Source organism: Rathayibacter sp. AY1C2, assembly GCF_002931195.1.
Taxonomy (GTDB): Bacteria; Actinomycetota; Actinomycetes; order Actinomycetales; family Microbacteriaceae; genus Rathayibacter.
In genome coordinates this window covers 1-56,662 of sequence record NZ_PSWG01000011.1, presented here as the reverse complement: position 1 = coordinate 56,662, position 56,662 = coordinate 1, and the positions used below count along the sequence as shown (strand labels likewise).

Below are 56,662 nucleotides of genomic sequence, written 5' to 3'. Positions count from 1 at the left end.
CGGGGGTACTCGGCCTGGCGGAGGGACATGATCCTCGGGTTCCACGATCGGCGGGAGCCGGATCACGCGACCCGGCGTCGGCACTTGCGCACTGCTCCAGCGGAGGCGACCCCGCTGAGACCAGTCCATCATCGCGGGGTGAACTCCGGGCCAACACCGGTCGGCGCGTCATCGAACGGTTCTCCCAGGTTGCCGGTCGCTGCGCGGTCCTCCCCGACCCCGAAGGACTGCCGCGATCAGAGCCGGGCGAGCAGCCGCGCGTAGAACTCGATCGCGCGCTCGAACTGGTCGGCCTCGACCGACTCGTCGACCCCGTGGATCCCGAGCTGCTGCCGCGGGCTGATCTCGAACGGGATGAAGCGGTAGACGTGGTCGCTGATCGCGTGGAAGTGCCGCGCGTCGCTGCCGCCGGTCTGCACGTAGGGGGCGACGACCGCGTCCGGGAACGACTCCTGCACGACCGCGCGGAGCAGGTCGTACGGCCCGCCGTCGCCGGGCTCGCCGGTGGGGGAGACGGGGGAGGGCTCGTGGGCGACCTTCACCTCGACCTCGACCTCCGGGTCGTCGATGACGGCGCGGATGCGCTCGACCACGCCCGCCACGGTGCCGCCCGGGTTGATCCGCACGTTCGCGGTGGCGCTGGCGCTGGAGGCGAGGACGTTCGCTCCGGTGCTGCCCCGCAGCTCGGTGATCGCGACCGTCGTCCGCAGCATCGCCGCCGAGCGGTTGGAGTGGGCGGCGAGCGCGCCGACGACGGCGTCCGGGTGCTCGTGCGGTCGTGCGTACGAGACGGCGTGGGCCGCGTCCGCGTGGTCGGCCGCCGCGCGCACCAGCTGGGCGATCGGCTCCGGGAGGGTCGAGGGGAACGGGTTCTCGGTCAGGCGGTGGATCGCCCTCGCGAGCCGCTGGGTGGCGAGCAGCCCGGGCGGGGGCGGCGGAGCGGAGGCGTGGCCGCCGACGTCGCGGCAGGTCAGCTCGAGGTTCATGATCCCGCGCTCGGTGACGCCGATCACGGCGATCGGGGTGGTGACGCCGGGCAGGATGCCGCGCCGCACGTTCCCGCCCTCGTCGAGCACGAGGCGCGGGCGGACCCCGCGCGCGCCGAGCAGGGCGACGACCGAGGGGGCGCCGTCGCCCGCCGTCTCCTCGTTGTGCGTGGAGAGGAGGTACACGTCGTGCCGGGGCCGCTCGCCCCGCAGGACGGCCGCCTCGACCGCCTCGAGGAGGGCGACGAGGGAGCCCTTGTCGTCGAGGGCGCCGCGCGCCACGACGGAGGTGCGGCCGTCCGCGGCGACGACCGTCTCGGCCGCGAACGGGTCGTGCGACCACTCCGCCGCCGTCACGCTGACCACGTCGTAGTGGGCCATCAGCACGGCCGGCTCGCCCGGCTCCTCACCGCGCCAGCGCCAGAGGAGGGAGTGGCCGGCGACGGTCTCGGACTCCAGCGCCGCGTGCAGCGCCGGGTAGAGCTCGGCGACGAGCTCCCGGAAGGCGTGGAAGCGGCTCCAGTCGGTCGCCGACTCGTCCGAGTGGGACACGGTGTCGACGCGCAGCAGGGCCTGGAAGCGCTCGAGCGCGGTCGTCGTCACCGGGCTAGCCTACGACGGCGGTGCCGGGCCCCCGGCCCCGGCGAGCGGAGGTGCGCGGTGGGACTGCCCGAGGTGTGCGTCGTCTACGTCCTCCGCGAGGGCCCGCGGGGCGCGGAGGTGCTGCTCGGCCGGAAGCGCCGCGGCCTCGGCGAGGGGCGCGTGGTCGCTCCCGGCGGCAAGCTCGAGCCCGGCGAGTCGCCCGTCGCCGCCGCCGTCCGCGAACTGCAGGAGGAGGCCGGGCTCGTCGCCCGAGCGGCCGATCTGGAGCCGCGCGGCGTGCTCGACTACTCCTTCCCGCACCGGCCGGCCTGGAGCCAGCGCTCGCACGTCTTCCTCTGCCGCCGCGTCACCGGCGAGGTCACCGAGTCGAGCGAGCTCGCCGCCGCCTTCGTCCCGGTCGAGGAGGTGCCGTTCGAGCGGATGTGGGATGACGCCCGCCTCTGGCTGCCGGGCGTGCTGCGCGGGGGCGCGCCCGTGCGCCTCCGGGTCGAGTTCGGCGCCGACCTCGCGAGCGTGGCCTCGTGGGGGCCGGCCGACGCTCAGACGAACGTTCCCGCCACCAGCAGCGCCAGCAGCGAGATCACCGAGGCGATCGAGAGCGTCAGCGAGTAGGCGGTGAACGTGCCCCGCACGGTGAGGCCGAGCACGGACTTGAAGAGCCAGAACGCGTTGGCGTTGACCATCCCGAGGAAGAGCGCGCCGGAGCCGGCGGCCAGGGCGATCAGCGCCGGGTTCACGTCGAGCACGGGGATCAGCGGGGCGACGATGCCGACCGCGGTGATCGCGGCCGTCGAGACCGAGCCGATCGCCGCGTGCAGCACGGCCGCGACGACCCAGGTGAGCAGGATCGGCGAGAGGGCCCGCCCGTCGAAGGCGCCGGCGAGCGCGTCGCCGACCCCGGTTCCTCCGACCACGGCGGCGAGGCTGCCGCTGACCCCGGTCAGGACGACGATCGGGCCGCTGCGGGTCAGTGCTCCGCCCAGTGCCGTGGCCACGGCGCCCTTCGGGAGCGTCCGCAGTGCCGTCGCGTAGGCCAGCACCAAGCCGGCCAGCAGCGCGATGTGCGCGTCGCCGAGGAACCGCAGGAGGGGGACGTCGAGCTCGGCCAGCTGGGTGAGCGAGTTCGCGGCGATCAGCACGATGGTGAGGGCGATCGGAGCGACGGCCAGCGCGAGCGGCACCCGCCGCGTCGCGAGCGCCGTGCCTCCCGTGGCCGCGCCCGCCTCGGGCTCGAGAGCGGGCCCCGGGACCGCCCCGCCCTCGAGGTCGCGCTCGTCCCGCCAGCCGCCGCGCTTCACCAGGGCGCTGTACACCAGCACGGTCAGCACGATGGTGACGATGCCCAGCGGGGCGCCGATGGCGACCATCGACGGCAGGGGAGCGCCCGCGATGCCTGCCGTGGCCAGCGCGGCGGCTCCGGGGACGACGAAGACCACGCCCACGATCATCCCGACGATGGAGGAGCCGGCCAGCAGCCCGTAGCCACCGGCACCGAGCCCCCGCGAGGCCAGACGAGTCAGCGGTGCGCTCATCACGACCAGCACGTCGGAGTAGATCGAGGGGAAGGCGACGCCCAGGGTCAGCGCGTAGGCGACCGGGAGCGCGCGCCGACCGAAGCGCTTCACGAGCCAGCGGGCGAGCAGCGGGGCCACGCCCAGCGCCTCCAGGAGCGATCCGAGCAGCAAGCCGAGCGCGATCAGCAGGCCGATGTCGCCGAGGACCGCGCCGAATCCGGACGTCATCGCGGTCACCGTCCCCTCGCCGCCCTGCCCCGAGACGAGGCCGAGCCCGAGGGCCGAGACGAGGAGGGCGATCACCGGCTCGACCTTCAGCACGACGATCAGGACCACGACGGCCACGATCGTGAGCAGGATGAGGAGCACGGGCCAGTAGTCGGTCATGGGCGGTCCTTCTGTCGAGGAGCGGGAGGGCCCGGAGACCGGGTCGCCGCGAGCCGTCCAGCCCCGGCCGTGGTGCGCCGCCAGACGGACGATCGCGCGGATCCGCGGAGCCGGGAGAACGCCGCGGAGACGCGGCGCGTCAGCGGAACATACCGATCCCCGACCCTGCTCCCCGACGTCGACGACTTCCTTCGTCATGCAGCGTCGCGAACACGCGGGCCGGATGCGCACCCTGCTACTTTCACCGGGCAGACGTCCTCGGGGGGAGGACGCAGCCGCATCTCTCCTCCGTGGTCACCCGCATCCGGACGGCCTCCGCCGTCCGACCCGCCAGGCGCCCTCCGTGGGGCGCCGCCGTCAGCGGGCCACACGACAGCGACGCGATCCGGCCCCGCCCGGACGCGCCCGAGCGCAGCAGGAGCACTACCCATGACGGCACAGATCATCGACGCGACCGATCTCGACGAGCTCCGGCGCGTCGGGCAGGAGCTCCGCGAGGGCGCGACCGTCATCGCGCAGACCGACACGAACTACGGCGTGTTCGCCAGCCCCTTCTCGCGCAGCGCCTGCTTCCGCCTCTACGACATGAAGAAGCGGGACGGCGCGAAGCCGCTCACCCTCTTCGTCTCCGCGCCCCGCGACTGGGCGACCTGGGCCTTCGCCCCGGAGACGGCCGACATGGACGCGCTCGTCGCAGCGTTCTGGCCGGGGCCGCTGAACGTCATCCTGCGCCGCAAGCCCGTCGTCCCGGACTGGGTCACCTCGGGCCAGGACACGGTGTCGGTCGTGCACAACCTCAGCGCCCCGATCAACCTGCTCTCGATATTCGCGGGCCTGCCGCTCGCGGCCACCTCCGCCAACATCAGCGGCACGGTGTCGACCGGACTCGTCGACTTCGACCTCGCCGCGGAGCACCTCGGCGGCGACAGCGACTACCTGATCCGCAGCACCACCGCCCCCGACTCCACGATGAGCAGCACGATCGTCTCCCTCGTGGGCGGCGCGTCGATCGTCCGTCAGGGCGACGTGGGCGCCGACGCACTGCGCGTCGTCGTGCCCTCCCTTGTCTGACCTCGGGCGCGGGGACGCCCCGCGCGGCCGCAGCGCCGCCGGGCTGATCACGGTCTACCGGATCGTCTCGCGCGCCTACTTCCACCTGCCCGTGGTCGCGGTGTTCCTGCTGGCGCGGGGCTACCCGATCCTGGCCGTGGCGCTGCTGCTGGCGCTCTACGGAGTGGTGGCGGCGCTCGCCGACGGCCCGCTCTCGCCGCTCACACGCCGCCTGTCCTCGGCGGGCGCGCTCGTCGTCGGCGAGGGCGTGAAGGCACTGGGCCTCGTCGTGATCGTGCTGGACGCGGATCCGGTCGCCGTCGTGATCAGCCAGCTGCTCGCCGGCTGCGGCTTCTCGCTGACGGCCGGGCGGGACGCCGCGCTGGCCTCCTCGCTGCGCGCCGGAGCCGATGCTCGCCGCCAGGAGACGCGGGTGCAGAGCGGAATGTTCCTCGCCTCCTTCGGCGCGGGAGTGCTCGGGGCCGCCTCGCTCGCGCTCTGGGACCGGCTGCCGTTCCTCCTCAGCGCGCTCGTGTCGTGCGCCGCGCTGGCCGTGGTGCTCCTTGCCCGCCTGCCGCTCGGCGCGAGCGCCGCCTCGGGAGTGGCGGCGCGCGCCGTGCGGCCGGCCGTCCTGCCCGCCGCGGTGCGCTTCTGGTCTCTCTACTACTCCGTGAACCGCGCCGTCCTGCTCGCCGCTTACACCTTCGTGATCCCGCTGCTGCTGTTCCAGGAGCTGCGTCTGACGCTGCCCGCGTTCGGCCTGGTGCTCGGCCTCTACACGCTCGCCGGCCTGGCCGCCGCCCGGCTCTCGCCGCTCATCGCCGGCACGCCCCTGGTCTTCCGGCTGACGGCGCTCACCCAGGTGCTGGGCCTCGCCCTGACCACCCTCGGGGTGCTCGGCGCCGCGATCGCCGGCCTGGCCCTGCTCGGGATCGCGGGCGGCTTCGTGCGGCCCGCGACGATGATCGCCCTGGCGCCGGCGATGAACGGGCTCGAGGACGGCGCCCGGGTCGCGGTGATGCGCGGACTGGAGCGCAACCAGGGGATCCTCCAGGCCGTCCTGCTCGTCGGCGCCGGGATACTCGTCCCCCTCACGGGAGGGACCGCGCCGACCCTCATCGTCCTCGTCGTCCTCGCGGTCCTCGCGCAGACGATCGGGGCCGTCTCGATGCGACGACAGGAGAGGAGGGCCGTCACCACGGAAGCGGAGTGACAGAGGAAGTCCGGGACGAGCCCGCCGGCGGCGTCCCTCATCCACGTGCAAGGAGTGAAGCAATGCAGCCCATCTACACGTTCTCCGATTCCGACAGATCGACCCTCCAGCAGTCGCTGCTGGCGGTCGCCATCGACCCCTACAAGGACTACGACCGCTTCCGCGACGCGATCGCCGCGCTGATCGACAGCGGCGACGTCCCGCAGGGCTTCGTCGACGCGCTCGCCCGCATCCGGCGCGAGCGCGACGAGAAGATCACCTACGCGCACCTGATCTCGAACAACCCGGTCGACGACGAGATCCCCTGGCTCGACCAGGACGACGCGCTCGAGGACAAGTACCGCAAGAAGCTGACGTTCGTCGGCGAGGGCCTGCTCGAGCTGCAGTCGCAGTACCTCGGCTCGCCGCTGCTCGCGTACGCCACCCGCAACAACGGCGACTTCTTCCAGGACGTCTACGCCGACAACCGCTTCTCGAACACCCAGACGCAGAAGACCGACGGCGAGCTGTACTGGCACAACGAGCGGACCGCGCACCCGGTGCGCGCCGACTTCATCTCGCTCCTGGGACTGCGCACGCCCGAGACCGACCTCGTCTACACGAAGTACGTCGACGGCCGCGAGATCCTGCGCTTCATCTCACCCGAGAACCAGGCGCTCCTGCGCGAGGCGGTCTACATCACCCCGTTCGACGAGCTCTCGCGCGCCCAGAACAAGAACCAGATCGTGTCGGACCAGCACGCTCTGCTCGAGAACGAGCACAGCTTCCGCTACTACGACACCCGGACGGTGCCGGCCGACCCGGACGACCTGCCGCACCTGTGGGCGCTCTGGCAGTTCCGCGATGCGCTCTCGAAGGTCAGCGAGCAGTACCACCGGATCCGCGACGCGGACCTGCTGATCATCGCGAACCAGGACGGCCTGCACAGCCGTCAGCTCGTCGACGTCCAGGACCGCGACAAGACCCGCTTCCGCTGGCTGCTGAAGACGTACTCGTTCCGCGACGCGGCGACCGCGGACCGCCACTCCGACTACTGGCTCGACGGCGTCCGCGGCCGAGTCACCGACTGAGAGAGAAGGAGAACGACATGACCGATCTGACCAGGAGCACGCCCCCGCACCCGCTCGACTTCCTGCCCGCGACGGCGCCCCTGGAGGTGTCCAGCGACGACGTGACCGACGGCGAGCGGCTCGCCGAGGCCCAGGGGAGCGGCGACACCAGCCCGTCCCTGCGCTGGAGCGCCGGCCCCGAGGGCACGCAGTCGTACGCCGTGACCGTGTTCGACCCCGATGCGCCGACCCTCGGCGGCATCCACCACTGGGTCCTGGTCGACATCCCGAAGGAGGTCACCGAGCTGGCCGCCGGCTCGACGGAAGTGGGGCGCCCGGCGCTCAACGACCTCGGGTCGCTCGCCTACGCCGGTGCGGCCCCGCCGCCCGGTGACCGCCCGCACCGCTACCTCTTCACGGTGCACGCGCTCGGAGTGCCGACGCTGCCGGTCGACGAGTCGACTCCGGCCTCGCTGGTCGGCTTCCATCTGACCGTCAACACGCTCGCGCGAGGCTCGCTCACGGCCCTCGCCTGAGCCGTCCCGTCGGCGCGCGCGGCGCGGACGGGCGCGCACCGGGCACCGGAGTCGATCCGGAGCCCGGTGCGCGTCCGTTCGCGGCATCACCGCCGCGGACGACGGGAGGCGATCCGCTAGGCTTCCGCTCGGCCGGGGCCCCGCCCATGGCGTCTCTGGACACCACGAAAGGGAAAGAATGACCAGCACGACGGTGATCGAATGGCGTGAGCAGGCTCCTGCGGAAGCGGTGGACGCGCTCTACGCCCCCGGTGGACTGGTCGTCTGCGCGACCAAGGTCGGCTACATCCTGATGACGACCGACGGAGCGGGCCTCGAGCGCAAGTTCTCGGCCAAGCAGCGCAACCGCAACAAGCCGGGCGTCGTGCTCTGCTCCAGCATCGAGCAGCTCACCGAGCTCGCCGAGCTCAACGAGGAGGTCCTCGCCTTCTACCAGAAGCACTGGGACCAGGACGTCCTGCTCGGCTGCATCCTCCCGTGGAAGGCCGAGGCCGTCGACCTGATCGACGAGGACGCCCGCGAGCTGGTCCGCGACGGACGGGGCACCAGCTGCTTCGTCATCCGCTTCGGCCGCCCGGCCGAGCAGCTGGTCGCCACCATGTGGGAGCGCGACCGCACCCTCACCTTCGCCAGCTCGGCCAACCCCTCGGGCGTGGGCAACCGCGGCCGCGTCGCGAACATCGGCGAGCGGATCGAGAACGAGGCCGACGTCATCGTCTCGGCCGACTCCTACGTCTCCTCGATCCAGCCGGACAAGGACGAGGACTCCCGCCACGAGCAGGGCGTCATGGTCTCGATGGTGGACGCCTCGGGCGCCCTCATCCCCGTGCAGGGCGGCGAGCGCTCGATCACCCCGGGCCCCGTGCTGATCCGCCGCGGCCTCGACTACGAGCGCATCATGCTGAACCTCGCCGAGCAGTTCAACTCCTGGGACTACCGCCAGGGCGAGTACTACTGATCCGGTGAGGGATCGGATCGACGGCCGGGCCGGGGCGCGCCCCCGGCCCGGCCGTCGTCGTTGCACCGCCAGGACTCCAGCAGGCCGTGAGGGGTCGTCGACCCCTCGCTTCACCGGCGGCCGACGCTCGCCGGCCCCCTCGAGGACCTCGTGATCGACGTCTCCGATGGCGCGGAGCCACGCGCGCTGCGCGTTCTCGGGTGGGCCGCAGCCGTCTCCCTCCTCCCGGTCGGCGTGACGGCGGCGCTGGCGGGACTCGGAGCGCTCGTGGAACCCGGCTTCGCCTCCCTCCTCCTCTTCCTCGCGGCGGTCGGGCTCCTTCCTGGAGCGCTCGTCTTCGTCCTCCCGTGTGCGGCGCTGGCACTTCGGCGATCGACGTCGACACCGTCGCTCGCTCCGGCCCTCGTCCTGGTTCCAGCGTGGCTGGCAGCCCTAATCGTCGTGTCGCCGTCGATAGCGCTCGTGGTCGGCGTGGCCGACGGGCAGCCGAGCGCGAGCAGTGTCCTGCAGGCGGTCGCTCCGGGCCCGGCGCTCCTCGTCGCCGTCCCGCCGAGCATCCTCGCTCTGGGCCTCTCCCTGCTGCTTCTCGCGCTCGGGCGACGGCGGCTCCGCCGGTCCGGTGAGCCACGGCACGAGGAGCGGGCGCCCGGATGGTACGAGTGATCGCGGGCGAGTCCCGCCGTCAGAGCTCCAGCACGTCGCCCGGCTCGAGGGCGTGGTACTCGCCGCCGCCCTCGCGCACCGCCCAGCCGAGCCGGTCGTGGCCGAGCGAGCGCCCCGCCTCCGAGAGCACCTGCTCGTGGGTCGCGAAGGCGTGCCGCGGGGCGAGCTCGAGCACGTAGTCCATCGCCTCGGCGATCTTCATCCACGGTGCTCCCGAGGGAGCAGCGAGGATCTCGACATCGACGCCCTCCGGCACTGTGAACGAGTCGCCGGCGTAGTAGACCCGGCCGTTCACCAGGACGCCCACGTTGTCGATCACGGGGATGCTGCGGTGGATCACCGCGTGACGGGAGCCGAAGAAGCGCAGCTCGAACGGGCCCACCGTCACGACATCGCCGTCGGCGACCGTCTCGACGTCGAAGCCCTCGGCGGCGGCGGCGACCCCGGCCGGGCCGAGGATCCGCAGCGACGGGGCCGCGTCGCGCAGGCGCTGCAGCTGCTCCGGGGTCCAGTGGTCGGCGTGCTCGTGGGTGAGCACCACGGCGACGGTGTCGGTCGTCCCCTCGACGGGCCGGGTGAAGGACCCCGGATCGATCACCAGCCGGGCGCCGTCCTCCTCGATCAGGACGGCGGCGTGCTCGAGTTTCGTCAGTCTCATGCCCCGAGCCAACCGCCTCGGCGGGCGGCGGGCAAGGCCGGGGCCGAGCGGAGACCGGATGGGCCGGGCGCTCGATTTGCGTCGATGCGGATCCGTGTGCAACACTCTTCGAGTTGCAAAAACGCGGCCCCATCGTTTAGCGGCCTAGGACGTCGCCCTCTCACGGCGGTAACGCGGGTTCAAATCCCGCTGGGGTCACCACGGCAACACGAGAAGAACCCCCGGTCTGACCGGGGGTTCTTCTCGTTTAACACCCGGGTGCTCGCCACGCGGCACCCGCTCGACGCATCGCGCCGATCGCCTCGTTCCCGCTCCGCCTCCCCGGGGCCGCATTCCGCCGGATCGGCGCTAGGATCGCATCCGCGAAGGGGAGTATCCCGCCTTTCCGCTCCCGTCAGTACGCACCGCCCCTGCGCGGCGCCGGGGCGGGACGGGTGACGCGGACCGGCACGGCCGTCCGCTCCCCGGGGAGAGACTTTCGGCCCCTCATCCACTCGGAAGGCCCCCATGCTCGATCTGCCCGTCTGGTTCGTGATCGGCTCGTTCGTCGTCCTGAGCCTGATCCTCGCCGCCGACCTGCTGCTGGTCTACAAGCGCCCGCACGTGCCGAGCCTGAAGGAGTCGGGGCTGTGGGTCGGCTTCTACGTGTCGCTGGCGCTCGTGTTCGCGCTGCTGATGCTGATCCTCGGCGGCGGCGAGCTGGCCGGCCAGTTCGTCGCAGGCTGGCTGACCGAGTACAGCCTCTCGGTCGACAACCTGTTCGTCTTCGTCATCATCATGGGCCGCTTCGCGGTGCCGGCGAAGCTCCAGCAGGAGGTGCTGATGGTGGGCATCATCATCGCGCTGGTCTTCCGCGGCGTCTTCATCCTGCTCGGCGCGCAGCTCATCGAGAGCTTCAGCTGGATCTTCTACCTCTTCGGCGCGTTCCTGGTCTACACGGCCTGGAACCAGGCGTTCGGCGCGGAGGACGAGGACGAGGGCACCGACAACCTGCTCATCCGGCTCCTGCGCCGCCGCGTCAAGATCTCGGACTCGTTCGACGGCTCCAGGATCCGCACCACGATCGACGGCACGCGCCACTTCACGCCGATGCTGATCGTGTTCCTCGCGATCGGCTCGACCGACCTGCTCTTCGCGCTCGACTCGATCCCGGCGATCTTCGGCATCACCGAGAGCCCCTTCATCGTGTTCACCGCGAACGTCTTCGCGCTGATGGGGCTCCGCCAGCTCTACTTCCTGCTCGGCGGGCTGATCGACAAGCTCGAGTACCTCAAGTACGGGATCGCGTTCATCCTCGCCTTCATCGGCGTGAAGCTCGTCCTGCACGCCCTGCACGAGAACGACCTGCCCTTCCTCAACGGGGGCGAGCCGGTGCCGGTGTGGGACATCGACACGATCACCTCGCTCGTGGTCATCGTGCTGAGCATGACCGTGGCGACGCTGGCGAGCCTGGCGAAGATGCGCCGCGAGCACCGCCACATCCAGCTGCACGACGGGCACCCCGAGGTCGTCGCGGACGACGCCCGGTCCTCCGCCGAGGAGAAGTGATCCCGCGATGACGACGACCACGGTCGACCTGCCCCAGGGGGCGCTGCGGCTCGCCGTCAGCAGCAGCACCGACGTCGGCGCCGTCCGCCGCGTCAACGAGGACGCCCTCCTCGCCGACGAGCTGCTCCTGGCAGTCGCGGACGGGATGGGCGGGCACGCACGAGGGGACCTCGCGAGCGCAGCCGCCGTCGAGGCGCTGCGCGAGAACCGGCCGACGAGCCTGGGTCCGGTGGACGCGGTGTTCGACCTGGTGGAGGGCGCCAACACGGCCGTGCGCGCGCTCGACGTGGGCGGTGCGCTCTGCGGCACGACGCTGACCGGGCTGATGCTCGTGCTCCCCGAGCCCGCGGGCCCGGCCCGCTGGGCGCTGTTCAACGTCGGGGACTCCCGCGTCTACCGCTGGGACGGTGCCGAACTCCAGCAGCTGACGGTGGACCACTCCGCCGTGCAGGAGCTCGTCTCGGCCGGCCTGCTCACCCCCGAGTCGGCGGAGTCGCATCCCGACCGCAACATCGTCACCCGCGCCCTCGGCGCCGACGAGGAGGTCGAGACGGACGTCTGGACGCTGCCGGTCGTGCCGCGCGCCAGCTACCTGCTCTGCTCCGACGGGCTGACGAAGGAGCTCTCCGACCAGCGGATCGCCGCCCTGTTCGCCCGCCGCGACTCCGGCGACCCTGCCGACCTCGCTCAGGCGCTCGTGCGTGCGGCGGTCGAGGCCGGCGGACGGGACAACGTCACCGTCGTCGTCGTCGACGCCGTGCTCGACGCCCGCGCCTGAGCCGGGCGACTCCGTGCCGCGCCCGCCCGGGAGGCGGGGGAGCGCGGTGCTATTCTCGGTCCATGCTGAGTGGCCCGCACCTCCTTCCGTGCCGCGACGAGACCTCGAACTGACGGCCTCCCTCGTCGCGGTGCCTCGCCCGGCCGAGCAGCGACTCCAGGAGGAGAAGGAACCGTCATGATCGAGACCACACCCGGCACAGCCGCGCCCGCGTCGAGTGGAGCAGGGACCGGCAGGAGAGCCGAGAAGCCGCGCACCCTCGCCGAGAAGGTCTGGGACGACCACGTGGTCGTCGCGGGCGAGAACGGCGCTCCCGACCTGCTCTACATCGACCTGCACCTGCTGCACGAGGTGACCAGCCCGCAGCCGTTCGACGGCCTGCGTGCCGCGGGGCGCCCGCTGCGCCGGCCGGACCTCACCATCGCCACCGAGGACCACAACACGCCGACCCTCGAGATCGGACGCCCCATCGAGGATCCGATCAGCCGCACCCAGATCGACGCGCTGCGCCGCAACGCCGGCGAGTTCGGCGTCCGCCTGCACTCCCTGGGCGACGTCGAGCAGGGCATCGTGCATGTCGTCGGCCCCCAGTTGGGCCTGACGATGCCCGGCGTCACGGTGGTCTGCGGCGACTCGCACACCTCCACGCACGGCGCGTTCGGCGCGATCGCCTTCGGCATCGGCACGAGCGAGGTCGAGCACGTGATGGCGACGCAGACGCTGCCGCTGCAACCCTTCAAGACGATGGCGATCACGGTCGAGGGCACGCTGAAGGAGGGGGTGACGGCCAAGGACATCATCCTCGCGGTCATCGCCCGCATCGGCACCGGCGGCGGCCAGGGCTACATCCTCGAGTACCGCGGCTCCGCGATCCGCGCGCTCTCGATGGAGGGCCGGATGACGATCTGCAACATGTCGATCGAGGCGGGTGCGCGGGCCGGCATGGTCGCGCCGGACGAGACGACCTTCGCCTACCTGCACGGCCGCCCGCACGCTCCGGCGGGCGAGGACTGGGACGCCGCGGTCGCCTACTGGCGGACGCTGCCGAGCGACGAGGGCGCCGTGTTCGACGCCGAGGTCGTGATCGACGCCGACGCGCTCGAGCCGTTCGTCACCTGGGGCACGAACCCCGGCCAGGGCGTCTCGCTCTCGCAGGCGGTACCGGACCCTGACGTCCTCGACGATCCGAACGAGCGCGCCAGCGCTCTGCGAGCGCTGGAGTACATGGCGCTGGAGCCCGGCACGCCGATGAAGGAGATCCCGGTCGACGTGGTCTTCATGGGCTCCTGCACCAACTCGCGGATCGAGGACCTGCGGGCCTTCGCTGCCGTCGTCGAGGGGCGCACCAAGGCCCCCGGCGTCCGCGTGATGGTCGTCCCCGGCTCCGCCCGGGTGCGGCTCGAGGCCGAGGCCGAGGGGATCGACCGGATCGTCACCGCGTTCGGCGCGGAGTGGCGCTTCGCCGGCTGCTCGATGTGCCTCGGGATGAACACCGACCAGCTCGTCCTGGGGGAGCGCGTGGCCTCCACGTCCAACCGCAACTTCGAGGGTCGTCAGGGCAAGGGGGCGAAGACCCACCTCGTCTCGCCCCTCGTCGCCGCGGCCACGGCCGTGCGCGGCACCCTCTCCAGTCCCTCCGATCTGGAGCCGGTCCGCGAGAGAGCAGGAGTCTGACCGTGCAGAAGTTCGAGACCGTCACCGCGATCGCCGCGCCCCTGAAGCGCGCCAACGTCGACACCGACCAGATCCTCCCCGGCATCTACCTCCGCCGCATCACGAAGACCGGCTTCGAGGACGCGCTCTTCCACGGCTGGCGGCAGGACGCGGACTTCGTCCTCAACCAGGAGCGCTACCGCGGCGCCGGCATCCTCGTCGCCGGCCCCGACTTCGCCATCGGCTCCAGCCGCGAGCACGCCGTCTGGGCGCTGCGCGACTTCGGCTTCCGGGTCGTCATCTCCCCCCGCTTCGGCGACATCTTCCGGGGCAACGCCGGCAAGCAGGGACTGCTCGCGGCCGTCGTCTCGGAGCCCGACGTCGAGCGGCTGTGGGAGATCATCGAGGGCACCCCGGGAATAGAACCGACGGTGGATCTGGTTGCGCGTACGGTCACCGCCGGTGGCGAGACCTTCGACTTCGAGATCGACGACTACACTCGATGGCGCCTGATCGAGGGCCTGGACGACATCGGCCTGACCCTGCGCGACGAAGCGCTCATTTCCGAATTCGAGACCCGCCGCGAGAGCTGGCGGCCCAAGACATTGCCGGTGAAATAGCGTGAACACACTTCTTCAGGACGCCAAGGCCCTGCAGGACGCCAAGGCGTCGGGAGCACGGGTGGGAATGACGACCGAGCGGATCACCATCAACGGCGGGCGACCGCTGGTGGGCCGGATCGAGCTCAAGGGGGCCAAGAACCTGGTCACCAAGGCGATGGTCGCGGCGCTGCTCGGCGAGACCGCCTCCACCCTCCGCGACGTGCCCGACATCAGCGACGTCCGCGTCGTGAAGGGCCTGCTCGAAGTCCACGGCGTCAAGGTGAAGCAGGGCGCCGAGGTGGGCGAGCTGATCCTCGACCCCTCCAACGTCGAGTCCGCGCACTTCGCCGACATCGACGCGCACGCCGGCTCCAGCCGCATCCCGATCCTCTTCTGCGGCCCGCTGCTGCACCGCCTGGGCGAGGCGTTCATCCCCGACCTCGGCGGCTGCCGCATCGGCGACCGCCCGATCGACTACCACCTCGAGGTGCTGCGCAACTTCGGCGCCGTCGTCGAGAAGCTGCCCTCGGGCATCCGGATGTCGGCACCCGAGGGCCTGCACGGCGCCAAGGTGTCGCTGCCCTACCCGAGCGTCGGAGCGACCGAGCAGGTCCTCCTGACCGCGGTGCGCGCCTCCGGCATCACCGAGCTCTCGGGCGCGGCGATCGAGCCCGAGATCATGGACCTGATCAACATCCTGCAGAAGATGGGCGCCATCATCTCGGTCGACACCGACCGCGTGATCCGCATCGAGGGCGTGGACCGGCTCACCGGCTACTCCCACCGCGCGCTCTTCGACCGCAACGAGGCGGCCTCCTGGGCGGCCGCGGCCCTCGCGACCGACGGCGACATCTTCGTCGGCGGCGCCCGCCAGCAGGAGATGACCACCTTCCTCAACGTCTTCCGCAAGGTCGGCGGCGCGTTCGAGATCGCCGAGGACGGCATCCGCTTCTACCACCCGGGCGGCGAGCTCAAGCCGGTCATCATCGAGACCGACGTGCACCCCGGCTTCATGACCGACTGGCAGCAGCCGCTGGTCGTGGCGCTCACGAAGGCCAAGGGCGTCTCGATCGTGCACGAGACCGTTTACGAGCAGCGCTTCGGCTTCGTCGACGCGCTCGTCGAGATGGGCGCGACCATCCAGATCCACCGCGAGTGCCTCGGCGGGCAGGCCTGCCGCTTCGGGCAGCGCAACTTCATGCACTCGGCCGTGATCTCGGGACCCTCGAAGCTGCACGGCGCCGACATCGTCGTGCCGGATCTGCGCGGCGGCTTCTCGCACCTGATCGCGGCGCTCTCGGCCGAGGGCACCTCGACGGTCTCGAACGTCGGCATCATCAGCCGCGGCTACGAGAACTTCCTCACCAAGCTCGAGCTGCTGGGCGCCGTCTTCTCGCTCGACGCGTAGCCGCCCACCGGGACCCCGGGCCGCTGAGGACGACCGTCCTCAGCGGCCCGGGGTCCTGTCGCGCCCGGGCGCGCCCCACGCGGGCGGTTCCGCGTCCTCCTCCAGGCGTCCCCGGATCCGCTTCTCGAGGAGCGCGAGCGTCGTCTCCGGCGCGGGCCGGAGGCTCAGCGGTCCGGGCGACTCGACCAGGACCAGCGTGAGGCGTCCGCGCCGCGTGCCGGCCAGGACGACCTCGAGGGCCTCGCGCGGACGCAGGCCCACCAGCACCCACCGCCGCTCCAGCCGCGCGATCCGCGCCCAGGGCACGACGACGCCCCAGTCGCCGAAGGAGACGGTCAGTCCCCGGCGGCGCGGCACGACCACCGCGTAGGGCCGCAGCGTCGGCAGCGGGAACCGCGGCTCGACACGACGGAGGCCCGCTCCGAGCCGGCCGCGTCCGAGGACCGCGACGCCGCCGGTCGCCTCCGCCTCGACGTGGGCGAGCGGTGCCACCGCCACGCGCCAGAGGGCGTCGACCCCGCCGATCACGAGGGCGACGGCCGCCGAGCCGCCGACGAGGACCGCGAGCGTCAGCAGGAGGCCGTCGCCGAGCGCGGCCGCGTCGCGTCCGGCCTGCGTGGCGAGCAGCACGACTCCCCACACGAGCAGGAGCACCAGGCCGGACTGCGCGATCGGCGAGTCGGCGAGGCGGCCGAGCGCTCGGCCGACGGCGTCCCACGGCGACGGGCGGCGACGCGGACGGGGCGTGCCGGTACCGTACCCGGCGGCCGGGCCGCTCCTCCCACCGCGGGGCCCCGCTGCTCCCGGGCGTGGGGACGCGGCCCCTCCGATGCGGGATGCGAGGATGGGCGGGTGTCTGAGCGAAGCCGTCCGTCCATCTTCTGGTTCCTCGCGGCGGCGGTGATCCCCGTGATGACCGCCTCGGTCGACCTGCGGATCCGGAACGGCGACAAGATCCCGAGCACCGGAGCCTTCGTGTTCGCGCCGAACCACTACAGCGAGATCGACCCGATCATCACGGGCTGGACCCTGTGGCGCGCCGGCCGCGCACCGCGCTTCCTCGCCAAGGCCTCGCTGTTCTCGGTGCCCGTGCTCGGCTCGATCCTGCGCGGCTCCGGGCAGATCCCCGTCGAGCGCTCGGGCTCGGTCCGCGGCAGCGAGCCGCTGAAGACCGCCAAGGCTCTCGTGGACGAGGGCCGCTCGGTCATCATCTACCCCGAGGGCACCCTCACCCGCGACCCCGAGCTCTGGCCGATGCGCGGCAAGACGGGAGCGGTGCGGATGGCGCTGCAGTACGGCCTGCCTGTCGTCCCGGTCGCGCACTGGGGTGCGCAGCAGCTGATGGGCCGCTACTCCAAGCGGATCACCCTCTTCCGCCGCAAGCGCGTCGACGTGATCGTCGGCGACCCCGTCGACCTGTCCGCCTTCCGCGGACGCAGCCTCGACTCCGCCACACTCAACGAGGCCTCCGCGGTCGTGATGGCGGCGATCACCGCCCTGCTCGAGGAGCTGCGCGGCGAGGCGGCGCCCGAGAAGCGCTGGAACCCCTCCGAGCACAACCAGAAGGGCACGGGTCGCTTTGAGTCCGAGCAGTAGGAAGGCGCCCATCCCCGTGCCCCGCCGCGTCGCCGTCCTCGGCGCCGGCAGCTGGGGCACCACCTTCGCGAAGATCCTCGCCGACGGCGGCTCCGACGTCGTGATGTGGGCGCGCCGCGCCGAGCTGGCCCGCGAGATCACCGAGGCCAAGCGCAACAGCGACTACCTCCCCGGCATCAACCTCCCGCGCAACATCCGGGCCACGCCGCGCATCGAGGAGGCGCTGGAGGGCGCGGACCACGTCTACCTCTCCATCCCGTCGCAGTCGCTGCGGAGCAACCTCGAGGCGATCACGCCGTTCCTCACCGAGCGCACGGTGCTGGTGAGCCTGATGAAGGGCGTCGAGAAGGGCACCGGCCAGCGGATGAGCGAGGTGATCGCGCAGATGCTGCCGGTCTCTCCCGACCGGATCGCCGTCGCCTCCGGGCCCAACCTCGCCCTCGAGATCGCCAAGGAGCAGCCGACCGCGGCGGTCATCGCCTCCGAGAGCCTCGTCACCGCGCAGGAGGTGGCTCTCGCGGCGACCAACCGCTACTTCCGCTCCTACGTCAACACCGACGTGATCGGCACCGAGTTCGGCGGCGTGCTGAAGAACCTCATCGCCGTGGCGATCGGCATCGTCGACGGCGTCGGCTACGGCGAGAACACGAAGGCATCGATCATCACGCGCGGTCTCGCCGAGATGACCGACTTCGCGGTCGCGTACGGCGGACGGGCCGAGACGATGGCCGGACTCGCTGGGCTCGGCGACCTCATCGCGACGTCGAGCTCGTCTCTCTCGCGCAACAACACGGCCGGGCGCCTGCTCGGCCAGGGCTACAGCTTCACCGACGTGGTGAAGTCGATGCAGCAGACGGCGGAGGGGCTCGCCTCCGTCGCGCCGGTCCTCGAGCTGGCGCGCGCCAGGGGAGTCGACATGCCCATCGTCGAGCAGGTGTCGCAGGTGCTCGCCGGTACGCTCGATCCGAAGGACATCGCGCCGCACCTGACCACGGATTCGGACGAGCCACAGGGTGAGAGGAACCTCGATGACCAGCAAGCTCCGCGTGGCCGTTCTGTTCGGGGGGCGCTCCAGCGAGCACTCGATCAGCTGCGCAACGGCGGCCGGGGTGCTGCGGGCGATCGACCGTGACCGCTTCGAGGTGATCCCCGTCGGGATCACCTCCGACGGCGCCTTCGTGCTCGAGGAGGACCGTCCTGAGAAGTTCGCTCTCGATGCCGCGTCGCTGCCCCGCGTCGAGGACGACGGCTCCCGTGTGCGCTGGCCGGAGTCGGCCCTCTCGCGTGAGCTCACCGTGACGACCGAGGACGGCGCGACGCGCTCGCTCGGCGAGGTCGACGTGGTGCTGCCGATCCTGCACGGCCCGTGGGGCGAGGACGGCACCGTCCAGGGGATGCTCGAGCTCGTCGGGCTGCCCTACGTCGGCTCGGGCGTGCTCGCGTCGGCGCTCGGCATGGACAAGCACTTCACCAAGACGGTGCTGCGGGCCGCGGGCCTCGCGGTGGCGCCCTGGTACCTCGTGACCGAGGCGGAGTGGCGCGCCGACCCGGGCGACGCCTCCTCGGCCCTCGACGAGCTGAGCCTGCCCGCGTTCGTGAAGCCGGCGCGGGCCGGCTCGAGCGTGGGCGTCAGCCGGATCGACGAGCGCGAGCAGCTCGAGGCCGCGCTGGAGGAGGCGTTCGCGCACGACTCGCGGGTGCTGATCGAGTCGGGCATCGTCGGCCGCGAGGTAGAGATCGGCGTGCTCGGCGGCCGCCGCGGTGCTCCGGCCCGCGCCTCCGTCGCCGGCGAGGTGGTCGTCACCGGCCGCGGCTTCTACGACTTCGAGGCGAAGTACCTCGGGGCGTCCGGCATCGAGCTGGTCTGCCCGGCCGATCTCACCGACGGCGAGCTCTCCGAGATGCGGTCCCTCGCGATCCGCGCCTTCGACGCGATCGGAGCCGAGGGCCTCGCCCGGGTCGACTTCTTCCTCACCGCCGACGGCTTCGTCGTCAACGAGATCAACACCATGCCCGGCTTCACGCCGGTCTCGATGTTCCCGCGCATGTGGGGCGCGAGCGGCGTGGACTACCCGGACCTGATCAGCGAGCTGCTCGACTCGGCGCTCGACCGCGTCCCGGTCGCCGCCCGATGACGTCGGCGCTCGCGCTCCGCGTCGAGGCGGGCGCGGCCGCGGCGCCCTTCGAGCAGATCCGTGAGCAGATCACCGCTCTGATCGCCGCGGGCGAGCTGCCGGTCGGGATGCGGCTGCCGCCGGTGCGCGCGCTGGCCGAGACGCTGGGCGTCGCCGCGGGGACGGTCGCCCGCTCCTACCGGGAGCTGGAGTCGGCGGGCCTGGTCGAGACGCGCGGCCGGGCGGGCACGGTCGTCGCGGGAGGCGTGGATGCGCTGGAGCGTGAGCTGCAGGCTGCGGCCGCCGTGTTCGCGTCGCGCGCGCGTGAGCTGGGGGCGACCGCCGATGGTGCGCTCACCGCAGCGAGTCGAGCCCTCGGCGTCTGACGCTGAAGCTCAGCCGGTGGGCGTGTCCGTCGGATCGAGGGTGTCGGCGTCCGAGACGTCGGTGCACTCGCGCGTCTGCGGGACGTAGGAGACGGCGTTCGCCAGGTCGAGCGCGGCGGAGGATCCGGACGCGCGGCTCTGGTCGACGGTGATCTCCACCGCGGGATCGCGCCCGTAGGTGGTCAGCGTGTAGATGTCCTCGTCCTTCTGCGTCTCGTCGATGATCCAGTCGACTCCGCTGACGTTCACGCAGAGGTCCGTCGTCGGGCCGGGCACCTCGACTCCGCAGTGGAGGATGACGGCGGCCGGGGTGCCCCAGGCGGCGGTGCCCTGAGCGTTCGTCTCGCGCTCGGGCTGCTCCGCGACCACGTCGGGCAGGCGCACCGAGACCTCGGCGCAGCCGGTGCTCGTCGCATCGGCGGCGGGCTCGAGTGCGACGCTGGCCGAGCAGCCCGAGAGCAGCAGGACGGCGGCGGCGGCGAGGAGGGGGGAGCGGAGTCGGCGGGGGGACATCGCCGTCAACGCTAGCGTGTGAACCATGGCAGAGGATCGGAGTCCCACCCTGGCCGAGCTCAGCGAGGGCGAGGTGCTCGCGAGGGTGCTGGCCCGGCTCGGCGGCCCGGGCGCGGAGACCCTGGTCGGGCCCGGCGACGACTGCGCGGTGCTGCGGGCTCCCGACGGCCGCTTCGTGGTGACCACGGACATGATGGTGCACGGCCCCGACTTCCGGCTGGCCTGGTCGAGCCCGGCGGACCTGGGCTGGAAGGCGGCGGCCTCGAACCTCGCCGACGTCGCGGCGATGGGGGCCCGTCCCACCGGGCTCGTCGTCGCGCTCGCGGCGCCCCAGTCGCTGGGCGTCGACGTGCTGGAGGGGATCGCGGGCGGCCTCGCCGCCGGCTGCGTCGCGATGGCGCCGGGATGCGGAGTCGTCGGGGGAGACCTGTCCGCCTCCGCGACGCTGACGCTCTCGATCACGGCGTTCGGCTCGCTCGACGGACGACCGCCGGTGCTCCGCAGCGGTGCGAGGCCGGGGGACGTGCTCGCCGTGGCCGGCCCGCTGGGACGAGCGGGGCTCGGGCTGCGCCTGCTGTTCGAGCAGGCGCGGCGGGACGGGGAGCCGTCGGCCGACCTCGCCGACCGGCTCCGCGAGCGGCATCCGTCCCTCCTCGAGGCGCAGCTGCGCCCGACCGCGCCGATCTCCGCGGGCGAGGCCGCGGGCGGGACCGCCACCGCGATGATGGACGTCTCGGACGGCGTGGTGCTCGACGCCCGTCGGATGGCGCGTGCGAGCGGAGTGGCGATCGACCTCGATGCCGCGGCGGTCGACGTGCACGCGCGCGGGCTCACGGGGGTGGAGGGCGTGGACCTCGACCTGGCGAGGGCGCTGGTGCTGGGAGGTGGCGAGGACCACGCGATGCTCGCGTGCTTCCCGCCCGCCGCGGCGCTGCCGGAGGGCTTCGTCCCGCTCGGGGCCGTCCGCGAGGGGGCCCCGGAGGTGCGACTGGGCGGGGTCGCGCTCGAGGGGCGCGGGGGCTGGGACCCGTACCTCGGCTGGGACGGCGCGGCGGGCTGAGGCCGGTCAGCCGGCCGGGGAGGAAGCGGGCGAGACGGGCGACGCCGGTGAAGCCCACCAGATCGTGGTCTCGCCGTAGTCCTTCCTCCGCTCCCGCTCCAGACCCGCGGGCCAGCGCGGCTCCGGGCTGCGGGAGCTCCGCTCCACGACGACCACCGCGTCCTCGCGCAGCAGCGGCAGGACGCCGGCGAGGTCGGCGGCGAGGTCGTCCTCGCCGAGGTCGTAGGGCGGGTCGAGGAACACCGTGTCCGTGTTGAGGGCCGGGGAGCCGTCGAGGAAGGAGCGGACCGAGCCGGTCACCACCTCGATCCGCGGGGCGGGCCGCTTGTTCTTGGCAGCCGCGGTCGCGATCGCCCGTGCGTTCTCGCCCGCGGTCCGGGCGGCCTTCGGGTCGCGCTCGACCAGGACGACCGCGCTCGCTCCGCGGCTGGCCGACTCGAGCCCGAGGGCGCCGGAGCCCGCGTAGAGGTCGACCACCGTCGCGCCGTCGAGGGCGTCCCGGGCCTCGAGGGCCGAGAAGACGGCCTCGCGCACGCGGTCGCTGGTGGGGCGGGTGCCCGCGCGCGGGACCCGGAGGGTGAGCGAGCCGGCGAATCCGGCGATGATCCTGGTCACCGGACCGAGCATAGGGCGGCACCCCTGCCTGCGGCGTCCGGTGGCCGCCGCGCGGCTCCCGCCTGGCGGCACACTGCGAACTCGCGGAACCTGGACCCTTTTCCCGTCAGGACTGCGAGAATCCGTAGCTATGACGTCGCTCGAAGACACCCGCTCCGCTGTCGGCCGCCGAGCGGCACCCGAGACGCCCCTGACCCGCGAGGAGTTCACGGCGCACTGCGGCGCCGTCCTCGGGAACCTCACCCGCGTGATCGACGGCAAGTCGGCCGAGGTCTCGATGGCGCTGACGGTGTTCCTCGCCGGTGGGCACCTCCTGATGGAGGACGTCCCCGGCACCGGCAAGACGGTCCTGGCGAAGTCGCTGGCGGCCTCGGTCGGCGGCAGCGTCGCGCGCATCCAGTTCACGCCCGACCTGCTCCCCTCCGACGTCACGGGGGTCTCGGTCTACAACCAGGCGACCCGCGACTTCGAGTTCAAGCCGGGCCCGGTCTTCGCGAACATCCTGATCGGCGACGAGATCAACCGGGCCTCGCCCAAGACGCAGTCGGCGCTGCTGGAGTGCATGGAGGAGCGCCAGGTCTCGGTCGACGGCACGACCCACCTCCTCCCGCGCCCCTTCGCCGTGATCGCGACGCAGAACCCGGTCGAGATGGAGGGCACCTACTCGCTGCCCGAGGCCCAGCGCGACCGCTTCATGGCCCGCCTCTCGCTCGGCTACCCCGATGAGCGCGCCGAGCTCGAGATGATCCGCACCCGCGACTCGGCCAGCCCGCTCGAGGAGCTGCGGCCCGTCGTGGGCCTCGCCGAGCTCGAGCGGATGATGGCCTACGTGCGCTCCGTGTACGTCGCACCACCTGTGCAGGAGTACGTGGTGGCGATCATGCAGGCCACGCGGGTGGACCCCGAGCTGCGGCTCGGGGGGAGCCCGCGCGCCACGCTCCAGCTGATCGCCGCCGCGAAGGCGCTCGCCGCCCTCAGCGACCGCGACTTCGTGGTGCCGGACGACGTGGACGCGCTCGCCGTCCCCGTGCTCGGCCACCGCCTCCTGCCCGCCACCCGCCTCCCCGGCCGCTCCGGCGCCGGATCCTCGCACTCGGTCACCGAGATCGTGCAGCGCATCGTCGCGGCCACCCCTGTCCCCTTCGGCAACCGTGGCGACTGAGGTCCGCGCCGCCGAGACGCCGTCGTCCCGTCTCGGCGGTCTGCCCGCGCTCCGCGGGGTCGCGCTGACGCTGCGCGGCTGGGCGCTCGTTCTGCTGGGCGTCGCGGGAGTGGTGATCGCGCCGCTGTCGGAGTTCCGCGAGCTGCTGTTCGTCGGCCTGGTGCTGCTGGGCCTGCCCCTGGGCGCGCTCGTCTCCCTGCTCCTGGCGCCGGCGTCGTTCCGGGTGCAGCGCCGCTTCGCTCCCCAGACCGTCGCGGCCGGCGACGTGGTGGAGGTCGACGTGCTGCTCGAGAACCGCGGCCGCGCCGTCCGCAGCGGGGCCCGCGCCCACGACCGGCTCGAGCGCGTGGAGCGCGGGGTCGTCGTCGGCCGCCCGGTCGCCGAGGGCGTCTTCGGGCTGCCGGGCGTCCCGTCGGGCGGCCGCGTGCGCGCCCGCTACCGTCTGCCCGCCGAGCGGCGCGGGATCCACCGCATCGGCCCGCTGCGCCTGGTGCGCGGCGACGGCCTCGGGCTCGCGCTCCGCGAGAGCGTCGTGGGGGCTGCGCAGCCGTTCGTCGTGACTCCGCGGGTCGTGCCGCTCGAGAGCGACGTCCTGGACGCGCACGGAGCAGGCGGATCGAGCCCGGTCGCGCACGCGACGGCCGGCGCCGGCACGGACGACGTGATCCCGCGCGACTACCGCCCGGGGGACGCCATGCGCCGGGTGCACTGGCGGGCGAGCGCCCGCTCCGGTGAGCTCATGGTCCGCCAGGACGAGCAGAACACCGATCCGCACGCGTGGATCCTCCTCGAGACCCGGGCCGAGCGCGTGCTCGAGCGGCGCGGCGACGACCGGCTCGAGTGGGCGGTGTCGATGACGGCCTCCCTCGCCGTGCACCTGCTCGACCGCGGCTTCGAGACCCACCTCGTCGAGACGGGTGCGGACGGCGAGCCGGAGCACTCGGAGGACGAGCGCGAGGTGGCGCACGACGTGCTGCTGCGCCTGGCCGAGCTGGCGCCCTCGCGCGAGTCGGTCGACGCGGTGACCCGGATCTCGGCCGACATGCGCGACACCGGGGGAGTGCGACCGGTCTTCGCCGTGCTCACCCGACTCCTCGAGTCGGACCTCGATGGCCTCGGCTCCCTGGCCGCGCAGTCGCGCCCCGCGATCGCCTTCGTCGTCGCCGGCACCGCTGAGGAGGAGGCGGCTCTCGCCTCGCTCGGCTGGTACGCGGTGTCCGTCGACCCGAGCGCCTCCGTCGAGGAGGCGTGGGCGCAGGCCCTCGCTCTGCGGGTGGTGGCGTGAGCCGCCGCGTCGAGAGCGATCCGCGCGCCGGGTCGGCTCCTCTGAGCGGTCTGCTCTTCCTCGCGATCACGGCCGCCGCCGCCGGGATCGGCCGCCTCCTCGTCGGCGTCGACTGGCTGGTGCTCCTCGCGAGCGCGGTCGCCGTGGTGCTCGGCGTCCCGGCCGCCGCCCGGGCTCTGCGCGTGCACCCCGTCGTCCCGCCGATCCTCGGCACGCTGACGATGGTCGGCGTGCTGACCGCGATGTTCGTGCCCGGTCGGGCCCTGCTGTTCGTGATCCCCACGCCCGGCGCCGTCGCGCAGGCGGAGGCGCTCGCGCAGGGCGGCTTCCAGTCCATCGCGCAGCAGGGGCTCCCGGCGGTCGCCGACGACGGCATCTCGTTCCTCCTGATCGGCGGGGTGGTCGTGCTCGCCTGGGCGGCCGACCTGTTCGCCTTCTCCGTCCGCCTCCCCGCCCTGGCCGGTCTGTTCCCCGCGGCGCTGCTCGCGGTACCGGCGATTGTGGACCCCTCCGAGGTGTCCTGGGCGAGCCTCGTCGTCACCGCGCTCGCCTACGCGGGCGTGCTCGCCGCCACGGCCGCCCCCCGCCGCCCGAGCGGCCCGAGCGCGGCCTCGGCCGTGCTGCCCGCCTTCGCGGCCGTGACCGTCGTCGTCCTGGGCGCGGGAGTCGTCGCCGGCTCGGCGGCCGGCTACGCGCGCACCACCGCCCCCTCGGGCGTCTCCGGCAGCCTCTTCAACGGCGCGATCGACCCGGTGGTCGCCCTCGGCGCGGACCTGCGCCGCCCGAACCCCGTGACCGTGCTGCGCTACGCCACCGACTCCGACCTGCCCGTCTACCTCCGCGTGCTGACCGTCTCGGACTTCGACGGTGACGACTGGGCGCCGAGCGAGACGGAGCAGACCGCTCCGATCGACGCGCCGATCGCGCCCGAGGGGCTCTCCGAGAGCGTGCCGCGCGAGGCGGAGGAGGTCGACGTCTCGGTGGAGACGCTGCGGAGCCAGTGGCTCCCCGTGCCGTATCCGGTCTCGTCGCTGACGGGCGTCGGCGACGGCTGGCTCCAGGACGTGCAGGACGGCTCCATCCGCGGCGACGCGACGACCCGCTCCGGAGACGACTACCAGGTGCAGGCGCTGCGGCTCGAGCCCGACCCGCAGCAGCTGCTCGCCGCTCCCGCGCCGTCCGGCGTCGACCGGTACCTCTCGCTCCCCGACGACGTGCCCGAGATCGTCCGCACCACCGCCGAGGAGGTCACGGCGGAGGCTCCGACCGCCTACGACCGGGCGCGCGCGCTGCAGACGTACTTCCGCTCGTCCGAGTTCCGCTACTCCGAGGACACCCCCGCGGAGGAGGGCTACGACGGCGACGGAGTCGGCGTGCTCGCGGCGTTCCTGACGACGAAGGAGGGCTACTGCGTCCACTTCGCCTCGGCGATGGCGGTGATGGCGCGCGAGCTCGGGATCCCGTCGCGGCTCGCCATCGGCTACCAGCCCGGCTCCGTCGTGCCCTCCGGCGGCAGCGACCTGACCACCTACCGCGTCCTCTCCTCCGACCTGCACGCCTGGCCCGAGCTGTACTTCGAGGGGGTCGGCTGGCTGCCCTTCGAGCCGACGCCCAGCCGCGGCGCTCCGGCCTCCTACACCCTGCCGAGCGCGACGGCGTCCTCGGGCCCCACCGCCCCGGGCTCGACCGCGACCACCGCGCCCGGTGCGACCAGCGCTCCCGCCGCGACACCCACTCCGACGGCCGCGTCGGCGACGCCGACCCCCGGTGCCGTCGGCGCCTCGAGCACCACGGCGGCTCCCGCGGCCACGCTCTGGGTGCTGCTCCTGCTGCTCGTGCTCGTCCCCTGGCTGATGCGCGCCGTCCAGCGCGCGCTGCGGCGCCGGTCCGCGCGCTCCGGCTCCGTCGAGGCCGCGTGGGCCGAGCTGCTGGCGACCGCCCGCGACCTGGGCGTCCCCGTGGAGGACACGGAGTCTCCGCGCGCGCAGGAGGCCCGCATGGCTCCCGCCCTCGACCCCGGAGCGGCGGCACGTCTGCAGGGGCTCCGGGAGCGCGTCGAGCGCCGGCGCTACTCGCCGTCCGCGAGCGAGTCGGAGGCGTGGGACGACGCGACCGCCGTGGCCACCGCGCTCCGCGGCTCCGCGGGTGCCGGTCGTCGGGTGCTCGCGTCGGTCGTGCCGCGCTCGGCGCTGGACCCGGTCGCCCGGCTCGCGCGTCCGAGGTCCGACCTATGATCGCTAGGTGATCCCGGACCCCCTCGACGCCTCGCTCGCGCCGCTGATCGGGCCGCGCACGGCGAGTGCGGTCGAGAAGGCCTTCGGGTACCGCACGGTCGGCGAGCTCCTGGGCCACTACCCGCGCCGCTACGCGAAGCGGGGCGAGCTGACGGCGCTCTCGCGTCTCCCCGTGGGAGAGAGCGTGACGATCGTGGCGGAGGTGCGCGAGGTGCGCGAGCGGCCGATGCGCAACCGGCGCGGCACCCTGCTCGAGGTCGTCATCTCGGACGGCTCGGGCACGCTCTCGCTGACGTTCTTCGGACAGCCCTGGCGCGCGGCGAAGCTCCACCGCGGCGTGCGCGGGATCTTCGCGGGCACGGTCTCGATGTTCCGCGACACCCCGCAGCTCACGCATCCCGACTACCGCCTGTTCGACGACGAGGAGGCCGCCGCGACGGAGACGGGAGGCGGTGAGCTCGCGAAGGACTGGGCCGAGCGTCCGATCCCGATCTACCCGGCGACCAGCGCGCTCTCGAGCTGGCAGCTCCAGGCCGCGATCGGCGTGCTGCTGGACGGCCTGCGCGACGTGCCGGACCCGATGCCCGAGCAGGTGCGCGCCGGCCGCTCGCTGCTGGGCCTCGGCGAGGCGCTGGAGCTGATCCACCGCCCGCAGCGGGAGGGCGAGGAGGCGCAGGCGCGCGAGACGCTGCGCTTCCACGAGGCGTTCCTCCTGCAGCTCGCCCTGCTCGAGCGCCGGGCCTCGGCGCGCAGCAGCCCCGCGACCGCCCGCGTGCCCGGCCCCGGCGGGCTGCTCGAGCGCTTCGACGCCGCGCTGCCCTTCGCCCTCACCGGCGACCAGACCGCGGTGGGGCACGAGATCGCCGCCGACCTGGCCGCCGAGAGCCCGATGACCCGGCTGGTGCAGGGCGAGGTCGGCTCCGGCAAGACCCTCGTCGCGCTCCGGGCGATGCTCGCCACGGCCGAGAGCGGCGGGCAGGCGGCGCTGCTCGCTCCCACCGAGGTGCTCGCGGGGCAGCACCTCCGCTCGATCGCGAGGACCCTCGGCCCGGAGCTCGCGGCCGAGCTGGTGCCGACCCTCCTCACCGGCGGGCTGGGGGCGGCGCAGCGCCGCGCGGCCCTCCTCCGGATCGTCTCGGGCACGGCGAAGATCGTCGTCGGCACGCACGCCCTCCTCGGCGACGCGGTCTCCTTCTACGACCTGGGCCTCGTCGTGATCGACGAGCAGCACCGCTTCGGCGTGGACCAGCGGGACGCCCTGCGCCGGAAGGGCGCCACCCCGCCGCACGTGCTGGTGCTGACGGCCACGCCCATCCCGCGGACCGTCGCCATGACGGTCTTCGGCGATCTCGACACCTCGACCATCCGCGAGCTGCCCGCCGGGCGCCCCGGCATCACGAGCCACGTGGTCCCGCTCGCCGACCACCCCGCGTGGATCGCGCGGGCGTGGGAGCGCGCCGAGGAGGAGATCCGCTCGGGGCACCAGGTCTACCTCGTCTGCCCGGCGATCGAGCCGGGGGAGCCCGCCGAGGGCGCGCAGCCGCCCGAGGAGGACGCCGCCGCGTCGCTCACGACCGTCGCGGCCACGCTGGAGGGCGTGCGCGCTCATCCGCTGCTCGGGAAGCGGCGGTCGGCCGCGCTGCACGGGCGGATGACGACGGAGGAGAAGGACGCCGTGATGCGCTCCTTCGCCGCGGGGGAGATCGACGTCCTGGTGTCGACGACGGTCATCGAGGTCGGCGTGGATGTGCCGAACGCCTCGATGATGGTCGTGCTCGACGCGGAGCGGTTCGGGGTCTCGCAGCTGCACCAGCTCCGCGGGCGCATCGGGCGCGGCGGCGTCGCGGGGGTGTGCCTGTTCGTGACGGCGGCGGAGGCGGGGACGGTCGCGCGCGAGCGGGTGGAGGCGGTCGCCGCGACGCTCGACGGCTTCGCGCTCGCCGAGGTCGACCTGGAGCTGCGCCGCGAGGGCGACGTGCTGGGCGACTCGCAGTCCGGCGGGCGATCGTCGCTCCGCCTGCTGCGGGTGGTGCAGGACGCGGACGTGATCGTGGAGGCGCGGGCGCTGGCGGAGCGGCTCCTCGCGGAGGACCCGTCCCTCGCCTCGCACGATCGGCTCCGTGCCGCGCTCGAGCGCCGCGTGCAGGACCGCGACCGGGAGTTCCTCGCCAAGAGCTAGGCGGTGCCCGCCCGCTACTCTGTCGGCATGGCCCGCATCGCCGTCGTCCCCGGCTCCTTCGACCCCGTGACCCTCGGTCATCTCGACGTGATCGAGCGGGCCGCGCGCCTGGTCGACGAGCTGCACGTCGTGGTGGTGCACAACCCCGCCAAGACGGCGCTGCTGCCGATCGCCCAGCGCGTCTCGCTGATCGAGCAGTCGATCGCGGAGGCCGGGCTCGAGGGGCGGATCGTCGTCGCCTCGTGGAGCATGGGCCTGCTCGTCGACTACTGCACCGACGTCGGCGCGAGCATCCTGGTGAAGGGCATCCGCTCGCAGGTCGACGTGGCGTACGAGACCCCCATGGCGATCGTGAACCGCAACCTCGCGCACGTCGAGACGGTGTTCCTCCTGCCCGATCCCGCGCACGCCCATGTGTCGAGCTCGCTGGTGCGGCAGGTCTCCTCCCTCGGCGGCGACGTCGCCCCCTACGTGCCGCCCGCGGTCGCCGCGTACCTCGCCGCCGGCTGAGGCGCCGCCGATCGTCCACCCGGGCGATCCCGGGCCGTGGACCCGTGCGCCCGCGGCAGCCGGGAGAATGGACCGGTGAGCGAGACGCGCGTGCAGGCCTGGGCCCTCGACGGCATCCCGGAGGTGACTCCCGGTGACGACCTGCTCGAGCTGATCCTCGCGGCCGTCGCCGCCGCCGCCGAGGAGGACCGGCCCGCGGACGGCGACATCCTCGTGGTCACGAGCAAGATCGTCTCGAAGGCGGAGGGGCGCGTCGTCGCCGCGGCCGACCGCGAGGACGCGATCACGGCCGAGACCGTCCGCGTCGTCGCCACCCGGGCGCACGGGTCCGGCGTCACCCGCATCGTGGAGAACCGCCTCGGGATCGTGCAGGCGGCGGCCGGAATCGACGCCAGCAACGTCGCGGAGGGGACGGTCCTCCTCCTCCCCGTCGACCCGGACGCCTCGGCGCGGGCCCTCTGCGCGGGTCTCCGGGAGCGGCTCGGCGTGGAGGTGGGCGTGCTCGTAAGCGACACCCTGGGCCGCGCGTGGCGGGTCGGACAGACCGACGCGGCCATCGGAGCCGCGGGCGTCCTCGTGATCGACGACCTCCGCGGCGGGGTCGACGCCCTGGGGCGCACGCTCGGAGTGACCATGCCGGCCGTGGCGGACGAGATCGCCGCGCTCGGCGACCTGGTGAAGGGCAAGGCGAGCGGTCGCCCCGTCGCCGTCGTCCGCGGGCTCGCCCGCCTGGTGACGGGGGTCGAGAGCCCGGGCGCCCGCACGCTGACCCGCACGGGCCCCGACGACATGTTCCGCCTCGGCGCCGACGAGGCCTTCGCCGAGGGCTTCGCGGCCGGAGCCGCCTCGCGCGAGGAGCGCGCGTGACCGGCTGGAGCGCGGTCGTCGTGTTCAAGGGCCGCGGCGGCTCGAAGACGCGCCTCGACGTGCCGGGCCGCGCGGCGCTGGCCGAGGCGTTCCTCCTGGACACGCTCGCCGCCGTGGCCGCCGCGGAGCCGGTGGTGAGCCTTCTCCTGGTCACCTCCGACGCCGGTGCGGCCGACCGCGCACGGGCGGAGCACCCGCAGCTGGTGGTGGTGCCCGACCCGGGGACCCTCGACGCCGCCGTGTCCGGGGGAGCCGAGGCCGCCCTGCACCGCCGGCCGGGCGCCCCGGTGATCGTGCTGACCGGGGACCTGCCCGCCCTGCTGCCGTCGGACCTCTCCGAGGCGCTCGCGACGCGGTCGCTCCCGGCCGTCGTCCCGGACCGCGAGGGGAGCGGCACCACGGCGCTCCTGCTGGCGGCCGGAGCCCTCGTCGCTCCGGCGTTCGGCCCGGGCTCGCTGGCCCGGCACCGCGACGCGGGCTGCGCCGTCGTCGTGCTGCCCGGCTCGTCGACGCTGAGGCTGGACGTCGACACGCTCGCCGATCTCGGCGACGCGGAAGAGGCCGGCGTCGGCCCGCACACCTCCCGCGCGCTGGCCGCAGCGGCCTGAGGCGCAGGGAGTCCGAGCCGCGGACGCGGTCAGCCGGCGAGCAGCCCCGCCTCGAACGCCGCCGTCAGGCCCGCGTCGATCGCGAGCGGTGCGCCGTCGACCGAGCGGACGGGGATCGCCCGCCGGGTGCTCGACACCAGCCACGCCGCATCGGCACCGGTGAGCGCCGTGACCGGCAGCTCGCGGCGCGACGACGCGAGCCCGCGGCGCTCGCCCAGCGCGAGGACCCGCTCGACCGTCGTGCCGGCGAGCACGCTGCCCGAGAGCGGCGTCGCGAGCACCCCGTCGCCGAGGAGCACCAGGCTCGACGTCGCCCCCTCGAGGAGAAGCCCGTCGCTCGTGCGCCAGACCACGTCGTCCGCGCCCCGGGACGCCGCCTCGCGCAGCGCCGCCCGGGTGACGGCGCCCGAGGTGGTCTTGACACCCGGGAGCAGCCACGGCGCGAGCGGACCGCTCGCGTACCCGCGGTCCAGCACGACGACGGCCGCGCCCTTCTCCCGGAGCGCGCTCGAGTCGGGAGTCGGAGCCGCGCGCACGGTGCACCGGGCGGAGTCGCCCGACCCGTGGGCGGCGATGAAGCGGATCGTCAGGTCGTCGACCCGGTCGTGCTCCGCCACGGCGAGGTCGACCGCTCGGGACCAGAGGGGCGCCTCCGGGATCGTCAGCCCGACGGCCCGGGCCGATCCGGCCAGCCGCGCGAGGTGCTCGCCGAGCGCGCGGGGACGTCCGTCGAGGACCGCGACGGTCTCGAAGACCCCGTCGCCGCGGAGGTAGCCCGCCTCGTCGACGCGGACGAGCGGACCCTCCGGGTCGCGGAGGACGACGGCGCCGGAGGTGATCTCGACCAGGACGGGGGTGCTCATCCGCCCATCCTGCCCCCGGCGGAGCCTCAGCGGGGGAGGAGGCCGCTCGCCACGTCGGACGGCTCGACGATCTCGCGCCACGGCTCCGGCCGGAGTCCTGCCGAGCCGAGCACGTCGGCCCCGGCGAGGAGGTCCACGTCGAGACCGGTCAGCTCGCCGATCGCGGCGACCGGCAGCTGGAACGTCCTGAAGCCGCCGAGCGGCACCAGGCCCTCGCGCACGCGCTCCACGAGCTCGCTCTGGTCGAGCAGGTACGCGCTCGTCGCGAGCGTCGATCCGTCCGGGCTCCACGCCGCGATCTTCCAGAAGCGGCGGGGGATGCCCGTACCGCGGTAGACCGGGTCGTCGTCCGCGAGCACGGGCCCGGTGAAGACGCTCAGGCGCGTGCGCCAGGTCTGCGCGTACTCGAGCACCAGCGTCTCGAGCCCGAGCCACAGCTCCTGCGACTGGTTGAAGCCGCTCGCCTGGGGCGCGGCGTTCGTGTAGCAGAAGCTGTCGCGGTTGGCCGCGGCGGCCTCGCCGCGGTCGCCCCACACGGGGTCGCGGCGGCGGACCAGGTGGCCGCGGTCGAGGTCGTTGCGGGCGTACACCTCCGGCCCGGTCTGCTCGGAGGCGGGGATGCTGTCGTCGAGGTGCCAGTCGTCGCCTCGGCCGAGCTCGACCAGGCGCGCGCCGTCGATGTTCACGGCCGTCGAGACGGCCAGGCGCCGCTCCGGATCCAGCAGCACCTCGAAGTGCGTGTACGGCAGGAGCCGCACCGGGCGCTCGACCCTCAGGCGCGGCGCCGCCGCGGGGACGCCGAGGAAGTCCGCGTCGAAGCTCACTCCTCGACCTCCGCCGTCGGAGTCGCCGTGGCTGTCGCTGTCGGGGTCGCCGTGGGCGTCGCCGGGGGAGCCTCGGTCGCGGGGACTCCCGTGCCGGTCGGAGCCGGAGCCGGTGCCTGGGTGGCGGGACCCGGGACCTGCGAGCCGTTGCTGATCAGCAGGGCTATGTCGGAGTAGCGCGCGACGGTCGTGCCCGCGGCCGGGTCGGTGCCCGCCACCACGCCGGCGGGGAGCGACGAGTCGATGGTCGCCCCCTCCTCGACGTCGAAGCCGAGGTCCTCCAGCGCCTCCGTGGCGTCGTCGACCGAGCGGCCGGAGACGGTCGGCACGGCGATCTGACGGCCGTTCAGCAGGGCGCTGCTGGGCTCCTCGAAGTCGTCTCCGCCGTACTTCTGGTCGGCGCGGGTCATCACCGAGTTCCAGATGTAGTGGCGGATGTTGGAGGCGTACGGGCGGCTCTCGAGCTCCGAGTTCGGGAAGCGGACCTCGCGCATCGAGGTGTGGCCGTCGATGTTGCCGACCCAGACCACGGTCGCGACGCGCGAGCTCGCCCCGTCCATCCAGGTCGATTCCGCGTTGTCGGTGGTGCCCGTCTTGCCGATGTGCTCGATGCCGTCGTCCGGGTCGGACTGGGCGGCCGTGCCGCCGGTGACGACGCGCTGCAGGGCGTAGTTCGCGACCGCCGTCAGCTCGGGGCTGAGGGCCTGGTTGCAGGTGGAGGTCGGCGGCTGGACGGCGGCGCCGGTCGCGTCGGTGATCGAGTCGATGGCGATCGCGGAGCAGGCGGTGCCGTTGTTGGCGAAGCCGGCGAAGGCGGTGACCATCGAGAGGGGGGAGATGAGCGTGTCCGAGCCGAGGACGGCGGACGGCTTGTAGTCGACCTCGCCGCCGTCGGCCGCCTTCACGCCGAAGCCGACCGCGCGGTCGCGGATCGCGCAGAGGTCGAGCTGCTGCGCCATCGAGACGTAGACGGTGTTGATCGACTGCATCGTGCCGGTCAGCACGCTGTAGCTGCCGTTCTCGCTGTCGTCGTTGTTGACCTCGTAGGAGGTGTCGAGCTCGCCGCCCGGTGCGCAGCTGGCGGGGAAGCCCGAGAAGGTGCGCTCGCGGCCGTTGATCGTCTCGTTCAGGGTGCGTCCGCTCGCGAGCCACTGCGCGAGCGTGAACACCTTGTAGGTCGATCCGACCTGGAACCCGGCGGAGCCGCCGTAGGCCGTGTCGGTGTTGAAGTTGACGGCGGAGAAGTTCGCGCCGTTGACGGCGCCGGCCGCGTCGTAGTCCTTGTTCTGCACCATCGCCAGGATCCGGCCGGTGCCGACCTCCATCGAGACGGTCGCGCTGCCGATGTTGGTGTCGAGAGTGGGGACCTTGGGGACGGCGTTGTTCGTCGCGTTCGCCGCGGTGTCCTGCAGGTCGCGGTCGAGCGTCGTGTAGATCTTGTAGCCGCCGCGCTGGAAGTTCGCGAGGCGGGTGTCCGCGTCGTCGCCGAACGCCGGGTCGTTCTGGACGACGCGGGTGATGTAGTCGCAGAAGAAGGCCGCGTTGCCGGCGGTCTGGCAGCCGGTGGGCGTCTGCGTGATCGCGGGGACGACCTCCTCGGCGACGGCGGCGTCGTGGTCGGCCTGCGAGATCTTCCCCTCCTGCAGCATCTGGTCGAGGACGTAGTCGCGGCGGATCTTGTTGTCCGGGATGTTCTCGGGCTGGTCGATCCTGAGGCCGTTGGGGTTGTTGACCGTGGCGATCAGGCTCGCGGCCTGCGCCAGGCTCAGGTCGGCCGCGCTGGTCGAGAAGTAGTACTCGGCCGCCGCCTGGATGCCGTAGACCTGCCCGCCGAAGCCCGCGATGTTGAGGTAGCCGAGGAGGATGTCGTCCTTGCTGTACTTCTTCTCGAGGTCGACGGCGAGCTTCATCTCCTTGAGCTTGCGGCTCGGAGTGGTCGCGGTCGCCTCCTCGTAGGCGGCCTCGGAGGCCGCCTCGTCGGTCGCGCTCAGCGACTCCGCCTTCTGCACGAGGACGTTCTTGACGTACTGCTGAGTGATGGAGGATCCGCCCTGGAGGTCCCCGCCGACGATGTTGCTGAGCACCGCGCGGATCGTGCCCTGCAGGTCGACGCCGCCGTGATCGTAGAAGCGCGGGTCCTCGGTCGAGACCGCCGCGTCCTTCACGGACTGGCTGACCTGGTCGAACGCCACCTCCTCGCGGTTCTGCGCGTAGAAGGAGGCGAGCAGCTCGTCCGAGCCGTCGGTTCGCTTCGCGTAGATCTCGGTCTTCTGGGCCAGCTGGCCGAGCTCGAGGTACTCGGGCACCGTCTCGAACAGCCCGATCGGGTTGTTCTCGGCGAGACCGGTGACGGCGAGGGCGGGAGTGACCCCGACCGTGATCAGCAGGCCCCCGGCGAGGCTGGCTCCGACGATCCCGAGGACCCGGGCGAGCACGCCGCCGCGGGCGGTTCCTTGCGCAGACATGGCTACGAGAGTAGGCGACGAGTCTGGATCCGTCGTGCGGCCGCGCTCGGGGGCCCGGATGCCCGCCCTCCCGGCCCCGGGAGCGGCGGCCGCCGGTACGGTGAGCGGGTGACCAGAGCCCGAGCATGACCGCCTCCGCCGACCCCGCCGAGACGCGCCGCCGCGCGGTGCTCGTGGTGGCCGTCCTCGCCTCCTTCGTCGCCTTCCTCGACGGCACCGTCGTCAACGTCGCCCTGCCCGCCATCACCCGCGAGCTCGGCGGCGGGCTCGCGGTGCAGCAGTGGGTGGTCGACGGGTACCTGATCACGCTCGGCGCGCTGATCCTCGTGGCCGGCTCGCTCGCCGACCGCATCGGCCGGGCCCGCAGCATGACCATCGGCCTGATCGGCTTCGGCGTCACCTCGCTGCTGTGCGCGCTGGCCCCCACCGCCGAGGTCCTCATCGTGGCGCGGATGCTCCAGGGCGCCGCCGGCGCGATCCTCGTGCCCAGCTCGCTCGCCCTCATCATCGCGACCGTCCACGGCGCCGCGCAGGCCCGGACGATCGGCGCGTGGACGGCCTGGACCGGCACGGCGACGATCGCCGGCCCCGTGCTCGGCGGCCTGCTGGTGGACGCGGGCTCGTGGCGGTACGTCTTCGCGCTCAACCTGCTGCCGATCGCGGTGACGCTGGTCCTGCTGCGCAGGCTCGGCGCGGTCGACTCGGGGACCCGGGTGCCGATCGACGGCGTCGGCGCGGTGCTCGGGGTGATCGGCCTGGGAGGGCCGGTGTTCGCGCTGATCGAGCAGGAGCGGCTCGGGGTCCAGCATCCGCTCGTGCTGACCGCCCTGATCGGGGGAGTCGCCGCCCTCGTCGCGTTCGTCGTGTGGGAGCGGCGCGCGGCGCATCCGATGCTGCCGCTGTCGCTCTTCGCGTCGCGGAACTTCACCGTCGGCAACGTCTCGACGGCGTTCGTCTACGGCGCGCTCTCCTTCGGCTTCTTCGCGCTGGGCCTGTTCCTGCAGCAGACCCTGGGCTTCTCGGCGACCCTGGCCGGGCTCGCGACGCTCCCGCCGACGATCCTGCTGCTCCTGCTCTCGCAGGTCTCCGGGTCGCTGTCGGCGCGGTTCGGCCCGCGGCTCTTCATGGGCGTCGGACCGCTGATCGCCGCGGCCGGGTTCCTCCTGCTCTCCTTCGTCGACGAGGGCGCCGACTACGCCACGCAGCTGCTGCCGGGGATCCTCCTCTTCGGCTTCGGCCTCGCGGTGACGGTCGCTCCGCTGACCTCGACGATCCTCGGCGCGGTGGAGGACGGGCACAGCGGAGTCGGCTCCGCCGTGAACAATGCCGTCTCGCGCATCGCCGGGCTGGTCGCCATCGCCGCGACCTCGCTCGTGGTCGGAGACTCGCTCGACGTCGAGGGCTTCTCCCGTGCCGCCGTCGCGACCGCCGCCCTCCTGGTCGCCGGCGGCGTCGTCTCCCTCCTCGGCATCCGCAACCCGGCTCCCGCCGACCGCTGACGACCGCTCCGGGGAGCGGCACCGACCCCCGTCCGGGGTGCGGCGCCCCGTGTTCACGCAGTGTCCGCCGATCCTTCGACGGAACGTGGATGAAATAGTTGTCGCTACATGGAATACTGATCGACGTCGATGCGCTTGCATACATCGGACGGGGACGCTCTCCCCGCGACGACCGTCACACTCGAGGAGAAACCATGACCGACACCGTCACCATCCCCGGCTACAAGGCCGGCACCTGGGTCATCGACCCCACCCACAGCGAGGTCGCGTTCAGCGTCCGCCACCTGATGATCAGCAAGGTCAAGGGCAAGTTCGAGCGCTTCACCGCCACGTTCACCACCGGCGAGAACCCGCTCGACTCCAAGGTCGAGGCCACCGCCGAGGTCGCCTCCGTCAACACCAACGAGCCCAACCGCGACGGCCACCTCCGCACCGGCGACTTCTTCGAGGCCGAGAAGTACCCGGAGATCCACTTCGTCTCGACCGCCGTCCGCCCGAACGGCGACGACTTCCTCGTCGACGGCGAGCTCACCATCAAGGGCACCACCAAGCCCGTCACCTTCGAGGTGGAGTTCGGCGGCTTCGGCACCGACCCCTACGGCAACTACAAGGCCGGCCTCACCGCCAAGGCCACCATCGACCGCACCGACTTCGGTCTGACCTACAACGCGGCCCTCGAGACCGGTGGCGTGCTCATCGGCGAGAAGGTCACCATCACCCTCGACCTGCAGGCCGCCCACCAGGCGTAGTCCGAGCGATCGACCGGAGCCGTCCCTCCCCCCGGGGAGCGGACGGCTCCGGTCGTTCCCGGAGCCGGTGCGGGATCAGAGGATGCCGAGCTCCGTCAGCTGCTCGGAGATGCCGGCGCCGTCGGGCGCGAAGACCCAGGTCGTGCCGCTGGTCAGGGAGCGGTCCTCGGCCTTGGAGCGGCCTCCCGCAAGCACCGCCTCGCCGGTGGAGAGCTGGCGGATCGCGATAGCGGCGACCTTGTCGGGGTGCTCGTCCGCGAAGTCGGAGTAGATCTCCTCGTCGTGCTGCCCGTCGTCGCCGACCAGCAGCCAGCGCACGTCCGGGAACTCGGCCGCGAGTCGGCGGAGGTTCATCTCCTTGTGCTGCTTGCCGCTGCGGAACCAGCGGTCGTGCGTCGGGCCCCAGTCGGTCAGGAGGAGCGCTCCGGCCGGGTACAGGTGCCGCGAGAGGAAGCGGGTGAGCGCCGGGGCGACGTTCCACGCGCCGGTGGAGAGGTAGATGACCGGGGAGCCCTCGTACTGCCGGGCGAAGCGGTCGAGGAAGACCGCCATGCCGGGCGTGGGCATCCGGGCGTGCTCGTCGAGCACGAAGGTGTTCCAGGCGGCGACGAAGGGGCGGGGGAGCGCGGTGACCATCACCGTGTCGTCCACGTCCGACACGACGCCCAGCCGCGCCTCCGGACGCACGATGAAGACGGGCGCCTCGACGGGCTTCGAGCCCGCGGTCGAGAAGGTGATGGTGTGCCAGCCGGGCTCGAGCGTGATCGGGAGGTCCGCGTCGACGACTCCGCCGCGGTCGGCCGTCACCCGGTGGGTCTGCCCGTCGGCCTCGACGGTCACGACGGCCCCGCTCACGAAGACGCTGGTGAAGCTCCGCCAGCCGCGCACGCCCTCGACGGGGCGGACCTCCTCGACCCCGGGAGGGGTCGGCCGCGTGTAGAGGACGCGGGCCAGGACGCGCAGCTGCGTCGTCGAGCCGTAGCCGGTGTAGGGGATGACCCTCGGGACGTAGCCCTTGCGCTTCACGCGCCTCATCCGGAAGGAGTGGAGTCGGTCCTCGAGGCGGGCGGCGCGGTGCATGACCTCCGCCTTGCCTGCGCTCAGGGGCTTGCTCTCGGGCGTCAGCGGCATCCGCCCAGTCTGTCAGACCGGATGCCGGACCGCGGATCGCGCTCTCACGCGATCGTCAGGCTCCGGTGGGCTCGATCAGCTCGGGGCCGTTCGCCGAGACGGAGCCCACGGCTGCACCGACGCCGTGCACCTCGAGCTCCTCGGACAGCTCGGCCGCGCCCTCGGCGGCCGCGCGCAGCAGCTCGCCGTCCCCGGGGGACGCCGGGTCCAGCCAGTCCTCGATCAGCTCCGGCTGCAGCAGCACGGGCATCCGCTCGTGCACCTCGGCGAGCGGCCCGGCGGAGGGGCGGGTGAGGACCGTCGCCGAGAGCAGCCACGGAGAGCCCGGCTGGGCCGAGCGCCACCACTCGTAGAGACCGGCGAACAGGAGGAGCGAGCCCTCGCCCGGCGAGACGTAGACGGGTGCCTTCGCCCCGTCCGCGCCGACCCGCCACTCGTACCAGCCCGAGGCGGGCACGATCGCGCGCCGGGAGGCGTAGGACTCGCGGAACGAGGGCTTCTCGGCGACGGACTCGATCCGCGCGTTGAACAGCGGCGGCCCCGCGGACGGGTCGGCGGCGGAGCGGGGCACCAGGCCCCAGCGGGCTCCGGCGAGCCGACGCCGCGGCGGGCTGCCCTCGTCGACCCCCTTCATCGACTCCGCGACGACGGCGATCCGCTGGGTCGGCGCGATGTTCCAGGACGGCTCCGGCAGGTCGGCGCCCGGCTCGTCGATGTCGAAGAGCGCCACCAGGTCGGCGGTGGTCTGCGAGAGGACGAAGCGTCCGCACATGGTTTCTCCCGGGTGTATCGGACCCGCGGAGCCGTCGCCCTTCCGGGGGCGCGAAACACGAGGGACTTTCGATGAGACGACCCCGACCGGCGGTCGCCGTGCGTACGATTGTAGGAACCACGACCGAAGGAGCCCGCCGTGCCTCTTGGAAACCTCGTCGATCGACCGTTCGGTGAATCGTCCCAGGTCCGCAACGAGCCGGTGCAGGTGCGCAGCGCCGCCCGTCTCGCCTCGCTGCTCGACGCGGCGGCCGCCGTCGTCGACGAGGTCGGCTTCGACCGCCTGACCACGGCGATGGTCGCCGAGCGCGCGGGAGCCGCGATCGGCACGGTCTACCGCTACTTCCCGGACCGCATCGCCGTCCTCCAGGCGCTGCGCGAACGGGCCCTCGAGCGCTTCCGCCGCCGCGTCATCACCGAGATCCGCGACACCCACCCGGGCAACTGGTGGGGCGCGGTCGACTGCGCGATCGACGCCTTCTGCGAGATGCACCGCAACGAGCCGGGCTTCCGCTCCATCCGCTTCGTCGACACGATCCACGCCCCCGAGGTCGCGGGCGAGGCGTTCGAGGCCGGCTTCTTCGCCCGCCGCTTCGCCGAGATCCTCGCGTCCGAGTACGGCCTCCCGGGCGGCGCGCAGCTGTCCTTCCGCCTCGAGGTGACCATCGAGGTCGCGGACGCGCTGCTCACGCGGGCGTTCCTCATCGACCCCAACGGCGACCAGCGCTTCATCGACGAGAGCCGCTCGCTGCTGCGCCACTACATGACCTCGCACTACGGAGCCGTCGAGGAGTCCTGACCGGCCCGGGCTGTCAAGGCCCTAGTCGCTCCCGGAACATCCCGCAACACTTCGCGGTCCGGGTTGGCAGGCGGCTGCTAATGGTGTTTTCCTTGCCGCCTGGCCCCGTTCGGGGCCGCGGGCCGTGCAACGGCCGGACGCGCGGAGCGAGAGCGGGCACAGTCGTGGACCAGGGACAGATCGGCGCGCACACCGCCGGACGGCGGGCGGCCTCGTGATCGAGTTCCGCAACGTCAGCAAGCAGTACCCGGACGGCACGCGGGCGGTCGACGACTTCTCGCTCGTGCTGCCCTCCCGGCAGACGACCGTCTTCGTCGGCTCCTCGGGCTGCGGGAAGACCACGATCCTCCGCATGATCAACCGGATGATCGAGCCGACCTCCGGCACCATCGAGATCGACGGCGAGGACATCTCGTCCCTGCCCGCCGTCGCGCTCCGCCGCCGCATCGGCTACGTGATGCAGAACTCCGGCCTCCTGCCGCACCGCAAGGTCATCGACAACATCGCGACCGTACCGCGGCTGAACGGGGTCGCCAAGAAGCAGGCGCACGCCCGCGCGCTCGAGCTGATGGACACGGTCGGACTGGACCGTGCGCTCGCCGCCCGGTACCCCAGCCAGCTCTCCGGCGGCCAGCAGCAGCGCGTCGGCGTGGCGCGCGGCCTCGCGGTCGACCCGAACATCCTGCTGATGGACGAGCCGTTCGGCGCGGTCGACCCTCTCGTGCGCGCCGACCTGCAGCGCGAGACCCTGCGACTCCAGGACGAGCTCGACAAGACCGTGGTCTTCGTCACCCACGACATCGACGAGGCGTTCCTGCTCGGCGACCAGGTCGTCATCCTCGAGAAGGGCGGCCGGATCGCGCAGAAGGGCTCGCCCGCCGAGATCCTGGCGAACCCCGCGAGCGAGTTCGTCGCCGGCTTCGTCGGTGCGGACCGCGGCAAGCGCTCGCTCCGGATCGAGGAGCGCGACGGCGCCCGCATCGTGGTCGACGGCGACGGGCGTCCGACCGGAGTGCTGCGCGCGCAGGACGGCCCCGCCGCGTGAACTGGGTCGTCAACAACACGGACGCGATCGTCGCGAACCTGCTGGCGCACCTGGCCCTGTCGGTCCCGCCGATCCTGCTCAGCTTCCTCGTCTCGCTGCCGTTCGGCTGGTTCGCGAACCGCTACCGCTGGAGCCGCGGCACCCTGCTCACGGGGCTCGGCGTGCTCTACGCCATCCCCTCGCTGGCCATGTTCATCCTGCTGCCGGTCCTGCTGGGCATCCCGCTCCGCTCGACCGCCAACGTGATCACGGGCCTCACCCTCTACGGCGTCGCGCTGATGGTCCGCACCACCTCGGACGCACTGGGCGCGGTGTCGGACGACGTCCGCCAGTCGGCGACCGCGATGGGCTACTCCGGCTGGGCGCGCTTCTGGCGGGTCGAGTTCCCGCTGGCCGGCCCGGTCCTGCTCTCGGGCCTGCGCGTGGTCACGGTCAGCACGGTCAGCCTGGTGACGGTCGGCGCGGTGCTCGGGATCCAGAGCCTCGGCCTGCTCTTCACCGACGGCTTCCAGCGCGGCATCACCGGTGAGATCGTCACGGGCATCGTCCTCACGATCGTCCTCGCGCTGGTGCTCGACGGACTGCTGGTGCTGATCGGCCGTCTCCTCATGCCCTGGACGGCTCTGGACCGCACGCGCCGCTCGCGCAGACCGGTCGCGGTCGAGAGGGCGGTGACGTCGTGAACCTCATCGCCGAGGCCTTCGCCTGGATCGCCGACCCCGCGCACTGGACCGGGGTCTACGCGATCCCGACCCGTGTCGCCCAGCACGTCGGAATCAGCCTGCTGGTGCTCGTGATCGCGGCCGCGATCGCGATCCCGATCGGCTACCTGATCGGGCACACCGGGCGCGGCAAGGGCATCGCCGTGCCGGTCGCAGGCGGCCTGCGCGCCCTGCCGACACTGGGCGTGCTCGTCCTCGCGGCGATGAGCCTGGGGCTCGGCCTCGGCGCTCCGGTGATCGCCCTCGTCGTGCTCGCGATCCCGTCGGTGCTCGCCGGCGCGTACTCCGGGCTCGAGGCGGTCGACCGCCGCACGGTCGACGCGGCGCGCTCGATGGGCATGACCGAGTGGCAGATCCTGACGAAGGTCGAGATCCCGCTGGGGCTGCCGCTGCTGATCGGCGGGCTCCGCTCGGCGGCGCTGCAGATCATCGCGACCGCCACGCTCGCCGACTACATCGGCGCCGGCGGCCTCGGGCAGTACATCTTCCGCGGAGTGAAGTCGGGGGACTACCCGCAGATGCTCGCCGGCTCGATCCTGGTGATCGTGCTGACGCTCCTCAGCGAGGTCCTCTTCGCCCTCCTCCAGCGGCTCGCCGTGCCGCGCGGAGTCGTGCTCGGCCTGGCCGGCACCGCCGGCCGCACAGGTTCCCGCGCTTCGTCGCCCCGACGACGCGCGGTGATGGGAATCCCCATCGAAGAAGGGAAATAGCAATGTTCACAGCACATTTCACGAAGGGCCGTGTCGCGCTCAGCGCACTCGCGGTCGGTGCCGTCGTGGCACTGGCAGGGTGTTCCTCGAGCGATCCGCTCGATGAGGGATCGGGTGCGACTGCGGGCAGCGAGACCATCGTGGTCGGCTCGCAGGACTACTACTCGAACGAGATCCTCGCCGAGATCTACGCGCAGGCCCTGGAGAACGACGGCTTCACCGTCGACCGCCAGCTGCGCATCGGCCAGCGCGAGATCTACCTGCCCGAGATCGAGAGCGGATCCATCGACGTCTTCCCGGAGTACGACGGCAGCCTCCTGCAGGCGCTCGAGCCCGACGCGACGGCCACCACCGCCGACGACGTGTACTCCGCGCTCGGCGACGCGCTGCCCGACGGCCTCCGCGCCCTCGACGCCGCCGAGGCCAGCGACCAGAACTCGTACACCGTCACCCAGGCCTTCGCCGACAAGTGGGACCTGACCGACATCGCGTCGCTCAAGAACGTCACCGACCCGATCGTGGTCGGCGGCAACTCCGAGCTGCAGACGCGCCCCTACGGGCCCGACACCCTGCAGTCGAAGTACGGCATCACGACCACCTTCCAGGCGATCGAGGACAGCGGCGGATCGACCACCGTCGACGCGCTCACCAGCGACCAGATCCAGCTGGCGAACGTCTACACGGCCGACCCGAACATCCAGAAGAACGACCTCGTCGCTCTCGAGGACCCGGACGGACTGTTCGTGGCCGACAACGTCGTGCCGATCGTCTCGAGCAAGATCACGGACGACGCGGCCGAGGTGCTGAACGCGGTCAGCGCGAAGCTCACGGCGGACGACCTCGTCGCCCTCAACTCCGAGAGCGTCAACGAGCAGAAGTCCGCGTCCGCGATCGCGGGCGAGTGGCTGAAGTCGGCGGGTCTCGTCGACTGATCCTCCCCGGATCCACGCCCGGAGGCGCGTCACTCGTCGAGGTGACGCGCCTCCGCTCTGTTCAGGAGCTTCTTCCCGAGGAGCACGAGCAGGGCGAAGACGACGATGACGCCCACGAAGACGTAGCCGGCGCCGTGCAGGCTCTCCGAGAGTTCCCGGTAGCTGCCCGCCGCGGCCGCGCCGACGCCGACGTAGGCGGACGACCAGAGCACGCACGCCGGGATCGTCCAGGCCATGAAGGTCCGATAGCGCATCCCGCTCATCCCCACCGTCAGCGGGATCAGCGAGTGCAGCACCGGCAGGAATCGCGAGAGGAACACGGCGAACCCGCCGCGCCGCGCGAGGTAGCGCTCGGCCTTCAGCCAGTTCTTCTCGCCGAGCCGGCGTCCCAGGCGCGACGCGCGGATCCGCGGCCCGAACCAGCGGCCGAGGTAGAAGCCGACGGACTCGCCGCAGAGGGCGCCGATGACGACCGTGACGGCCAGCGCCGCGAACTGCAGCGGGCTGGTCACGCCGGTCGCGCTGACGATCACGATCGTGTCGCCGGGGACGACGAGGCCCGCCAGGATCGTGGTCTCGAAGAAGATCGCGAGTCCGGCGAGGAGCGTCCGCCAGACCGGGGGGACGCTGACGACGAAGTCCAGGATCCCGGTGAGGGTGTCGTTCACCGGGCGCCCCCGCCCGCCGCGGACTCGATCGGGGGCTGGGGCCGACGGCGGCTCCGGATGCTCGGCATGGCTCGATCGTAGGGGCGCACGGCTGGGCGGCGGCAGGGCTGCGCCCGGGAGGCCGGTGGACGCCGAGCGGTCAGGGGACGGCGACGAGCGCGGAGGCCGCCGGGCCGGTGCCGTTCGCCGTGACCGCCTGCACCGAGAGGGTGTAGCTGCGGCCCGGGACCAGCTTCGTGAAGGTCTGCGAGCGCTTGGTCGCGGCGACCACGGCGCTCCAGGCTCCGGCTCCGCTCGTGTCGGACCCGTCGCGCGACACCCGGTAGCCGGTGACCGCCGAGCCACCGGTCCCCGCGGGGGGCGACCACGCGAGCGTCGCCGTGCCGTCCGAGCCCGCCGTGGCGGTGACGGCGGTCGGAGCGCCGGGGAGCCCGGCGGAGACGAGGGTCGCGGTCAGCGTGGTGCTGCTCCCGGGAGTGACGACGCTGTGCGAGGCGGCGCCGCCGTCCGACCAGGACGAGAACCGATAGGCCGTGCCCGACGCGTCGGTCTGGTCCGGGACCTCCAGCTGGAGGGCCGAGCCCGCCCACGAGACGACGGTCGTGCCTCCGGCGACCTCGGTGCCGTTGACGACGACCGTCCGGCCGGCGGGAGCGGTGGCCAGGGTGACGGAGACCTTCTGCGGGGAGAACGTCCGCGTCGCCGTCGTCGACACTCCGCTCGAGTCCGTCGCCGTGACGCTGATCAGGAGGTCGCTGTCCGCGGCGGCGGCGAGGTCCTCCGGGCCGGGGGCGACGAAGGAGAGGTCGTTCCCCGTCAGCGGCCCGAGGAAGGGATGCGTGTGCTGAGCGTGGCGGCGCTGGACGGTCCAGGTGAGCGCCGAGGCGGGCAGGACGCCGTCCTCGGCGTCGGTCGCCGTGGCGCGGAGGCCGTAGCTCCGGCCCGTCACGAACACCCCTCCGTCGGCGGGTGCGGTGATGCTCACCGTCGGGGCACTGTCGCCCGAGGTGATCCTCGTCGTCGCGGGTGCGGAGACGGCTCCCTTCGGATCGCGGACGCGGAGGGACGCGGTCCAGCTGCCGGCGGCGTAGCTGTGGGTGAAGGTCGGGCCGGTCGTGATGCGGTCGGGGGTGCCGTCGCCGAACGACCACAGGTAGGTCAGGGCACCGCCCTCCGGGTCGCTGCTGCCCGAGCCGTTCAGCCGCGCGGCGAGAGGAGCCGCGCCGGAGGAGGGGGCGGCGGTGAGGGTCGCGGTCGGGGCGCGGTTCGCCGCGGCGGTGTAGGCGAGGCGCCGGACCTCGCCGCCGTTCGCGTAGCTGGTGTAGAAGAGGTCCTGGGTCCCGCGCGAGGGACCGAAGGCCATGGCGACGGCGCTGCTGCCGCCGAGGCCGGTCACGAGGTCGCCGGCCGCGCCGGTGCGGCCGAGGGTCCGGATCTTCCCGCACACGTAGTCGCCGAAGAGGTACGCGCCGTCGTAGGCGGCCGGCCAGACGCCGCGGGGGACGTAGGCGCCGCCCGTGATCGAGGCGCAGCCGCTGCTGTGCGCGTAGTCGTGGACCGGGTCGGTGAGACCGGCGGGCGCCGCGGCTCCGCAGTTCGAGGCCGAGCCGGTCTTCGCGCAGTGGCCCTCACGGGTGTTCCAGCCGTAGTCGGCGCCGGCGACGCCCTGGTCGATCTCCTCCCAGGCGTCCTGGCCCACGTCGTTGATGCGGAAGACGGTGCCGGTCGCGTTCGGGTCGAAGGCCATCCGGAACGGATTGCGCAGGCCGCTCGCGAACGTCTCGCGGCAGCGCACGCCCGCGGCGGCCGGGGCGAGCCGGCAGGAGGCGGTCCCGGTGCCCAGGTAGGGGTTGCCGGCCGGGACGCCCCCGGTGAGGGTGATCCGGAGGATCTTGCCGTTCAGGATGTTCGGGTCGCGGGCGGCGTCGTTCCGGCCGCCGCAGCCGCTGCCGCCCGGCGAGCCGACTCCGCCGCGGTAATCGCAGCCGCCGTCGCCGACGCTGACGTAGAGCAGGCCGTCCTTGCCGATGGCGAGGTCGCCGCCGTTGTGGTTGCTCGCGGGGGAGTAGATGCCGTCGAGGAGGACGCGCTCGGAGGCCGGGTCGATGCGGTCGTCGGTGCCGAGCTGGAACGAGGAGACGCGGTTGCGCGGGGCTCCCGCGGGGTTCACCGTGCCGCCGGCGTTGGTCGGGCAGGAGGAGTCGGAGCCCTTCGCGGTGTAGTAGACGACGACGGTGCGCGAGCCCGGTGCCGGGTCGACCGCGAGGCCGAGCACGCCGCGCTCGCCGTTGGCGCAGACCTTCGAGCGCAGGTCGAGGGCCGGAGTGGCGACAAGGCTGCCTCCGCGGATCACCCGGATCGCTCCGGTCTGCGAGGAGACGAGGGTGCGCCCGTCGGTCGTGAAGGCGAGGGCGGTCGGCGCGGGGACGGCCGCCACCCGGGAGTCGGTGAAGCCGGCGGGCACGACGGGAGCGGCGGACGCCGGACCCGCGGGCCCGGCGACGAGCGCGGCGGCCGTGATCGCCAGGACGGTGAGCAGGGCGAGACCGCGGGGGCGGATCCTCGAGCGGGGCATCGGTGACTCCGAGACGGTCGGCGCTGCTGAGCGAGCGGCGGTCTGCGGCGGTGCAGAGGGCGCTGTCGGCGATGACGCGGGGCCAGGATAGGCGCGCGCGGCGGAGGGGCCGTGTCCCCCTTCAGGGTCAACACTGGGGGCTCCGGGCGCGGTGTCCCCGGGCCGCTCACGTCGAGCGGGGCTGCAGTGCGTCGGCCCGTCGGTTCACTCCAGAGCGGGCAGGACCACCGCGCGGACCGCCTCCGAGAACCGGGCGTAGCCGGCCTCGTCGAAGTGCAGGCCGTCGTCGACGAAGAGGGAGGGGTCGACAGAGCCGTCGGAGGTGACGAGCGCGTCGGCGGTAGGGACGAAGGTGACGCGGTCGTCCGTCTCGGCGTAGGCGCTGACCGCGGTGTTGGCGGCGCGGACCTCGGCGCCGACGGAGGCGCGGGCGGGCGTCTCCGCGATCTCGACGTAGAACAGCTCGGCGTCGGGGGCGACCTCCTCCACGCGCTGGAGGTACTCGACGACGGCGCCGGCGGTCTGGGCGCCGGTGCGCGAGCCCTCCTCGCCGCTGATGTCGTTCGCTCCCACGTACACGATCACGGCGCGGGGATCGAAGGGGGCGACCATGCGGTCCAGCCACGCGAGGTGATCGGCGACGGTCGTGCCGCCGATCCCGATGTTGTAGGTCTCGAGCGGACGCAGGTCCTCCTTGGAGGTCGTCCAGCGGCCGATCGTGGAGCTGCCCGTGAGGACGATGCTGTGCTGCGGGAACCCGGCGGCGAAGCGCTTCTCGAGACCGGCGACGCGCTCGGCCACGTCGACGGAGGAGGTCGGGCCGGGGTCGGGGGAGCTTGCGGCCGGAGCGCCCGCGCCTCCGCTCCGCGAGGCGAGCGAGAGGGCGATGCCCGCGCCGGCGAGGACCAGCGCGAGCACCAGCAGCGCGACCAGGAGGCGGAGGCGGATGCGGCGGGGGCCGGGGGCGGAGCCGGAGGGCGTCGCTCGAGTCATGGCTCGATCCTCGGGCATCGGCGGGGGCGCGTCGTCCACGAGGAGGCCGTCCGAGGACCCGCGCACCCGGTGGCCGTCTCTCCGTCACCGGATCGCCGTGATCGGATCCGCGCAGAACATCACAGAGGATGCACAGCCGTGCAACACTTGCACATCGCCATCGTCATCGTCGCCGCCGGCCGACTTCCGATGGACGATCACGACGAGGACTCATGGCACGCGCACGCATCACCTGGGTGGACACGGCGAAGGGCATCGCGATCATCCTGGTCGCCCTGGCCCACTCCGTACAGTGGACCACGACGGCCGGGATCGCCCCCGACTCGTGGAACGAGATCAACCTCCTCCTCATCACCTTCCGGATGCCGCTGTTCTTCCTCGCCTCGGGGCTGTTCGCCGGCTCCGTGCTCACCCGGTCGTGGCCGGAGCTCTGGCGTTCGCGGCTGAGCCTGCTGGTCTGGGCCTTCCTGCTCTGGTCCGTGGTGCGGTTCCTCTTCTTCCTGGTGGTGCCCAACCCGGGCGGCACCGACGAGTCCGACCCGCTCGCGCTGCTCCTCCAGCCGGTGATGCCGCACAACGGGCTCTGGTTCCTCTACGCGCTCACGATCTTCTTCGTGGCCGCCAAGCTCGCGCAGGGCCGGATCGACTGGCGGGTGCAGATCGGCATCGCGACCGCGATCGCCGTGGTCTGGTACGCCGTCCGCTCCAGCACCTCCGAGGGCACCGGGAACATCGCCTGGGACGGCATGGCCCGCTACCTGATGTTCTTCCTGCTCGGCCTCTACCTGCGGAACGCGGTGATCGCGTTCGTGGAGCGCCGCGGGATCCTCAGCGGAGTCGGCTTCGGCGTGCTGTTCCTCGTGCTCGCCGGCGTGATCCTCGCCGTCCGCGCCCGCTTCCCGCTGCTGACGATCGGGCTGGTCCTGGTGAGCGTGCTGGCGGTCCTCGCCGGGCTCGTGGTCGCCCGCTTCCTCTCGAACCGGCGCGGCGCGGGCTGGATCACCTTCATCGGCCGCAACACGCTCCCGGTGTACGTGGTGCACGTCCTCTTCGTCTCGCTCGCCACGAGTGCCCTGCTGCTCTTCGACGGAGAGCGCTGGCTCGACGTCATCGGACCGGTCGTGCCGCTCCTGGTCTGCGGGATCGGCGTCGCGGCGGCGCTGGGCTACTGGCGCCTCACCCGCGACCTGCCCGTGCTGAAGTACGGCTTCCAGGCGCCCGCCTGGTTCTCCGGCTCCCGCTCGCGCGTCGACGCCGGCTGACCGCGGGGCGCCCGCCGACGGCACATCGGCATCGGCTCCGGGAGTCTCTTCACCGGGCGAGTCCGTCGATGGCGTCGCGCAGTGAACGGATTTCCACGGCCGATCTCGCGGATGTGCGCCTGGGAATCCGCTGAAGGCCCGGGAGAGGAAGTCTCAGCGCTCCGTCGCCCGCCTGATCGCTCGGCGTCGAGAGGTCGCCGGCGGCGGGTCCGACGGAGGCGAGCCCCGCTCGGCAGTCGCCGCGCGGGGGACTCCCTCGACGTCGAGAGGGACTGTCTCGACGTCGAGCGACCGGTCGGCTGGAGCGCTCGGAGGGGCGTCCGGGGCCACCCCGGAAAGGGTGCCGCCAGGAGCTCGCGGAAGGCCGCACATCCGCCCCAGTACTGGGATCGGAGGCCGTCGGACCCCTTCCGCCGACCTACTCTCGGAGCTGTGAACGAACTCCTGGACCCGCTCCTGCTGTCGAGATGGCAGTTCGGTCTGACGACGATCTACCACTTCCTGTTCGTGCCGCTCACGATCGGCATGGCGCTCACCGTCGCGATCTTCCAGACCTGCTGGGTGCGCACCGGGAAGGTGCACTACCTGCAGCTGACGAAGTTCTTCGGGAAGCTCTTCCTGATCAACTTCGCGATGGGCGTCGTGACCGGGATCGTCCAGGAGTTCCAGTTCGGGATGAACTGGAGCGACTACTCCCGCTTCGTCGGCGACGTCTTCGGGGCCCCGCTGGCGTTCGAGGGCCTGCTCGCCTTCTTCCTCGAGGCGACCTTCATCGGTCTCTGGATCTTCGGCTGGGACAAGCTGCCCGAGAAGCTGCACCTGGCCACCATCTGGCTGACCACGCTGGGCACCACGCTCTCGGCCTACTTCATCATCGCCGCGAACGCGTTCATGCAGAACCCGGTCGGCTTCCGCATCAACGAGACCAAGGGCCGCGCGGAGCTCACCGACATCTGGGCGCTCCTCACCAACAAGGTCGCGCTCGCCGCGTTCCCGCACACGATCTTCGCCTGCTTCATGGTCTCGGCCGCCGTCATCATCAGCGTCGCGGCCTACCACCTCTCGCGGAACCAGCACCTCGAGACCATGCGCCCCGCGCTGAGGTTCGGCGCCTGGATGATGCTCGTCAGCGGCGGCCTGACCCTGTTCACCGGCGACTCGCTCGGCCTCGCGATGGTCGACACGCAGCCGATGAAGATGGCGGCCGCGGAGGCGCTCTACAGGACCTCCACGGGCGTCGACGCCTCCTTCTCCGTCTTCACCTGGGGCACGCCGGACGGCTCGAGCGAGCTGTTCTCGATCCGCATCCCCTACCTGCTCTCCTTCCTCTCGACGCACACCTTCACCGGCACGGTCGAGGGCATCAACGACCTCCAGGCGCAGTACACCCAGGTCTACGGACCCGGCGACTACACGCCGATCATCTGGGTCACCTACTGGTCGTTCCGCTGGATGATGGCCCTCGGCGTCCTGGCCATCGGCGTCGCCGCGGCCGGCCTCTGGTTCACCCGGAAGGGCCGCGAGCCGAAGCAGTGGATGTGGAAGGTCGCGATCTGGGCCGCCCCGCTGCCGTTGATGGCGATGATCGTGGGCTGGGTCTTCACCGAGATGGGCCGCCAGCCGTGGCTCGTGTTCGGACTGCTGAAGACCGCCGACGGAGTCTCGCCCGGAGTGAGCGGCCTCGAGGTCCTGATCTCGCTGCTCGCCTTCACCGCGATCTACGGCACGCTCGCCGTGGTCGAGTTCCGCCTGATCAAGCGGGCCGCGCAGGCCGGCCCCGACGACGCTCCCGAGGTCGACGAGGAGAGCGGTCGCCCGCAGCTCGTCGGCACCGTCTACTAGGAGGCACCCCTCATGGATCTCGCCGTTCTCTGGTTCTGGATCGTCGCGTTCTTCTTCATCGGCTACTTCGTCCTCGACGGGTTCGACTTCGGCGTCGGCATGTCGCTCCCGTTCCTCGGGCGCGACGACACCGACCGCCGCGTGCTGATCAACACGATCGGCCCGGTGTGGGACCTGAACGAGACGTGGGTGATCGTCGCCGGCGCCGCCCTGTTCGCCGCGTTCCCGGAGTGGTACGCCACGCTCTTCAGCGGGTTCTACCTGCCGCTTCTGCTCATCCTGCTCGCGCTGATCGCCCGCGGCGTCTCGTTCGAGTACCGGCACCAGCGTCCGGAGGCGCAGTGGAAGCGGCGCTTCGACACGATGATCGTCGTCGGCTCCGCGGTGCCCGCCTTCCTCTGGGGCGTGGCCTTCGCGAACATCGTGCAGGGCGTCCCGATGGACGCCGACCACAACTTCACCGGCACCGTCCTGGACCTGCTGAACCCCTACGCGCTCCTGGGCGGAGCGACCACCCTCCTGCTCTTCTTCACGCACGGAGTCGTCTTCGTCGCCCTGAAGACGGAGGGGGGTATCCGCGAGCGTGCGCGCCGCCTGGCGACCCGCGCGGGGCTGCTCACCGTGGTCGTCGCCTCCGTCTTCCTGGCCTGGACCAACCTCGGCCAGGGGAGCACCGCCTCCTGGGCGCTCTCGGCGGGCGCGGCCGCGACCCTCGTCGGCGGCTGGCTCGCCATCACACGGGGCCGGGAGGGACGCGCCTTCGCGCTGCTGGCCGGCACCATCGCGCTCGCCGTGCTCGCCCTCTTCGCGACGCTGTTCCCCGCGGTGATGCCGGCCTCGAACGTCCCCGCCTACGGGCTGACGATCGAGAACGCCTCCAGCACGCCCTATACGCTGGCGGTCATGAGTTGGACCGCCCTGGTGTTCGTGCCGCTCATCGTCGGCTACCAGGCCTGGACCTACTGGATCTTCCGCAAGCGCATCAGCCGCGCGCACATCCCGGTCGACGCCCACTGACGTGAAGCCCCTCGATCCGCGCCTGCTCCGCTACGCCCGGGCGGCCCGCGTGTTCCTCCTGCTCGGCGGGGTGCTCGCGCTGGCGAGGACCCTGGCGATCGTCGCCTTCGCGTGGCTCGTGGCGCAGCTGGTGGCCGGTGCGGTCGACGGGAGGAGCGCCGACGATCTCGCGCCGCTGCTGGCCGCCCTGCTCGCGGTCGTCGCGGCGCGGGCGGCTCTCGCCTGGGCGACCGAGGTGAACGCGGTGCGCGGAGGAGCAGGAGCGAAGGCGCAGCTGCGGCAGGCGGTCCTCGCCGCACTGGTCGAGCTCGGCCCGGCGGGCCGCTCCGAAGGGGGCTCGGGCGGGGTCGTCGCGCTGCTGGGCGGCGGACTGGACTCCCTCGACGGCTACTTCGCCCGCTACCTCCCGCAGCTGATCGCCACCGCGGTGGCGACGCCGCTCCTGACGCTCGTGGTCTTCCTCGCCGATCCGCTCAGCGCGGTGTTCCTGGTGGTGACCCTGCCGCTCATCCCGGTGTTCATGGTGCTGATCGGCTGGGCGACTCAGGTCGTGCAGGCGCGGCAGTGGGAGCGGCTGCAGGCGCTCGCGTCCGGCTTCGTCGACACCGTCGGCGGCCTCGCGACGCTCAAGATCTTCGGGCGGGCCGAGCGGCAGGCGACGCGGATCCGCGCGCTGACCGAGGACTACCGCGTGCACACGATGAAGGTGCTGCGGGTGACCTTCGTCAGCGGCTTCGTGCTGGAGCTCGCCGGCTCGCTCTCGGTCGCACTGGTCGCCGTCTCGATCGGGCTGCGGCTCGTCGACGGCTCGCTGGGGCTGGCCGTCGGGCTGTTCGTCCTGGTGCTGGCGCCGGACGTGTTCCTGCCGGTGCGCCAGGTCGGTGCCGAGTTCCATGCGGCGGCGGACGGGGTGCAGGCGGCGGACCGCGCCTTCGCCGTCCTCGAGCGCGCGGCGGCCCTGCCCGCTCGCGGGAAGGCCCCGGCGGCGACGGGGGCGCTCGAGCTGCGGGGTCTCGCGGTCGACGACGGACGCGGGCGGACGCTCGCTCCTGTCGACGCGGTGCTCCCCGTCGGGTCGATCACCGTGGTGACCGGGCCCAGCGGGTCGGGGAAGTCGACGCTGATCGCCGCGCTCGCGGGCTTCGTGCCCTTCTCGGGCACGCTGCTGCTCGGCGGGTCGCCGGTCGCGGATCTGCGGTCGACGCTCGCCTGGGCGGGCCAGCGGCCCGACCTTCTCCCGGGGAGCGTCGCCTCCGCCGTCGGGCTCGGAGCACTCTCGCCGGACCCCGAGCGCGTGCGGCGGGCCCTGGCGATCGCCGCCGTCGACATGGACCCCGAGCGCCGGCTCGACGCCGAGGGGACGGGCCTCTCGGGCGGGCAGAGCGCCCGTGTCGCCGTCGCCCGCGCTGTGCACCGCCTGCTCGAGCGCGGGTGCGCGGTGCTGGCCCTGGACGAGCCGACCGCCGCCCTCGACGACGAGTCCGAGCGGGCGCTGCTCGCCGGACTCAGGTCGCTGGCGGAGAGCGGGACGATCGTCGTCGTCGCCAGCCACCGGCCCGCGACCGTCGCGGCGGCCGACGCCGTGATCGCCCTGGCGCCGGCGGAGGCGGTCGCGAGGTGAACCGCTCCGACGTCCTCCGCGCCGCGATGCCCGGGCCGCGCCGCTTCCTGCCGGGTCTGTCCTTCGGGCTGCTCTCCTCCTCCGCCGTCGTGGCGCTGCTGGCCTGCTCCGCCTGGCTGATCGTCCGCGCGGCCGAGCAGCCGCCGATCCTGTTCCTCTCCATGGCCGTCGTGGGCGTGCGGGCCTTCGCGCTGGCGCGGGCCTTCTTCCGCTACCTCGAGCGGCTGACCGGCCACGACGCCGCCTTCCGCGCGCTCGCGGAGCTCCGGGCGGGCGTCTACGAGCGCCTGGTGCCGGTCGCGCCGGACGGGCTGGGCCGCGTGCGCCGTGGCGACCTGGTCTCCCGGGTGGTGGCGGACGTCGACGCCCAGCAGGACGTGCCGCTGCGCGTCGTGCAGCCGCTGGTCGTCGCGGCGCTGGTCGCTGCGGTCTCCGTGGTCGGCGTCTGGCTGCTACTGCCGGCGATGGGCGCCGTGCTGCTGGCGCTGCTGGTCCTCGCCTTCGGCGGTGGGGCCCTGGGCGCCGGCCGGCTCTCCGCGCAGGCGGACCGCGAGCTGGCGCCGCTGCGCGGGGAGCTCGCCGAGCGCCTCAACCTGCTGGTCACCCGCCTCGACGTGCTCATCGCCTTCGATGCCGCGGGTGACGCTCTGGCGGACGTGGCACGCGCGGAGGAGTCGCTCGCCCGGGCGGCGCGTCGACGGGGGGCCTCCGCCGGACTGGCCGCGGCCGTCCTCGCCCTCTGCTCGGGTGGTGCGGTCTGGGCGGGCCTCGCGCTCGGGATCCCGGTGATCGGCGACCTCGGCGGTCCGGCGCTGGGAGTCGTCGCGCTCGTGCCGCTCGCGGTGTTCGAGGTCGCCGCCGCCGCGCCGCTCGCCGTGCAGGCGGCACGCACCGCGCTCTCGAGCGCTCAGCGCCTGGCTGATCTGGACGCCGAGGCGGCGTCGCCGGCGCTCGCGACCGACGCGGACGTGGACCCGGACGCCCCGGCTCCCCGGGGCGCCGGCATCGTCCTGCGCGACCTGTCGGTGAGCTGGCCCGGCGCGCACACGCCCGCGCTGCGCGGCGTCTCGCTCGACCTGCCGGAGGGCGCCCGCGTGCTCGTCACCGGCGGCAGTGGGTCCGGGAAGACGACGCTCGCGCACGCTCTGGTGCGCTTCCTCGACCACTCCGGCAGCTACCTCCTGGGCGGGGTCGAGGCGCGCACGCTGCCCCAGGCGGAGGTGCGGACGCGGGTCGGGCTCGTGGAGCAGCAGCCGTACCTCTTCGACGACACGATCCGGCAGAACCTCCTCTTCGCGCGGCCCGAGGCCGACGCCGCCGTGCTCGAGGCGGTGCTGGAGCGGGTCGGGCTCGGGCCCTGGGTCGCTGCACGCGGCGGGCTCGACGCGCGGGTGGGGGAGCGGGGCTCGCTCGTCTCGGGCGGCCAGGCTCAGCGGATCGCCCTCGCACGTGCACTTCTTGCCGATTTCCGCGTCCTGGTGCTGGACGAGCCGACGGCGTCGGTGGACGCTCCCGTGGCCGACGCCCTGCTCGGGGATCTGCTCCGCGCCGCCGAGGGGCGGACGGTGGTCCTGATCGCGCACCGGGTCGATCCGGGCCTGGAGTTCGACACGCGGATCCGGGTGGCGGACGGCACGGCGGCTCAGGAGTACCGGGCCGCCTGAGCAGGCGTCCGGCTCCGCGGGGCGGTCGGTCCGAGCGGCCGTTCAGCCGTGCTCCGTCGGGACCGAGGCCCGCGCCAGGGAGGCCGCGCGCGCCAGGCGCCCGCCCTCCGCCTCCCAGCGGTCGAGGACCGCGTCCGCCCGGGTCCGCGCCGCACCAAGCAGCCCTGCCAGGAGCGGAGCGACGACGTCGCGGGCCAGCGGGTCGCTCAGCTCGTCCACGCGGGAGTCGCGGACGAAGCCCTCGAGCCGGGTGAGGTCGGAGCCGCGCAGCCACTCGGCTCGTGACTGCAGCAGCACGACGGCCGCCAGCCGCGGCTCGAACACCGCCGGCTCCCACAGCTCGGAGGAGAGGGCTGTCACGTCGTCGTGCTCGAGCGAGCGGAACTTCCTCAGCGCGTCGCGGACGGTGCCGCGGACCGCCCCGACCGAGGCGCCCGTCGAGTCGAGCCCTGCTCCCAGGCGCTCGCGCACGTCCTGCGCGCGCCAGACGTCGCCCTCGTACTCCAGGGCCGAGCGGATGAAGTCGCCGGGGTCGCTCACCCCTCCATCATGCGTCGCGCGTCAGCCCCGGCTGGCCCAGACGGCCCGTCCGATGCCGTCGTACTCGACGAGGCGGCCGTCGTCCTGCAGCACGAGGCGGTAGGGCGCGACGACGCCGGTCTGGCCGATACCGAAGGAGATCCTCGGGAACCGCAGCCAGAGGATCCGGGAGTCGGCCACGTCGAGCCGGCCCTCGGAGCTCATCGAGAAGGCGGCACCGGAGGCGGAGGAGGTGTTCGTCGCCCAGTCCGCGCCGTTCGGCCCGTAGACGACGAAGTTGCCGTCGCGCTGCATCTCGGCCCGCCACTGCCCGCTCGCCGAGGTCAGCCGCGTGCCCGCGACGACGAGGCCGCTCGGGGAGAGCGAGTCGCGCACGACGAGCGCGGCACTGCTCCAGAGCACGCCGGAGTCGTCCGCGATCCGGAGATCGCCCTCGCGGAGGACCATCGTGGCGCCCGGCTCGCCGGACGTGTCCGAGGCCCACAGGGGCGCGCCGTCCGCGGTGTAGACCACGGCGTTCCCGTCGTCCTGCATCCGGAGGACGTTGCCCCGGCCGCGGGTGCCGCTCGCCCAGAGAGCCCCGCCCTGCCCGTAGACCACGAGGTTGCCGTCCGCCTGCATCACCGCCGTGGTGCCTCCCGGGGTGGCGAGCCGGTTCCCCGCGTAGAGGGTGCTGCCGCGGCGGAGGGTGTCGGTGCGCGGCTCGTCGATCCGGCCGCCGATGCTGCTGGCCCAGGCGGCCGAGCCGCTGCGGCGGTAGATCACGAGATTGCCGTCGTCCTGCATCCGCAGCTCGCCGCCCGGGTCGGCCACCGTGCCGCTCGCCCAGACCGGGCGCCCGTCCGCGGCGTACACGACGAGGTTGCCGTCGTCCTGCATCCGCAGGCTGTCGCCGCGCCCCTGCGTGCCCGAGGCCCAGGTGGGACGGCCGCCGGCGGCGTAGACCACGGCGTTGCCGTCGGTCTGCATCACGAGGGAGGAGGCGCCGTCGGGGGACACCAGGCGCTCGCCGCGCGCGAGCTGCTCGCCGGCACGGAGGACCGCGGCGGAGGCGACGGCGGAGGACGCCGAGGGCGGGGCCTCGACCGCGGCGGCGGGCAGCGAGCTCAGCAGGAGCGCGCCCGTGGCGGCGAGCGCCGCGAGGGAGGCGGTCAGGGAGCGGCCGGAGGGGAGGTGCGTCATCGCAGGAGTCCTGTCGGGGAGCCGGCGGTGTTCGAGCCGCGGCTGGCGGCCGT

52 protein-coding genes, 1 tRNA gene and 1 pseudogene (1 of these 54 cut by a window edge) are annotated in these 56,662 nt (G+C 72.9%); 37 read left to right on the top strand and 17 right to left on the bottom strand.

Annotated elements, in window-relative coordinates; genetic code table 11:
* Together C5C55_RS09775 and C5C55_RS09770 are read right to left on the bottom strand one after the other, a co-directional pair.
* Positions 1–29: the 5' portion of a phosphodiesterase gene (locus tag C5C55_RS09775; RefSeq protein ID WP_104233777.1), read on the bottom strand. The gene continues 925 nt to the left of window position 1, outside the view; 29 of the gene's 954 nt are visible here — the first part of the coding sequence; it begins with the start codon at positions 27–29; its stop codon lies off the left edge, out of view.
* Positions 30–236: 207 nt separating this feature from the next.
* Positions 237–1,589, bottom strand: coding sequence for a M20/M25/M40 family metallo-hydrolase (locus C5C55_RS09770; RefSeq protein WP_104233776.1), 1,353 nt, complete (start codon positions 1,587–1,589; stop codon positions 237–239).
* Positions 1,590–1,646: 57 nt separating this feature from the next.
* Here C5C55_RS09770 and C5C55_RS09765 point away from each other — a divergent pair, with 57 nt between their 5' ends.
* Positions 1,647–2,201, top strand: coding sequence for an 8-oxo-dGTP diphosphatase (locus C5C55_RS09765; protein ID WP_181065444.1), 555 nt, complete (start codon positions 1,647–1,649; stop codon positions 2,199–2,201).
* On the opposite strand, the gene C5C55_RS09760 is transcribed toward C5C55_RS09765, so the two are convergent.
* Entirely contained in the window at positions 2,129–3,490 is a 1,362-nt protein-coding gene (locus C5C55_RS09760) for a GntP family permease (protein ID WP_181028702.1), read from the bottom strand. The genes C5C55_RS09765 and C5C55_RS09760 overlap by 73 nt on opposite strands.
* 429 nt (positions 3,491–3,919) lie before the next feature.
* Between C5C55_RS09760 and C5C55_RS09755 the strand changes: the two genes are divergently transcribed.
* The 6 genes from C5C55_RS09755 to C5C55_RS09730 all read left to right on the top strand — a co-directional run bounded on the left by C5C55_RS09755 (position 3,920) and on the right by C5C55_RS09730 (position 8,959).
* Positions 3,920–4,561, top strand: a complete 642-nt coding sequence (locus C5C55_RS09755; RefSeq protein ID WP_104225616.1) for an L-threonylcarbamoyladenylate synthase — start codon at positions 3,920–3,922, stop codon at positions 4,559–4,561.
* Positions 4,554–5,753: a hypothetical protein gene (locus tag C5C55_RS09750; RefSeq protein ID WP_104233774.1), complete on the top strand. Its 1,200-nt coding sequence runs from the start codon at positions 4,554–4,556 to the stop codon at positions 5,751–5,753. The genes C5C55_RS09755 and C5C55_RS09750 overlap by 8 nt, the downstream gene beginning before the upstream one ends.
* A gap of 62 nt (positions 5,754–5,815) precedes the next feature.
* Positions 5,816–6,823 (top strand): TauD/TfdA family dioxygenase, encoded by a 1,008-nt coding sequence (locus C5C55_RS09745; protein ID WP_104223082.1) that lies wholly within the window; start codon positions 5,816–5,818, stop codon positions 6,821–6,823.
* A 17-nt stretch (positions 6,824–6,840) separates the two neighbouring features.
* Positions 6,841–7,338: a YbhB/YbcL family Raf kinase inhibitor-like protein gene (locus C5C55_RS09740; RefSeq protein WP_104223083.1), complete on the top strand. Its 498-nt coding sequence runs from the start codon at positions 6,841–6,843 to the stop codon at positions 7,336–7,338.
* Positions 7,339–7,516: 178 nt separating this feature from the next.
* On the top strand, positions 7,517–8,296 hold the full coding sequence (locus C5C55_RS09735) for an L-threonylcarbamoyladenylate synthase (RefSeq protein ID WP_104223084.1): 780 nt from the start codon (positions 7,517–7,519) through the stop codon (positions 8,294–8,296).
* A 150-nt stretch (positions 8,297–8,446) separates the two neighbouring features.
* Positions 8,447–8,959, top strand: coding sequence for a hypothetical protein (locus C5C55_RS09730; protein WP_104233773.1), 513 nt, complete (start codon positions 8,447–8,449; stop codon positions 8,957–8,959).
* A gap of 19 nt (positions 8,960–8,978) precedes the next feature.
* Here the strand turns inward: C5C55_RS09730 and C5C55_RS09725 are convergent, their stop codons facing one another.
* Complete coding sequence (locus C5C55_RS09725) at positions 8,979–9,617, bottom strand: MBL fold metallo-hydrolase (RefSeq protein WP_104225619.1); 639 nt, start codon at positions 9,615–9,617, stop codon at positions 8,979–8,981.
* Positions 9,618–9,742: 125 nt separating this feature from the next.
* On the opposite strand from C5C55_RS09725, the gene C5C55_RS09720 reads away from it, so the two are divergent.
* The 6 genes from C5C55_RS09720 (at position 9,743) to murA (ending at position 15,606) form a co-directional block, all read left to right on the top strand.
* A tRNA-Glu gene (locus C5C55_RS09720) sits at positions 9,743–9,818 on the top strand.
* A gap of 306 nt (positions 9,819–10,124) precedes the next feature.
* On the top strand, positions 10,125–11,165 hold the full coding sequence (locus tag C5C55_RS09715; protein WP_104223086.1) for a TerC family protein: 1,041 nt from the start codon (positions 10,125–10,127) through the stop codon (positions 11,163–11,165).
* Between the two features lie 7 nt (positions 11,166–11,172).
* Positions 11,173–11,943 carry a PP2C family serine/threonine-protein phosphatase gene (locus C5C55_RS09710; RefSeq protein WP_104223087.1) on the top strand — a complete coding sequence of 257 codons (771 nt, stop codon included), beginning with the start codon at positions 11,173–11,175 and terminating at the stop codon, positions 11,941–11,943.
* 177 nt (positions 11,944–12,120) lie between these two features.
* Entirely contained in the window at positions 12,121–13,617 is a 1,497-nt protein-coding gene (leuC, locus tag C5C55_RS09705; RefSeq protein ID WP_104223088.1) for a 3-isopropylmalate dehydratase large subunit, read from the top strand.
* A gap of 2 nt (positions 13,618–13,619) precedes the next feature.
* Positions 13,620–14,216 (top strand): 3-isopropylmalate dehydratase small subunit, encoded by a 597-nt coding sequence (leuD, locus tag C5C55_RS09700; protein ID WP_104223089.1) that lies wholly within the window; start codon positions 13,620–13,622, stop codon positions 14,214–14,216.
* Positions 14,217–14,283: 67 nt separating this feature from the next.
* Positions 14,284–15,606 carry a UDP-N-acetylglucosamine 1-carboxyvinyltransferase gene (murA, locus tag C5C55_RS09695; RefSeq protein WP_181067830.1) on the top strand — a complete coding sequence of 441 codons (1,323 nt, stop codon included), beginning with the start codon at positions 14,284–14,286 and terminating at the stop codon, positions 15,604–15,606.
* A 39-nt stretch (positions 15,607–15,645) separates the two neighbouring features.
* Here the strand turns inward: murA and C5C55_RS09690 are convergent, their stop codons facing one another.
* Entirely contained in the window at positions 15,646–16,260 is a 615-nt protein-coding gene (locus C5C55_RS09690; RefSeq protein WP_104233771.1) for a hypothetical protein, read from the bottom strand.
* 198 nt (positions 16,261–16,458) lie between these two features.
* Here C5C55_RS09690 and C5C55_RS09685 point away from each other — a divergent pair, with 198 nt between their 5' ends.
* Genes C5C55_RS09685 through C5C55_RS09670 form a run of 4 tightly spaced genes read left to right on the top strand, consistent with a single transcriptional unit; the run spans position 16,459 to position 19,702 of the window.
* Positions 16,459–17,202, top strand: a complete 744-nt coding sequence (locus tag C5C55_RS09685; protein WP_244229445.1) for a 1-acyl-sn-glycerol-3-phosphate acyltransferase — start codon at positions 16,459–16,461, stop codon at positions 17,200–17,202.
* A 16-nt stretch (positions 17,203–17,218) separates the two neighbouring features.
* The gene (locus C5C55_RS09680) at positions 17,219–18,334 is read left to right on the top strand and encodes an NAD(P)H-dependent glycerol-3-phosphate dehydrogenase (RefSeq protein WP_181067828.1); all 1,116 of its coding nucleotides are present in this window, start codon (positions 17,219–17,221) and stop codon (positions 18,332–18,334) included.
* Positions 18,231–19,337 (top strand): D-alanine--D-alanine ligase family protein, encoded by a 1,107-nt coding sequence (locus tag C5C55_RS09675; protein WP_104233769.1) that lies wholly within the window; start codon positions 18,231–18,233, stop codon positions 19,335–19,337. Before C5C55_RS09680 ends, C5C55_RS09675 begins: the two co-directional genes overlap by 104 nt.
* Complete coding sequence (locus tag C5C55_RS09670; protein WP_104233768.1) at positions 19,334–19,702, top strand: GntR family transcriptional regulator; 369 nt, start codon at positions 19,334–19,336, stop codon at positions 19,700–19,702. The genes C5C55_RS09675 and C5C55_RS09670 overlap by 4 nt, the downstream gene beginning before the upstream one ends.
* A 9-nt stretch (positions 19,703–19,711) precedes the next feature.
* On the opposite strand, the gene C5C55_RS09665 is transcribed toward C5C55_RS09670, so the two are convergent.
* Positions 19,712–20,215 (bottom strand): DUF3515 family protein, encoded by a 504-nt coding sequence (locus tag C5C55_RS09665; RefSeq protein ID WP_104223096.1) that lies wholly within the window; start codon positions 20,213–20,215, stop codon positions 19,712–19,714.
* A gap of 25 nt (positions 20,216–20,240) precedes the next feature.
* On the opposite strand from C5C55_RS09665, the gene thiL reads away from it, so the two are divergent.
* Entirely contained in the window at positions 20,241–21,275 is a 1,035-nt protein-coding gene (gene thiL / locus C5C55_RS09660) for a thiamine-phosphate kinase (protein ID WP_104233767.1), read from the top strand.
* A 6-nt stretch (positions 21,276–21,281) separates the two neighbouring features.
* On the opposite strand, the gene C5C55_RS09655 is transcribed toward thiL, so the two are convergent.
* Positions 21,282–21,890, bottom strand: a complete 609-nt coding sequence (locus C5C55_RS09655) for an RsmD family RNA methyltransferase (protein WP_104233802.1) — start codon at positions 21,888–21,890, stop codon at positions 21,282–21,284.
* Between the two features lie 130 nt (positions 21,891–22,020).
* On the opposite strand from C5C55_RS09655, the gene C5C55_RS09650 reads away from it, so the two are divergent.
* From C5C55_RS09650 to cofC, 7 genes are all read left to right on the top strand, one after another.
* Positions 22,021–23,052 carry a MoxR family ATPase gene (locus tag C5C55_RS09650; RefSeq protein ID WP_104225624.1) on the top strand — a complete coding sequence of 344 codons (1,032 nt, stop codon included), beginning with the start codon at positions 22,021–22,023 and terminating at the stop codon, positions 23,050–23,052.
* The gene (locus C5C55_RS09645; protein WP_104233766.1) at positions 23,042–24,337 is read left to right on the top strand and encodes a DUF58 domain-containing protein; all 1,296 of its coding nucleotides are present in this window, start codon (positions 23,042–23,044) and stop codon (positions 24,335–24,337) included. The genes C5C55_RS09650 and C5C55_RS09645 overlap by 11 nt, the downstream gene beginning before the upstream one ends.
* A complete protein-coding gene (locus tag C5C55_RS09640; RefSeq protein WP_104233765.1) occupies positions 24,334–26,571 on the top strand; it encodes a DUF3488 and transglutaminase-like domain-containing protein in 2,238 nt (745 codons plus the stop codon). The genes C5C55_RS09645 and C5C55_RS09640 overlap by 4 nt, the downstream gene beginning before the upstream one ends.
* A 7-nt stretch (positions 26,572–26,578) precedes the next feature.
* Positions 26,579–28,750: an ATP-dependent DNA helicase RecG gene (locus C5C55_RS09635; RefSeq protein WP_219812341.1), complete on the top strand. Its 2,172-nt coding sequence runs from the start codon at positions 26,579–26,581 to the stop codon at positions 28,748–28,750.
* A 27-nt stretch (positions 28,751–28,777) separates the two neighbouring features.
* Positions 28,778–29,260, top strand: a complete 483-nt coding sequence (gene coaD / locus C5C55_RS09630) for a pantetheine-phosphate adenylyltransferase (protein WP_104233800.1) — start codon at positions 28,778–28,780, stop codon at positions 29,258–29,260.
* Positions 29,261–29,335: 75 nt separating this feature from the next.
* The gene (locus tag C5C55_RS09625; RefSeq protein WP_258065218.1) at positions 29,336–30,127 is read left to right on the top strand and encodes a coenzyme F420-0:L-glutamate ligase; all 792 of its coding nucleotides are present in this window, start codon (positions 29,336–29,338) and stop codon (positions 30,125–30,127) included.
* On the top strand, positions 30,124–30,735 hold the full coding sequence (gene cofC / locus C5C55_RS09620) for a 2-phospho-L-lactate guanylyltransferase (protein ID WP_104233764.1): 612 nt from the start codon (positions 30,124–30,126) through the stop codon (positions 30,733–30,735). The genes C5C55_RS09625 and cofC overlap by 4 nt, the downstream gene beginning before the upstream one ends.
* A gap of 29 nt (positions 30,736–30,764) precedes the next feature.
* Here the strand turns inward: cofC and C5C55_RS09615 are convergent, their stop codons facing one another.
* The 3 genes from C5C55_RS09615 to C5C55_RS09605 are packed head-to-tail and all read right to left on the bottom strand — an operon-like array spanning position 30,765 to position 34,887.
* Positions 30,765–31,598 (bottom strand): aminotransferase class IV, encoded by an 834-nt coding sequence (locus C5C55_RS09615; protein WP_104233763.1) that lies wholly within the window; start codon positions 31,596–31,598, stop codon positions 30,765–30,767.
* A 26-nt stretch (positions 31,599–31,624) separates the two neighbouring features.
* Complete coding sequence (locus tag C5C55_RS09610; RefSeq protein WP_258065220.1) at positions 31,625–32,422, bottom strand: DNA/RNA non-specific endonuclease; 798 nt, start codon at positions 32,420–32,422, stop codon at positions 31,625–31,627.
* Positions 32,419–34,887, bottom strand: a complete 2,469-nt coding sequence (locus C5C55_RS09605; RefSeq protein WP_104233762.1) for a transglycosylase domain-containing protein — start codon at positions 34,885–34,887, stop codon at positions 32,419–32,421. Before C5C55_RS09605 ends, C5C55_RS09610 begins: the two co-directional genes overlap by 4 nt.
* Before the next feature lie 125 nt (positions 34,888–35,012).
* On the opposite strand from C5C55_RS09605, the gene C5C55_RS09600 reads away from it, so the two are divergent.
* Entirely contained in the window at positions 35,013–36,386 is a 1,374-nt protein-coding gene (locus C5C55_RS09600) for a DHA2 family efflux MFS transporter permease subunit (protein WP_104233761.1), read from the top strand.
* Positions 36,387–36,580: 194 nt separating this feature from the next.
* A complete protein-coding gene (locus C5C55_RS09595) occupies positions 36,581–37,135 on the top strand; it encodes a YceI family protein (RefSeq protein ID WP_104223105.1) in 555 nt (184 codons plus the stop codon).
* Positions 37,136–37,210: 75 nt separating this feature from the next.
* Here C5C55_RS09595 and C5C55_RS09590 read toward each other — a convergent pair whose 3' ends face one another.
* Together C5C55_RS09590 and C5C55_RS09585 are read right to left on the bottom strand one after the other, a co-directional pair.
* Positions 37,211–38,266: an App1 family protein gene (locus C5C55_RS09590; protein WP_244229442.1), complete on the bottom strand. Its 1,056-nt coding sequence runs from the start codon at positions 38,264–38,266 to the stop codon at positions 37,211–37,213.
* Between the two features lie 55 nt (positions 38,267–38,321).
* Complete coding sequence (locus tag C5C55_RS09585) at positions 38,322–39,038, bottom strand: SOS response-associated peptidase (protein WP_104233760.1); 717 nt, start codon at positions 39,036–39,038, stop codon at positions 38,322–38,324.
* Between the two features lie 138 nt (positions 39,039–39,176).
* Here C5C55_RS09585 and C5C55_RS09580 point away from each other — a divergent pair, with 138 nt between their 5' ends.
* From C5C55_RS09580 to C5C55_RS09560, 5 genes are all read left to right on the top strand, one after another.
* Complete coding sequence (locus tag C5C55_RS09580) at positions 39,177–39,836, top strand: TetR/AcrR family transcriptional regulator (protein ID WP_104223107.1); 660 nt, start codon at positions 39,177–39,179, stop codon at positions 39,834–39,836.
* Between the two features lie 214 nt (positions 39,837–40,050).
* A complete protein-coding gene (locus tag C5C55_RS09575; RefSeq protein ID WP_104225631.1) occupies positions 40,051–40,881 on the top strand; it encodes an ABC transporter ATP-binding protein in 831 nt (276 codons plus the stop codon).
* Positions 40,878–41,564, top strand: coding sequence for an ABC transporter permease (locus C5C55_RS09570; RefSeq protein WP_104223109.1), 687 nt, complete (start codon positions 40,878–40,880; stop codon positions 41,562–41,564). Before C5C55_RS09575 ends, C5C55_RS09570 begins: the two co-directional genes overlap by 4 nt.
* Positions 41,561–42,313: an ABC transporter permease gene (locus tag C5C55_RS09565; RefSeq protein ID WP_104225632.1), complete on the top strand. Its 753-nt coding sequence runs from the start codon at positions 41,561–41,563 to the stop codon at positions 42,311–42,313. Before C5C55_RS09570 ends, C5C55_RS09565 begins: the two co-directional genes overlap by 4 nt.
* A gap of 2 nt (positions 42,314–42,315) precedes the next feature.
* A complete protein-coding gene (locus C5C55_RS09560; RefSeq protein WP_104223111.1) occupies positions 42,316–43,245 on the top strand; it encodes an ABC transporter substrate-binding protein in 930 nt (309 codons plus the stop codon).
* Between the two features lie 29 nt (positions 43,246–43,274).
* Here C5C55_RS09560 and C5C55_RS09555 read toward each other — a convergent pair whose 3' ends face one another.
* From C5C55_RS09555 to C5C55_RS09545, 3 genes are all read right to left on the bottom strand, one after another.
* Complete coding sequence (locus C5C55_RS09555; protein ID WP_104223112.1) at positions 43,275–43,913, bottom strand: DedA family protein; 639 nt, start codon at positions 43,911–43,913, stop codon at positions 43,275–43,277.
* Between the two features lie 139 nt (positions 43,914–44,052).
* On the bottom strand, positions 44,053–46,488 hold the full coding sequence (locus C5C55_RS09550) for a PQQ-dependent sugar dehydrogenase (RefSeq protein ID WP_104257418.1): 2,436 nt from the start codon (positions 46,486–46,488) through the stop codon (positions 44,053–44,055).
* Positions 46,489–46,692: 204 nt separating this feature from the next.
* The gene (locus tag C5C55_RS09545; protein ID WP_181067827.1) at positions 46,693–47,481 is read right to left on the bottom strand and encodes a GDSL-type esterase/lipase family protein; all 789 of its coding nucleotides are present in this window, start codon (positions 47,479–47,481) and stop codon (positions 46,693–46,695) included.
* A 212-nt stretch (positions 47,482–47,693) separates the two neighbouring features.
* Here C5C55_RS09545 and C5C55_RS09540 point away from each other — a divergent pair, with 212 nt between their 5' ends.
* The 5 genes from C5C55_RS09540 to cydC all read left to right on the top strand — a co-directional run bounded on the left by C5C55_RS09540 (position 47,694) and on the right by cydC (position 54,887).
* Entirely contained in the window at positions 47,694–48,743 is a 1,050-nt protein-coding gene (locus C5C55_RS09540) for an acyltransferase family protein (RefSeq protein WP_104348320.1), read from the top strand.
* Between the two features lie 432 nt (positions 48,744–49,175).
* Positions 49,176–50,585, top strand: a complete 1,410-nt coding sequence (locus tag C5C55_RS09535; protein WP_104233758.1) for a cytochrome ubiquinol oxidase subunit I — start codon at positions 49,176–49,178, stop codon at positions 50,583–50,585.
* A 12-nt stretch (positions 50,586–50,597) separates the two neighbouring features.
* Positions 50,598–51,602: a cytochrome d ubiquinol oxidase subunit II gene (gene cydB, locus C5C55_RS09530; protein ID WP_104233757.1), complete on the top strand. Its 1,005-nt coding sequence runs from the start codon at positions 50,598–50,600 to the stop codon at positions 51,600–51,602.
* A 1-nt stretch (position 51,603) separates the two neighbouring features.
* Positions 51,604–53,223: a thiol reductant ABC exporter subunit CydD gene (cydD, locus tag C5C55_RS09525; protein WP_104233756.1), complete on the top strand. Its 1,620-nt coding sequence runs from the start codon at positions 51,604–51,606 to the stop codon at positions 53,221–53,223.
* Complete coding sequence (gene cydC, locus C5C55_RS09520; protein WP_104233755.1) at positions 53,220–54,887, top strand: thiol reductant ABC exporter subunit CydC; 1,668 nt, start codon at positions 53,220–53,222, stop codon at positions 54,885–54,887. The genes cydD and cydC overlap by 4 nt, the downstream gene beginning before the upstream one ends.
* A 42-nt stretch (positions 54,888–54,929) precedes the next feature.
* Here the strand turns inward: cydC and C5C55_RS09515 are convergent, their stop codons facing one another.
* Together C5C55_RS09515 and C5C55_RS09510 are read right to left on the bottom strand one after the other, a co-directional pair.
* Positions 54,930–55,427 (bottom strand): DNA alkylation repair protein, encoded by a 498-nt coding sequence (locus tag C5C55_RS09515; RefSeq protein ID WP_104233754.1) that lies wholly within the window; start codon positions 55,425–55,427, stop codon positions 54,930–54,932.
* A 21-nt stretch (positions 55,428–55,448) separates the two neighbouring features.
* A pseudogene (locus C5C55_RS09510) lies at positions 55,449–56,662 on the bottom strand (hypothetical protein); the annotation flags it as partial.

Bases quoted from the DNA above. Each gene is read 5' to 3' on its own strand.
- C5C55_RS09740 (WP_104223083.1), top strand. From the start codon at position 6,841: ATGACCGATCTGACCAGGAGCACGCCCCCGCACCCGCTCGACTTCCTG.
- C5C55_RS09560 (WP_104223111.1), top strand. From the start codon at position 42,316: ATGTTCACAGCACATTTCACGAAGGGCCGTGTCGCGCTCAGCGCACTC.
- C5C55_RS09600 (WP_104233761.1), top strand. From the start codon at position 35,013: ATGACCGCCTCCGCCGACCCCGCCGAGACGCGCCGCCGCGCGGTGCTC.
- C5C55_RS09760 (WP_181028702.1), bottom strand. From the start codon at position 3,490: ATGACCGACTACTGGCCCGTGCTCCTCATCCTGCTCACGATCGTGGCC.
- C5C55_RS09605 (WP_104233762.1), bottom strand. From the start codon at position 34,887: ATGTCTGCGCAAGGAACCGCCCGCGGCGGCGTGCTCGCCCGGGTCCTC.
- murA (WP_181067830.1), top strand. From the start codon at position 14,284: ATGACGACCGAGCGGATCACCATCAACGGCGGGCGACCGCTGGTGGGC.
- C5C55_RS09675 (WP_104233769.1), top strand. From the start codon at position 18,231: ATGACCAGCAAGCTCCGCGTGGCCGTTCTGTTCGGGGGGCGCTCCAGC.
- C5C55_RS09590 (WP_244229442.1), bottom strand. From the start codon at position 38,266: ATGCCGCTGACGCCCGAGAGCAAGCCCCTGAGCGCAGGCAAGGCGGAG.
- C5C55_RS09755 (WP_104225616.1), top strand. From the start codon at position 3,920: ATGACGGCACAGATCATCGACGCGACCGATCTCGACGAGCTCCGGCGC.
- C5C55_RS09725 (WP_104225619.1), bottom strand. From the start codon at position 9,617: ATGAGACTGACGAAACTCGAGCACGCCGCCGTCCTGATCGAGGAGGAC.
- C5C55_RS09550 (WP_104257418.1), bottom strand. From the start codon at position 46,488: ATGCCCCGCTCGAGGATCCGCCCCCGCGGTCTCGCCCTGCTCACCGTC.
- coaD (WP_104233800.1), top strand. From the start codon at position 28,778: ATGGCCCGCATCGCCGTCGTCCCCGGCTCCTTCGACCCCGTGACCCTC.
- leuC (WP_104223088.1), top strand. From the start codon at position 12,121: ATGATCGAGACCACACCCGGCACAGCCGCGCCCGCGTCGAGTGGAGCA.
- C5C55_RS09715 (WP_104223086.1), top strand. From the start codon at position 10,125: ATGCTCGATCTGCCCGTCTGGTTCGTGATCGGCTCGTTCGTCGTCCTG.
- C5C55_RS09545 (WP_181067827.1), bottom strand. From the start codon at position 47,481: ATGACTCGAGCGACGCCCTCCGGCTCCGCCCCCGGCCCCCGCCGCATC.
- C5C55_RS09670 (WP_104233768.1), top strand. From the start codon at position 19,334: ATGACGTCGGCGCTCGCGCTCCGCGTCGAGGCGGGCGCGGCCGCGGCG.
- thiL (WP_104233767.1), top strand. From the start codon at position 20,241: ATGGCAGAGGATCGGAGTCCCACCCTGGCCGAGCTCAGCGAGGGCGAG.
- C5C55_RS09595 (WP_104223105.1), top strand. From the start codon at position 36,581: ATGACCGACACCGTCACCATCCCCGGCTACAAGGCCGGCACCTGGGTC.
- C5C55_RS09710 (WP_104223087.1), top strand. From the start codon at position 11,173: ATGACGACGACCACGGTCGACCTGCCCCAGGGGGCGCTGCGGCTCGCC.
- C5C55_RS09650 (WP_104225624.1), top strand. From the start codon at position 22,021: ATGACGTCGCTCGAAGACACCCGCTCCGCTGTCGGCCGCCGAGCGGCA.
- C5C55_RS09745 (WP_104223082.1), top strand. From the start codon at position 5,816: ATGCAGCCCATCTACACGTTCTCCGATTCCGACAGATCGACCCTCCAG.
- C5C55_RS09615 (WP_104233763.1), bottom strand. From the start codon at position 31,598: ATGAGCACCCCCGTCCTGGTCGAGATCACCTCCGGCGCCGTCGTCCTC.
- C5C55_RS09735 (WP_104223084.1), top strand. From the start codon at position 7,517: ATGACCAGCACGACGGTGATCGAATGGCGTGAGCAGGCTCCTGCGGAA.
- cydB (WP_104233757.1), top strand. From the start codon at position 50,598: ATGGATCTCGCCGTTCTCTGGTTCTGGATCGTCGCGTTCTTCTTCATC.
- C5C55_RS09665 (WP_104223096.1), bottom strand. From the start codon at position 20,215: ATGTCCCCCCGCCGACTCCGCTCCCCCCTCCTCGCCGCCGCCGCCGTC.
- C5C55_RS09585 (WP_104233760.1), bottom strand. From the start codon at position 39,038: ATGTGCGGACGCTTCGTCCTCTCGCAGACCACCGCCGACCTGGTGGCG.
- C5C55_RS09540 (WP_104348320.1), top strand. From the start codon at position 47,694: ATGGCACGCGCACGCATCACCTGGGTGGACACGGCGAAGGGCATCGCG.